Source organism: Phocaeicola coprophilus DSM 18228 = JCM 13818, from assembly GCF_000157915.1.
Taxonomy (GTDB): Bacteria; Bacteroidota; Bacteroidia; order Bacteroidales; family Bacteroidaceae; genus Phocaeicola; species Phocaeicola coprophilus.
Map to the genome: position 1 here is coordinate 366,977 of NZ_EQ973643.1, position 53,188 is coordinate 420,164.

Here is a 53,188-nt window from a genome sequence, read left to right on the forward strand (position 1 = left end):
TCCGTTACTTTGTAGGTAACGGCAGCCGCCTTTCTTATTCACTTTTTAACCTTTTATAGAATACTTTATCGGCCTGATCTTCGGAAAGGGACATGAAGCATGTTTCCGCAGGGGTTTGCGTCACCTTTGTGGTATGAAGCTTTATGTCCGTACCTGATCCGTCGGAATACCTGTCCTCTCATAAGGCTCAAAAAGACCGTATTGTTAAAAAATATACTATTCGGTTGTTAAAAATATATTTATGTTTGTTTTTCTTATAAAATTCCCCGACATTTGTTTTTACAAAAATGAAACTCCCGTTACCTACAAAGTAACGGACGCATAACATCTTCTTAAACAAATAGATAAGTAAGAATACTTCTGTTCATTTCATCAATTTTTTCATCCGAATGTTTCATAAAATAAGTCTCTGTCACCTTCACGGATGAGTGCCCCATGGCATTGCTGATCAGCTCCGGCTGGAAGTTCCGGTAATTGGCTACCGTAGCCCAGCTGTGACGGGCCGAATAGCTGCTCAGAGACGGACAGCCTGACACCATGCGTGAGAGTTTCTTCAACTGATAATTGAAACGGCGGAGAGCATTGCCATACTGACGGTAGCCTTCCTCACCTTCTGCCGTAACAAAAGGAAAGAGATAGAAGGAATTGGGATTCTTGTTTTGCAGACGGGCAATGAGTCGCTCGGCCTCGGGTTCGATGTGAACATTCATCCAGGTACCTGTCTTGCGACGGCGGTACGTCAGCTTGGATTCCTTCAGGTCGCAACGGCGCATGTAGGCGATGTCGACAAAAGGAATCCCCCGCAACATAAAAAGCAGCAGAAACAGGCAACGGGTGTAGTCCAGATCCGGCGAAGAGGATATGGGGGTCTGCAGACTGCGCAGAGTACGTTCACTCAGAGCCCGTTTCACATTGACCCGCGTGCCGGTATAGACCCCGCGGAACAGCCGCGGCTGGAAAGGAGCTTCTCCTTCATCAACGGCACGGTAATACACGGCCCGGATGACGCGCATGTAGGTGGAAATGGTATTCCAGTTCAGTCCGCGCCCCAGAAGATAGGCCTGGAAAGCCTGAAGCCACAAAGGATTGATTTCCTCAAAGGAAAGAGAACGATCACCCATGAAATCGGCTATCCGGTTCTGGGTGCTTTGGTAGACATGCAGGGTGCCCATCCGCTCCATGTTACGCAGACGGATGATCACCGAGGACATGAAAACCATGAAGTCTTTTTGTCCTGACTTGTGCATATAAAAAACATTCTTTAGGTTGATAATAAATATTTCCTTACTCACCTTCTTCCGTGTCGGTTTGGCAGAATATGGTAAGCTTATTGCGTAATCTGCAAAATCCGTACCAGACAGAAAGCGTAACTTTGCAAAGTCAAAACAAGGATAGCACCCTTTTTGTTCCGTCCGCATTCACAGACAGGCCTTTATGCAGCCTGCGGACCGGAAATTCCCGAAAGCGGGAAAACAGGTTTTCGATTCAATAGAGATTAGTATGCAGAGACAAACAGGTATGAGATTATTAGTTGTAAATTGTATTGTTCTTTTATTTTCAAATTTGCCGGCCCAGCCCCTTACGCTAAGCCTGGACGAAATGTTCCGACTGGCTGACCAACACAGCAAGAGCATTCGCCTGCATGACCTGGCGATCAGGGAGGCTGAGCAGGGAGTCAGAATCGCAAAGAATGACCGGCTTCCTTCCATCCAGGCACAGTTGGATCTGAATTACATCGGCGACGGGGTCATGACCGACCGTAACTTCTCAAACGGCATACATGCGGATATGCCGCACTTCGGAAATACATTCGTGCTGAAAGCCTCACAAGTGATTTATGCCGGAGGGGCCATCAACCGGAATATCAACCGCAGCAAACTGCAACAGAAGGAAGCGGAACTGGAGTATGTCCGGAACCGGCAGGATATCCGTTTCATGCTGACCGGATATTATCTGGATCTTTTCCAGCTGAACAACCAGAAACGGGTATATGAGAATAACATCGCACAGACTCAGCTGCTCGTCAAGGATATGCGGGCATCCTACCGTCAGGGTACAGCTCTGAAGAGTGACATTACCCGCTACGAGCTCCAGTTGCAGAGTCTGGAGCTGCAACTGACTTCTGTCAAAGACAAGATCGACGTGCTGAGTCACCGCCTGGCTACTACGATCGGACTGGAACCGGATGTAGCCATCCAGCCTGATACAACGGAGCTTTTCCGGCTGACAGTAGAGAAGCGGGATGAAGCGGAATGGATCCGGGAGATACCGCTGACGCCATCAGTCAGACTGGCCGACGTAAAGATTGAGCAGGAAAAGAACCGGATTGAACTTCTCCGTGCCGAGAAACGGCCACGCATCAGCCTGCACGCCGCCAATGATCTCAACGGACCGATCCTGATCGAAGTGCCTCCCTTGAACAACAACTTCAGCTACTGGTATGCGGGAGTTGGCATTTCCTACAATCTGGATGCGCTGTTCAAGAACGGAAAGAAACTGAAACAGGCACGGTTGTCTGCCCTGAAAATGGAAGAGGCACGCAAACTGGCCGTAGAAGAAACCGGCAACTCCATCCATGAAGCTTACGTCAATCTGAATGAAGCGTATATCCGTCTGCGCACACAGAAAAAAAGTGTACAGCTGGCTCACGAAAACTTTAACATTGTCCGGCAGCGATATGTAAACGGACTCGCACTGATTACGGATATGCTGGATGCCAGCAATACACAGCTGGACATGGAACTGCAACTGGCCAATTACCAGATCGGGATCCTGTATCAGTATTACCTGCTCAAGAAGCTGACCGGAAACCTCTGATTTTTCAAACAAGAACTAAACAAACGATAAGTCTATGATAAAAAACAAGAAAAGAGCCATCCCGAACTTTTTCATCGCACTGATTCTGGTTGGAGGAATCAGCTGGGTATGTGGAAAATTCATTCATCTGGGAAATGTGGAATACACAGACAATGCGCAAGTGAAACAACACCTGAGTCCCATCAATACCCGCGTACAGGGATTTATCAAGAAGATCTATTTCGAAGAATACCAGTCTGTCAAGAAAGGAGATACTCTGGTAGTCATTGAGAATACGGAATATCTGCTGAAAGTTGCCCAGGCAGAAGCGGACTATCAGAATGCACTGGCCGGCAAGAGTGCCATGCACACCACCATCAATACCACCCAGAACAATATCTTCGTGACGGAAGCTGCCATCGAAGAGCAGCGGATCCGTCTGGAAAATGCAGAAACCGACTACAAACGTTACGAGGGACTGATGAAAGAAGAAGCGGTGACACCCCAGCAATTCGACCGGGTGCAGACGGAATATGCAGCAGCCAAGGCCCGCTATGAACAGTTGCTCCGGCAGAAACAGTCGTCGGAACTGGTCAAACAGGAGCAGACCCAGCGTCTGGAACAGAATGAATCGGACATCAAACTGGCAGAGGCTGCACTGAATCTGGCCAAGCTGCACCTTTCATACACCGTCATTTGTGCCACAGCCGACGGAGTAACCGGCCGGAAGAACATCCACGAAGGAGAACTGGTGCAGTCGGGACAGACACTGGTCACTCTGGTAGACGGTACGGAAAAATGGGTGATTGCCAATTACAAGGAAACACAGACTACCGACATGAAACAGGGACAGCTGGTAGAAATGAAAGTGGACGCTATTCCCAATGTCGTTTATGAAGGACGGATTGTTTCCATCTCCGATGCCACAGGGTCTTTCTATTCACTGATTCCTCAGGACAATTCAGCCGGAAACTTCGTCAAGGTAGAACAGCGTATCCCTGTCCGCATCGAATTTACCGGCAACAACGAACAGAAAAATCTGAACCGTCTGCGGGCCGGTATGAATGTAGAGTGTTACGTCAAGCTATAATATATAAATAAGGTATGTCTGAACAACGTCCGAGAATTTTATATTTCAAGGAATTCATCCCGACCCCGGTCTGTATCCTCCTGTCCCTGTTCTTCGCCATGGTGTTCCAGTTCAACGGAGGAGTATTCCTGCCTACTTCCACCCAGATGTCAAGTGCTTTGGGCTGTCTGAGAGAAGACGTCATGATGGCGGGATATGCTTCATTCATCGGCATGACGGTCATCTTCCCCATCCTGTTCCGGCTCAAGTTCCGCTTCACGACACGGCGCATTTTTCTGACGGTCTGCCCGGTTCTGATTGTCTGCAACCTGATCACCATGCAGTCGCAGAACATTGCCATCCTGGTAGCCACCTGTTTTGTCTCGGGATTTTTCCGCATGTGGGGCACATTTGAATGTTTTTCAAATATCCGTCTGAGCGTAACTCCTTCGGGAAACTTCTCCGTATTCTATCCGGTGATCTACATCATCGTACTCGAAAGCATCCAGCTCTCGGGACTGGTAGCCACTCATCTGAGTGACTGGGCCAACTGGCAGTACATGCACTGGCTGGTCATCGGTCTGCTGATTGTGGTCTGGTTCTGTGTGTTCTTCCTGACACGCCCCTTCCGCGTGGCCAAGAAAATGCCCCTGTACGGAATAGACTGGACCGGTGCCCTGCTGTGGACACTCGTTCTGTTCGCCATTGTCTTTGTCTGCATTTACGGAGAATACTACGACTGGCTGGACAGCCCGCTGATCCGCGGATGTCTGGTAACTGCTGTCGTGGCCACACTGATCAACATCAACCGGATGTGTACATTGCGCCACCCGTATATTGATCCGCAGGTACTGACCTACCGTCATTTCCCGACTATCCTGTTCCTGTTTCTGATGCTGTGTCTGTTTCTCACCACCTCATCCGTCCTGCAGGAAACTTTCATGCGCTCCATTCTGAGATACGACATGCTGAATGCCGTTTCACTGAACTGGTGTGTCTTTGCAGGAATTCTGGCGGGTGCAGGCATTGTCTTCTATCGCCAGGCCGTTCTGCACAAAGGATATAAACTGCTGATCACGGTAGGATTTATTCTGATCGTGGTTTATCAGTATTACATGTATTTCCTGATTCATCCCAACCTGAACATCGAAAGTCTGTATTTCCCTAATTTTCTGAAGGGTATCGGACACGGAGTGCTGTACATTTCACTGACTATCTATATAGCCAAGACAGTTCCGTTCAAGCATTTCTTTCAGGGACTCTGCGTGTTGAGCTTCATCCGTACCAGCATTGCAACGCCGTTGGGTACTGCCATCCTGAACCGGTGGCTGAAATACATGGAACAGGAAAACATCGGTCTGTTAAGCCAGAACATGGACCAGGTGAAAGAATGGGCTCCTGATGTTTCTCTCCGGCAGCTCTACGATGCAGTAAGCCAGCAGACTTTGCTGACCAGCCTGAAAGAACTTTTCGGTGCGGTCTGTATTGTTGGAACCATCTTCCTGATCTTTCTGCTCAGCCAGAAATTCTGGCGGAAACTGCACTCACATGTCCGTCGGACTCCAAGGGCACTCAAGCGACTGAAACCTCTGCGACATGCCAAACTACGCATGTCTCACCATCGGACTTCCCTCTTCTGACAGGGAAGTTCCTGCAACTTTCTCCCCTTTATCCAGTCAATAAATCTGTTTCATGCGGAATAAACAAAAGTTCCACCAGCAGAAAACAAAAGTTTCTTCCAGTCGAAATAAAAGTTCCACCAGCACGAAACAAAAGTTTCTTCTAGTCGAAACAAAAGTTCCACCAGCATGAAACAGAAGTTTCTTCCAGTCGAAACTGTTGTTTCTTCCAGACAATACTGCAAAATTGTCCTTACACTTATTCTTCATCGAATCATTCATTGGCCAGATTCTTATCCTCACTATAAAATAACAGAGGCTGTTCCAAAACAATCTGAAACAGCCTCATCGCACAAGTTATCTTGTTGTTCTTTCTATTTCCGCTTCCGCAATTTCCACACAATAGCCAGAACCGCACCCAGAACCAGTACGGCCAGTGCTGTAAAGGCAATGGCTTCCGTCACATGCAGTGACTTCGGATCAAAGCGGAACTCAACAGTATGTTTCCCTGCCGGGACATTCATGGCACGCAGAACGTAATCAGCACGTCCGTGTGAAACTTCTTTTCCGTCCAGATAGGAACGCCAGCCCGGATAATAGATTTCAGAGAAGACAACCAGACCGCCCTGCTCTGAACTGACTTCATAGGTCAGAGCATTAGGTTCATAGGTCTTCAGAGTGATCTGTCTCAAGCTATCAGTTGCAGCAACCGGCTTCAGCACTTCAGCAAACTTCCGGTCTACCACAGCCGTATTTCGCGGATTGATACGGTGCAGTGCATCTATTTCTCCGTTGGCATTGTCCACATATTCCACTTCATCCACAAACCAGGCATTACCCAATGCGTAAGGATTGAAGACCGGAACCGTTTCTCCTCCCTGCAAAGGGAAAATGAAATAACGGGTATTCAGCATGTTCAGCACCGGAGTCAGATTGGCATCCAGCTTCGTCATGTCTGCTCCTGCTTCCGGAAACTTCTTGAACAGTGAAGTGATTTCACCCTGGATATGTTCCTCAATGATTTCCTGATAACGGCGCAACTTGGCGGCATGATATCCTCCGATGCTCTTATGCCAGTAAGCCGTATTGTTTTCATTGAAGGTATTGACTGACAGGTTCAGTACCCGATAATCCAGTGTCGTATCCTTCAAGATTTCCTTATCGGTTGCGGTCGGCTGACTGAACGGCTGCATTTCCGTTCCTTTGGCCACGAACTGTTCATCATAGAGATAGCGCTTGTTGACACTCCACATATCTGCCAGACAGAGCACTGTCAGGGCTCCCACCAGCAGACCAGCTTTCAGTTTACCGGCACAATAGGCCCACAACAATGCTACGCCAATCAGCACAATGAAGAAACTTCTCCAGGCATCGGCCGTGAAAATAGCCTGACGTACTTCCTCCAGATTGACAAGAATCGGAGCAAGCTGTTCGGCCGGAATGGCATTCTGAAGGGCACTCATCTCCATGCTGGAAACAAAGGAAGAGAAGAAGAAGCCCGGAGCCAGAGCAAACAGCAGGGAAATACCTGCGGTCAGCGCCAGACTGATGTAAAAGGCACGTGCCTGTTCACGCAACAGCTGAGGACGGTTGATAACCTCACGCAAGGCCATGACAGCCAGTAAAGGGATGGTGAATTCAGCAATTACCAGAATGGAAGAAACTGCACGGAACTTGCTGTACATCGGTACGTAATCGATAAAGAAATCGGTCAGCCCCATAAAGTTCTTTCCCCATGACAACAGAATGGAGAACACCGTACCTGCCACCAGAGCCCACTTCATAGGACCACGGACAATAAAAATTCCCAGCAGGAAAAGGAACATGACAAATGCTCCCACATATACCGGTCCGGAAGTGCCCGGCTGTTCTCCCCAGTATTGTCCCAGCTGGCCGTAGAGTCCCATATATTGAGGATCGGCCTTTTTCATTCCAGTCTCATTTTCCGAAAGAGGAACCGACGCACCTCCCTTGACATTCGGAACGAGCAATGAGAAGGTTTCACCGATGCCATAGCTCCACTGGGTGATGTAGCTGCGTTCCAGTCCGCTGTCGGTCTGGTCAGCAGAATTTTCCTTCACCAGTTCGCTTTTGCCTCGCATGGACTCCTTGCTGTATTCATAAGTATGATAAAGATTCGACAGATTGACGCACACTCCTGTCAGTCCTGCTACAATCAATACAGCCGTAGCCTTCAGGAATTGCGGTATCCGTCCTTCACGTTTCGCCTGCACTCCATATGCTATTGCCATAAACAGCATGACAAACAGGAAGTAATAGCTCATCTGCGGATGGTTGGCTACAATCTGGAAAGAAGTGAACAAAGCCGTCACGACCGCTCCGGCCAGCAGACGTCCCCGATAAACCAGCACCATACCGGCAATGGTAGGCGGGATATAAGCCAGCGCCATCAGCTTCCAGATATGACCGGCAGCAATGATGATGAAGAAATAGGATGAGAAAGCCCAGAGCACGGCACCCAGAGCGGCCATCCACACCCGGAAGTCAAATGCCCGGAGCAGAATATAAAATCCCAGCAACATGACAAATACATACCACACATAAGTAGGCAGGAACAAATGATATGCCTTGATGATACCCCCCAGCAAATCTGTTGAGTCATAACTGGGAGCAAGCTGATAGGTAGGCATACCGCCGAAAATGGAGTTCGTCCAGCGGGTACGTTCGCCCGTCCGTTCCTGATACTCCTGCATTTCGTGTCCGGCACCGATTCCCGCAACGGCATCATGCTGAGCCAGAATACGCCCTTCGGTTACAGCCGGAAAAAAGTAAGCAAACGAGATGACGGCAAACAAAAGAATTGCCACCACGTCGGGAAGTAATTTCCTGAACTGATTCATAATGAACAGATAGTTTATTAGTTAATTCATGTTTTCAGCCGACAAAGATAACACAATACTCCCTGAAAAGTCGTAAATTTGCGGAGTAAATTGATTAATAAGCATGAAAATAGGAATCATTACGGCCATGTCTTCCGAACAGAAACAACTGGCCAACCAACTCGAGAACCCGACGGAACGTAAGGAAGGTCCTTTCACCTATACGGAAGGAACCATCAAAAACAATACCATCATCCTGATGCTGTGCGGCATCGGAAAAGTGAATGCAGCAGCCGGAGCAGTGGAAATGATCCGCAACTTTGCTCCCGACTGTATCATCAGCACCGGTGTGGCTGGAGGCATTGACAGCTGCCTCAACGTGATGGATGTAGTAGTAAGCAGCCGGATCGTGTACCACGACGTATGGTGCGGCGAAGGCAATGCCTACGGACAGATCCAGGGACTTCCGCTCTACTTTACCGGCAACGAGACTCTCTACCAGTGTGCAATCAGCCTGGATACGGAAACAGCTATCCACGGAGGACTGATCTGTAGCGGTGACAAGTTCATCACTGACCGCCAGGAACTGGAAACCATCAAGGCGAATTTCCCGGAAGGACTGGCTGTTGATATGGAGTCTGCTTCCATCGCCCAGGTATGCCATCTGTACGAAGTTCCCTTCATCAGCTTCCGCATCATCAGTGATACACCGGGAGCAGAAAAGCATCTGGAACAATACAAGAACTTCTGGGGAGAAATGGCTGACCGCTCGTTCCATGTTACGGAGGCTTTCCTCAAGGCTCTGCCAAACAAACTTTAATTCAAGAACCTTCCATTTTATTTCATTCCTGACCATATGAAAAAGATACCAAGCTTTACCATTGACCATATCCACCTGCTGCGGGGCATTTACGTGTCACGCCAGGATCAGGTAGGAACAGAGACAGTCACTACATTCGATATCCGCATGAAAGAGCCCAACCGCGAACCGGCCCTGAGCCCGTCGGCCATTCATACCATGGAGCATCTGGCTGCCACTTTTCTGCGCAATCATCCCGTATGGGCCGACAAGATCATCTACTGGGGACCGATGGGATGCCTTACCGGAAATTATCTGGTGGTAAAAGGAGATCTGACTTCACGCGACATTCTGCCGCTGATGAAGGAAACTTTCAGCTTCATTGCCGGATACGAAGGCGAAGTTCCCGGAGCCACTCCACGCGACTGCGGAAATTATCTGCTGATGAATCTGCCTATGGCACGCTGGGAAGCCGCCAAATATCTGCATGAAGTTCTGGAGCAGGCCAGCGAAGAAAACCTGACCTATCCTGCTGCGGAAGCTTAAGTTCAGTCGAGGGAGTGTCATAACATTCAAATGGGAATTATGACACTCCCTCGAATCATTATGCACAAAGAAAAAAATTTTTTTGCACATTCAAAAACTATTTATACCTTTGACTAAAGATTATTTAAATCAAGTTTATAACTATTAGAAAAACATGAAAACACATCCGGGAAGCAGCTCTTACTCAGAAAAAAAGGGGGGGGGAGAAATTTTTCTTTTATTTACCCATGAGAAGAATCTTCTTTTTTATCTTCCTTAGTCTTTACACAGCAACAATCTTTGCAGAAAAATCAGACAGCATCAAAATATGGGGGCATGTATGTGATGCCTTCACCATGCATGGTCTCATAGATGGCGTCCAGGTGGAATTGCTGGACAAAGACAGTGTACTTCTGCAAAGGCAGCAATGGAGCCTGGAAGACCGCACGGAATCATCCTTCACAATGGACGCATTAAGAGGGGGGACATATATCATCCGGGTCAGTCATCCTGAGTATTCTTCACTGACTAAAAAGTTTACCATCCGCAGCAGCAAACGGGAAAAACGGTATTCCATAGGGCCTCTGAAACTACGCCGGCTTCCGATGAATTCACAAGCGCTGGACGAGGTGGTTATCAAAGCTACAAAAATCAAGTTCTTTACGCGGGGAGATACCGTTATTTATAACGCCAATGCATTCAATCTGGCAGAAGGCTCCATGCTGGATGCCATGATATCACAGCTGCCCGGAGCCAGACTGGAACGCAACGGGCAACTTTTCGTCAATGGGAAGAAGGTGGAAAGCCTGTTGCTCAACGGAAAGGATTTCTTCAAGGGAGACCATTCCGTCCTGCTGGATAATCTGCCCGCTTATACCATAGAAGACATAAAAGTGTACAACCGGCTAAGTGAACTGAGCCAGAGACTGGGACAAAAAGTGGACGACGGAGATCTGGTAATGGATATCAACCTGAAGAAACAATATCAGGTAGGATGGCTGGGTAATGTAGAAGCAGGAGGTGGAACACACGACCGCTGGCTGGGACGCGTATTTCTCACACGTTTCACCCCGCAGTCGCGCGTTTCACTTTATGCTACAGCCAACAACACCCACGAAAACCGTAAACCCGGACAGGACGGGGAATGGCTGCCCAGTGATATCGGAAACGGCACAAGCACTACCGAAAAAGGAGGAATAGACTATACAATAAGTGATAAATACGGACTTTTCGACCTGGAAGGACAACTGAACGCCCAGCATACGGACAACGACAATATAAGCAATCAGGCTACAGAGCATTTCCAGCAAGGGAAAACTACCTTCGGGAGAAACTGGAGTAAAGGGAACTCTCAGACCACAGAACTCTATACCAGACACAGAATGTATTTCAGACTGGGTCCCGAACGAAGCCGGAACAGCATAAACCTTACCGTAACCCCGGAACTGAATTTCTACCGGGCTAACGGAAACAACCGTTACCTGCAAGCTGAATTCAGGCAGGATCCGACAGTCATTGGAAGTGCCGGCTTCCTGCAGGAACAATTACAAAGTCCTGCCATCCAGCATACACTGCTTGACAGCCTGCTGATCAACCGGGTACGCTCAGAACAGCTCAGCCATGCAACTAAAATCAACGGAGGAGCCGTTGCCAACCTCAGCCTGTCCGTTCCGTTTACCGGCGGCATACTGGGAATCTCCGCCGGTTTCGATGCAGAACACCTCACGGACGAACGGCATGATCTTTACCGACTGGATTACTCTTCCAGCGAATCAGCCGCAGCAGACAACCGACGCCGTTATTTCAACTTGCCCTCGGATAAAAAACATGCAATGGCATCCATCGAATACTCCCATGGTTTCGATGAGAAATGGGAATGGATGATTATGCCACACCTGGATTATAATTTCACACAAACCGAACAGGAGAATTCACTCTACCGGCTGGATCTGCTGGAAGACATGGCATCAGCACCGTTAGGTTCGCTCCCATCCACCCGGGAAGCCCTGCTTTCCACACTGGACATCTCCAACAGCTATCTCACGGACAACCGGCTGCACGATGTTACATTGTCGCTGAGAGGGCGGTATGATCATGTGGAAGTCCGCAAGGGAAGACGGTATTCACGCCTGCGGTTTATATGGGACCCACGCATTACCATGCAGTCGGAAGAATGGATTTTTACAGGCGAGGAACAGAGTCAGAGTAGCCGGACAGTATGGTTGCCGGGAATGCGTCTGGAATTGCTCAGGAATACGCCGGGCATGAAACATCAGCTGGAACTGATTGCTGATTATAGCCAGAAAATGCCTTCCATGTTCCAGCTGATGGGTCTCCGGTTTGATTCGGATCCGTTGAACGTAGAACAGGGGAATCCGAATTTACGCCGAACCGGTATCTACACACTCCTCTTCAAGCATTCTTCACGGCCGAAAAATATCGGAATGATAAGTACCCATGTTACTGTCAATATATATCAGAATGCACTTGCCACCGGACAATTCTATAATCCGGAAAACGGAGTACGCACATACTGTCCTCAAAATGTAAACGGGAACTGGAACACCAACGGATCTGTCTGGTATGTCACTCCCCTTGGAAAGCAAAAACGTTTCAACCTGGAAATGCAGCTGGAAAATCAATATGTGCACAGCGTGGATCTCACGTCAAACAATGAAGATGCTTTGATACGCAGTTACGTAAAGACCAATTATCTCAAACTTCCGCTAAGCCTGGAGTACAGCCACGACAAATTGCGCGTGGGGGTCAAGGCATCTGCGGCATGGAACCATGCGGCCAGTGAACGGGAGGGATTCCAGAATGTAGATGCTGCAGACATCACATACGGACTGTTCGGACACTGGAATATGCCCTGGGGATTCACCCTCGCCACTGATCTGAACTATTATACCCGATACGGATATTCCAACGAACAGATGAACAGCCGGGACTGGGTATGGAATGCACAGCTTTCAAAGAGTTTCCTGAAAGGTAAGCTGATCCTGACTGCCGTAGGATTTGACCTGTTGGGGCAGCTTTCCAACATTACCTACAGCCTCAACGCTCAGGGAAGCATGGAAACATGGAAGAATGTTATTCCCCGGTACGGAATGCTCCGCATTGCATACCGGTTCAGTAAGAAACCGGAAAAGAAATAAATTATTCAGGGACATTCAGCCAATCTGTCCGTCAGATATTCACTGAATGTCCCTGTCTGATCAAATTACTTGTTGCCTTTATAAAACTTCGTCATTTCCTCAATATTCATGGCATTCTGCCTGAAGCGGGGATCTCCCTGTGCACTCTCGAGGGTATATGGCAAGGTCGTAGCTGAATCGGGCCAGGCAAAACCATACCAGCCTCGCTTGATTCCATCATCCTGATCCAGAAGTGACTTGGCATCATGGCTGGCCCATCCGGAAATACACTGAATTAACTGTGTATGTGGTCCAATGGCATCCTGTATGATTTTAAGATATTTCGCATCCGAATTTTCACTCATCAGCCAGTCTGCCTGCTTGAAGATTCTGCTGCCGGGACGAATCTGAGGATGAGTCAGATCATGGCAGGTAAGCCATACGATACAATCCGGATTCGCTCTCTTGGCCGACTGGTAAATTGTATCCCAGCATCGTTCTGTCGACCTGCGCTTATACTCCAGCACCTGTTCGTCCGTGATATGTTCCTTTCCCGGAAACGGTTCACCAAACAGTTCTTCATAGATCTGGCGCTCGCAGGGCATCCATTTCATTGCTTCAGCAGAATCCCGCGGTGCTGTGAATAAAGCATCAATCATAAAACCATCTATCCCTGTTTTGCTGACAGCTTCATAAATGACATTGCCCAAGTATGTCAGATACTCAGATGTATATACAATATGAAACATTGTCTGATTATCATAAACTTCATCAGGATGCTCCTTCATCCAACGGACATTGGTGCCCGGTGAAAAATACCCCATCACTTTCATTCCTTCACGATGTCCCATATCCACCAGATCCTTCAAGAAGTTCGACCGCAGCCCCGGAACCTTAGGGACAATGTCACTGTCATACCATGCATAGCCATTATGACTGACACAAAAACTCTGAATCGTATTCACACCATGAGCCTTGTACCATTCAAAATGTTCCTTAGGATCTGCCTGGGAATAGTCCTCAGGTAATGAAAGCCCTGCATAGCCTTTACCGCTCCAGTTAAAATCGATACAAAAAGCCTGTATCGGTTCATCGGCTGTCTTTTGAGCATTCTGATGACTACAAGCCATGAGGAAGCATGCCGCCCCAATAAATCCGAATCGTCTGATAATGTCCATATTCTTTTATTTACTGATTACCGAGAATTCACCAATATTAAACCGTTTCACATCATCTACAATCTGAATGGCCTTGAGAGTTATGAAACGGGCCTTGACGGGAGCAAAACGGACTTCCCGCAATGTAGGAGAATTCTTGATGTTTGAGAATTCACCTTCGGCTACCTTCTTTTGGGATGCCTCTGTTTCTCCCGCCCACACTTCATAACGGTGAATATATCCGGAAGTCCAACGGTTCTGTTCGGGCAGATAAGTGATTCCCGTCAGGGTGTGTTTCTCTCCCATATCAATCGTAGCAGAGCCCGTAGTAAACCAGTCTGCCGTATGAGGATCGCCATCAAAAAGATTACGGCTGTCAGTACCCAGCAGACGGAAACGACGCATAGGAAGATCAAATTTCTGAGTAGCAACCTCACTCTGTTTCTTAAAGTTCTTGTCATAGGCTATTGCCTTGATCTCACCCCGCTTGTTAAACACAAAAGGCTTCGTATATCTGTTCTTGCCCACTTGCGGAACCGAACCATTGGTAGTATAATAGATCTCACTCTCACGGTCATTGGCTGTAAGCACGATACGGTCGTCTGCATCGCGGCGGATAGCCGGTTCTACCATCAGATTGGGTGCAAGAAATGCTTCTACATTGGCAATACACAAAGGTCCCTTGGCCCGCTCAAAGTTTACACGGAGAGCACGGGTTTCGACCGTATTGAAACGAAGAATCCGCTTGTAACCGATGGTTGTTGTCTTCTCTGTAAGTGGCAGAGGAACAAATGTCCCGTCAGATGTCTGATATTCGACTTTGAAGGAAGCAACACGCTGTCCGAGTTCGATATACTCCTGCAGCAACAGACGATTCACTTTCTGAGGTGTATCAAACGTAAACGTAAGTACTCCGGCAGACACACCATCAGGCGTTGCCCAATAGGTATCGGAACGTCCGTCACTGACACGGGAAGCTTCAAACCCCTGCCCGCGCACCTGATCGGCCGTAACCTTGGCATGAACCAGTATATTGTCCTTCAATTCACGCTGAATCGTCTTCCACCATTCAATGGTCCGAACTGAATCAATCGGATGAATACGCCCGTGACGGTCAGGGCAGAAACTCAGAAGGAGATTGGCATTACGTCCCACACTCTGGTAATAGATATCCACCAGCTGGGCTACCGACTTCACCTTATTGTCTTCAGCAGCATGATAATACCATCCGGGACGAACGGATACATCAACCTCACCCGGCATCCACATTGAACCTGTTTCACAGCCTGTGGTCGGAGATACACTTGCAGCGTTCGGATCATCAAGTCCCGGCATCATAGCCCAGTTGGTCTCATCAGCCCAGCCTTCCTCATTACCGATCCAGCGGATATCACCGCATGTTCCGCCGAATATCATTGCTTTCGGAGCAATACCTTTGATGGTTCTCACGGCATTGGGATAATTGTAGTATTCTTCAAGATTGGGAATCGTCCGGTTCTCACGGGCTCCTCCATAATATCCGTCTCCTCCATTAGCACCGTCAAACCAATATTCAAACGTATCAGGATAGCGCTCCATCAGTTCACGGATCTGTTTATGAAAATATTCCACATACTCTTTCTTTCCATACTGAGCGTGATGACGGTCCCAGGGAGAAAGATAAAGTGCAAACTTCATGCCATGCTTCTGACAGGCTTTATGAATATCATCCAGCAAATCACCTTTGCCCTGGCACCACGAGGTATTTTTTACACTGTAATCTGTGTATTTAGAAGGCCACAGACAGAATCCGTCATGATGTTTGGCAACAATAAGCAATCCCTTCATTCCGGATTTTTTACATACTTCCACCCACTGCTCTGCATCAATCTCTCCTCCAATGGGAGCAAAACGCTCAAGAGGTGTATCCCCATATCCCCACTCCAGATCATTAAAAGTACTCATTCCAAAGCAGATCATGGCATATTGTTCCAGGCGCTGCCATTCCATATGTTCAGGACTGGGCAACGGATAAACCGGAGCCGGAGTTGCTACCTGGGCACCAGCACGGCCAGCCATCAGTAAAAGTGCTGCAAGAAATAATTTTCTGGTTCTCATTTTTATTATCTTTTGTTGTTTCTTATCCGACCTTCTTACGCCTGTTTCCGTATCCCAGCCTGTAAGAGTCCGGTGTATTCATTCATAGTATCTGCAAAAATAACCGCTTACAACATTTTGCCTTTGTAAAAAAATGAACTATTATTGTAAAATCTTATCCTTTATCACAAAAAAAGCATATGATATACTTAAATCAGACATACGAACTGCTCGCCGGCGGATTTCATGCCGGAAACAGATCATGGAACAAGCGGCATACAGAAATAGACAACTGTTTCAAGTTATACCAGCTCACAGAGGGAAATGTACACGTATGCAGCGATCAGGATGATTTTACACTGGAAAAAGGGAAAATGTATTTTATCAACGGAAGCAAACTGAGTAAACAGTATTGTAAAGAATCATTCTCCACTCACTGGATTCACTTTCTTCCCAAGGACCTGATGATTTATCAAGGACTGCTGAATCTGCCAGCCGTTGTAGAAATCGAGACTAACGGTATCTCATTCATCGGCCTGGAACAGCATATCGATATGCTGCTGAACAGTACCAAAATCTCATCCTGGGAATATGTTTTGTCGATCATGCATGTACAGGCTCTGATACAGACCGTGATAACAAGGCTGACGAAAGACTGCGATATCACTGCCACATCTACCAAAATCTACAGACTGGAACCGGCCATGCGCTACATGCACGCAAACTACAAAGACACCATCCATTTAAAAGAACTGGCATGCATGTGCAATGTATCCCCCAATTATTTTCATAAAATATTCAAGCAGACATTTAAAATCACCCCCACCAACTACATCATCCTGCTCAGGATGAATTCCGCACTGCAATTACTGAAAGACAACGGAGTAACCATAAAAGAGATTGCCTTTGAGCTGGGCTTTACCGACAACGCACACTTTTGCAAGACCTTCAAGAAATACTATGGCATTACTCCCGGAGAATATCAGAGAAATCAGAACAATATCTTATTATAATGATAACTGCATAAAAAATCCGGGCCGTCTCCAGTATGATGGAAACGACCCGGAATTTTGTTCGTTGCAGCAAGTAAAGAATTACTTACGCAGACCCAGTTCCTTAACGATAGAACGATATCTTTCGATATCACGTTCTTTCAGGTAGTTCAGCAACGCACGACGCTTACCTACCAGTGTAGTCAGGGCTCTTTCAGTGCTATAATCTTTTCTGTTGAGCTTCATGTGCTCAGTCAGGTGAGAAATACGGTATGAAAACAATGCAATCTGAGCTTCAGGTGAGCCAGTATCAGTGTTAGACTTTCCGTACTTTCCAAAGATTTCTTGTTTTTTAGCTGCGTCTAAATACATAATTTTGACTTTTTAAAATAGATAAATTTGATTTGCGGTTGCAAAGATAGGTATAATCTTTTAAACGACAAGCCTTTTCAGACTTTTTTTGTAAGTTTCCCGAATAAAAGATCAACGGTCAACTTCATCGGCATGTTCCACAAAAGTTGCCAGTGTAATCGGTTCAGCCTGCTCAAAGGCTGCCTTACGTGTCTTGCAGTCTTTACAGATACAGCTACGGCACTTGGACTGTTCGAAAACCGTACAGGGGTCCAGATGAATTGTCAACTGAATCCGGTCAGCATACTTCTTTTCCAGAATCTGCCGGAGATGAGCTCCTTCGTCATGTCCTTTTTCAATGGTATAAAACCAAGGAAGCGTCAGATCACAATCCATATACAGATAGTTACCATACTTGATTACCTTTGCATTATGAATATCAATCCAGTCAGGTGACCGTTTGGCATTCAGCTCAGAAGCCATGTCTTCCAACAAGGCCTCATCAGCCTTATCCAATAAATTGGCAATGGTCTTCCGCAGAATAGATACTCCCGTCACGATTATGATTCCACCGAAAAGGAAAGCAAGGACACTGTCAATCCAGGCAATTCCTGTAAAATACAGAACCAGCAAACCGGCCACCAGACCAATTGTGGAGTAAGTATCCGACTGCAGATGCTTTCCTCCTGCTATCAGTGCCATGGAATTATAACGCTTGCCGATATGTACACTGTACCATCCCATCAGATAATTGAGAAGTCCTGAAAAAGCCACAATGTAAATACCGATATCCAACTTCTGGATACCTGCCGGAAAAAACAGATGAAGTACACCTTCATAAACAATCAGAACACCGGCAAACGTAATCAAGATACCTTCCACTGAAGCCGAAATCTGCTCCATCTTTCCATGACCGAACGGATGACTTTTGTCCTTGGGCTGTGCAGACCAACGGAGACTGTACAAACTGACAGCCCCTGCAAGTACATTCACAATACTCTCCATGGCGTCGGTCAGAATGCCGACTGAATTGGTCAGCCAATAGGCAGCAAACTTACCTATCAGAATCAGGGACGAAATAAACACGATCCATCCCTGCACTTTTTGCTTGAGTTGTTCTTCGTTCATTCTTCCTTTGTTTTAAAAACGGGCAACAAATTTAATCAATTACTTCGCTGAATGTTCATCCGAAAGGAAGGATTTAAAAGGCTTCTGTGAGATTTGGAACGAATCGAAATAGTTCCTAACTTCGCAGCCGAATTTTAAACTAATACCCAACAGATACACAGAAGCATTACTATGGATCAACCAACAACAAGGAAAAACGCACGCATTGACGTAGCTGACGTATTAAGAGGACTGGCCGTAATGGGTATCATCGTCCTGCATTCCATCGAACATTTCAATTTCGGATCTTATCCGGACACCTCTGCACAAAGTGCCTGGCTGAACTTCACGGACAAAGCAATCTGGGACGGACTGTTCTTCATGTTCGGAGGAAAAGCCTATGCTGTATTCGCTCTGTTATTCGGATTCAGCTTTTTCATCCAAGACAACAATCAGCAAATGAAAGGCAAAGATTTCCGTCTACGCTTCTGCTGGCGCCTGATTCTGCTGTTCCTGTTCGGCAACCTGAATGCCTCATTCTTTACGGCAGAGGTACTGGTTCTCTATTCTTTGGTAGGCTTCATTCTGGTTCCGACCTGCCGCTTATCCGACAAGACCGTCCTGATACTGGCCTGTCTGTTGCTGATCCAGCCTCTCCCCCTATATTATACCTTACGGGCAACTTTCGATCCCACTTATACACCGCTGACGATTCCAACCCGTGAACTCTGGATGACGACCTACCAGTCACAGATGAACGGAACTTTCCTGGAAACTTTGCGTACCAACCTTTGGGAAGGACAATTAGCCAGCCTGGCATGGGCATGGGATCACGGACGCGTCTTCCAGACTGCAGCTCTCTTCCTGCTGGGTATGCTTGCCGGACGCCGCCGTCTGTTCCTCCAGGAAGCACTACCCGTATGGAATAAGATCTGTGCTGGTGCCATCATAGCCTTTTTCCCGCTTTATGGAATCAATAATCTGCTTCCTCAGTTCATTGAAAACCGCTCCATTCTGGTTCCCCTCTCACTGATCATCAGTTCACTTGCCAATTTTGCTTTCATGCTAATGCTTGTATCCGGTGTACTGTTCATGTATTACCGTACCCGTATGCAGTCTCTGCTGCGAAAAATCATTCCATACGGCAAAATGAGTCTGACCAACTACATCACCCAGAGTATCATCGGATCTTTCCTCTTTTACCACTGGGGACTGGGACTGCACAGCCATCTCACCATCACAGCCAGCTGCCTGACAGGAATCGTTCTTTTCTTCCTGCAATGGAAATGCTGTGACTGGTGGATGAAGCATCACGATCACGGTCCGCTGGAATATCTGTGGAAACGGGCTACCTGGCTCAGGTAGCCTGAAAAGGCAAAACCCCGGAACAAGCTTATAATAAATTGAAAAAACCATTTGTTCCGCATGAAAAATCAGAGGAAAAATCGTACCTTTGCGTCCAAATATATAGGTATAGTATGCAAGATATTAGAAACATTGCCATCATTGCCCACGTTGACCACGGTAAAACAACCCTCGTGGACAAGATGATGCTGGCGGGACACCTGTTCCGCAACGATCAGACCAATGGCGAATTGGTTCTGGATAACAACGATCTGGAGCGTGAAAGAGGTATAACCATTCTTTCAAAAAATGTCTCCATCAATTACAATGGTACTAAAATCAATATCATCGATACTCCGGGGCATGCTGACTTCGGTGGAGAAGTAGAGCGCGTCCTCAACATGGCTGACGGATGTATCCTGTTGGTTGATGCTTTTGAAGGTCCGATGCCACAGACCCGTTTCGTACTCCAGAAAGCACTGCAAATCGGATTGAAACCGATTGTAGTAGTCAACAAGGTTGATAAACCGAACTGCCGTCCGGAAGAAGTCTATGAAATGGTATTCGACCTGATGTTCAGCCTCAATGCGACGGAAGATCAGTTGGATTTCCCGGTACTGTATGGCTCTGCCAAGAATAACTGGATGGGTGAAGACTGGAAAACTCCGACCGGTACCATCACTCCGCTGCTGGATGCCATCGTGAAATACATCCCGGCTCCGAAGCAACTGGAAGGTACTCCGCAGATGCTGATCACCTCACTCGACTATTCATCTTATACCGGACGTATTGCCGTAGGCCGTGTACATCGCGGAACTATCAGTGAAGGCATGAACATCACTCTGGCAAAACGTGACGGAACGCTGGTTAAATCAAAGATCAAGGAAGTACATACATTTGAAGGGTTGGGACGCAAGAAAGTAGAATCGGTTTCTTCCGGTGATATCTGTGCCATTATAGGTATCGATGGTTTCGAAATCGGTGATACCATCTGCGACTTTGAAAACCCGGAACCGCTGCCACCGATTGCTATTGATGAACCGACCATGAGCATGCTGTTCACCATCAACGACTCTCCGTTCTTCGGAAAAGAAGGAAAGTATGTGACTTCACGTCACATTCACGACCGCTTGATGAAAGAGTTGGACAAGAACCTGGCTCTGCGCGTTCGCAAGACTGAAAATGAAGATGGAAAATGGATTGTTTCCGGACGTGGTGTGCTTCATTTGTCTGTATTGATTGAAACCATGCGTCGTGAAGGCTATGAACTTCAGGTAGGCCAGCCTCAGGTTATCTTTAAGGAAATTGACGGTGTCAAATGTGAACCGATCGAAGAACTGACCATCAGTGTTCCGGAAGAGTTTGCCAGCAAGATGATCGATATGGTAACCCGCCGTAAAGGTGAAATGGTATCCATGGAAACTCAGGGTGACCGTGTAAACATTGAATTCGACATGCCGTCACGCGGTATCATCGGTCTGCGTACAAATGTTCTGACTGCGTCTCAGGGAGAAGCTATCATGGCTCACCGCTTCAAGGAATATCAGCCGTATAAGGGAGAAATTCCTCGCCGTACCAACGGTTCCATGATTGCAATGGAAAGCGGAACAGCTTTTGCCTATGCCATCGACAAACTGCAGGATCGCGGTAAATTCTTTATCTATCCGCAGGACGAAGTGTATGCCGGACAGGTAGTTGGTGAGCATGTTCACGAAAATGACCTGGTGATCAACGTAACCAAATCAAAGAAACTGACCAACATGCGTGCTTCCGGTTCTGATGATAAAGCCCGCATCATCCCGCCGGTTATCTTCTCACTGGAGGAAGCTCTGGAATACATCAAGGAAGATGAATACGTAGAAGTTACTCCGAAGAGCATGCGTATGCGTAAAGTGATTCTGGATGAAACAGAACGTAAACGTGCCAACAAGAACGCATAACACACTGTATATCCTAAATAAAAAAGAAACAGCTTCACGATGTATTGTGAAGCTGTTTCTTTTTTATATTTGAGTCATATTCTCTCTTCCATATCCTTCCGAAAGAGAAATATGCTGACATCTCAGTTTTTCTCTTTCGGAAGAATAGTCTTTTCCACAAAATAACGAGGACGCCGTTTCACCTCCTTATAGATCTTACCCACATATTCGCCAATTATTCCACAGGCCAACAAAATGGCTCCGCCAATAAACCACAAGGAAACCAGCAAAGAAGTCCATCCCGGAATTGCCGTACCTTCTACAAACGAGCAGATTCCATATACAATAGCCAAAAGGGCTATCAGTATAAACACAAGGCCAAGATAAGTAATGTAACGCAACGGACGTACCGAAAAAGAAGTAATCCCATCAAGTGCAAAACTGAGCATCTTACTGAAAGGATATTTTGACTCACCCGCAAAGCGGGGACTACGGTTATAATAAACAATGGCAGAAGGATATCCCAATGAGGAAACCATTCCCCGCAAGAACAAGTTACGTTCCGGGAAAGAGACCAGTGCCTGCAACGTACGTTTGCTCATCAGCCGGAAATCAGCATGATTGTAAACGATATCTCCTCCTAAGCCACGTATCAGCCGGTAAAAGGCCTGTGCCGTATGCTTTTTGAAGAAGGTATCAGTCTTACGCTCCTTCCTGACTCCGAAAACAATATCAATACCCTTATTGAAATAATCTACCATCAAGGGAATAGCTTCAACATCATCCTGCAGATCTGCATCGATAGAAACAGCAGCATCGGCATGCACAGCAGCCCATTCCAAGCCGGCCCACAGAGCTTGCTGATGACCGACATTATGAGCTAGCTTGAGTCCGGATACACAAGCATAAGCAGTTGAGAGACTTTCTACCAGGCTCCAGGTCTTGTCCCGGCTTCCATCATCTACATACAAGATCTGCCCTTCTGTGATCCTGCCTTCCTCTACCATGCGCTGAATCACAGCAGACAAACGGGAAGTGGTTTCAGACAACACTTCTTCTTCATTATAACAAGGTACTACAATTACCAGTTTCATAGCATATCTCCTTTTTTCTTTTCCTTAAACACCCAACGTACCAGCAGGAAATTAACCGGCACCGCAATGGCAAACACAGGGAACGGAGCCCATTCTTCCCGAACCCCCAACCAGAGAAACAGATTCAGCAAAACCAGATGAAGTAAATAGTTTACTGCATGCGCTCCTCCCATTCCTGTCAGCTTTTTCCACGATGGAGCTGAATGGAAAGTGAAATAAGCTGTCAGATAGAAGTTCACCAGAAACGACAATACATATCCGATCGTATAGGCTATATTGACATTTATCACCCGCTGCAGGAAATAATAAATTCCATAATGCAGAAGTGTTGCGATTACCCCTACAAGAGCAAAACGCAACGCCTGTCCTCCCAGTTGTTTCCGTTCACTCACCATGTTTCCAGAACCGATAGAAATGAAGGATTTTATGATCATCACAGCTGCGGTGACCACTGTCAAAAATCTCTTCTACCTGATAATCGGGATAAGTCCGTTCAAAGTCTTCGATCTCTGAATTACCTACAATCAGAAATCCTTTTTCCGGCTCAAAGACATCGAATGGCATCACACGATCTCCTAAATAGAAATTAATCGTAAAAGGATGCATTCGGTTGCCTGGAGTAATATCTGTTCGATAGGAATAAATTTTTCCTTCAGGAACAATACCCGCAATACGTTCTGCCACAGGCTTATCGGACTTCACATTCAGAACAGCAGGCTGGAAAAGTCCATCAAGTCCCAGAAACACCGTAAAGATAACCCCAATAACAGAATAGGGTAAGCCAGACGCAGAAACATCTTTCTTCAACGAAGAGAAGAACCAGCCTATAGCTGCAATCATTGCCGCCAGCAATACCCAGGACACCAAACCTAGCGGCAACTCTTCCAGTGCATGCAGAAACGCTACATTCTGTGCCGCATGACGTCCTGAGAAAATGGTGTCAGGAACCCATCCCATCCGAAGTGCAAAAAAGACAAGTAATAACAAAGATGACAGCCCGGCCATTACACTTCCGAAAATCTTGACCACTTGTGTACGGTTTCGGTTCAGGTAGAGCAAATACTCTGCCAGGAAGTAAGCCAGGAAAGGATAGATCGGCAGCAGATACACACTACGTTTGCTTTTAGGGATGCAGTAGAACACAAAAATCAAAACAATACTAAGCAACGAAAATAGACGGACATCATCCATCTCACGAATGTACGTACGGAAGCGGTTCCACCATCCGGACAGCTTACCGGACACCTTATGATACTTCAGAAAGAAAAGAGACAAAAGCACCAACAAGGTATAAGGAGCATAACCGGCTACAACGGTAATCACATTATAGTAGGCAGGATTTTCATGAGAAGAATAACTCATCTTGCCAAGCAGACGAAGTACATTTTCTTCCAGCACCAGCTGCAGGAACTCTTCTCCTCCCTGCTGATAAGCTGCTACATACCATACCAAAGGCAATACGCATGACGCCAGCCCTATCCCCAGGAAAGAAAGAAAAATCCGGCCGAAATGCATACCTCTGATCCATAAGAATACAGCTGTAACAAGACAAGGTAAAACCATTCCTACCGGACCTTTGGTTAGGAAAGCTCCGCTCAGACAAAGTATTCCAAGCCAGGGAACTCCTTTCAGCCCCTTTTCTCCCCACCGGTATAACTGGTAAAGAGCCATCACCATCAAGGCTGCCAGCAACATATCTACCCGACAATTTGTTCCTGCCCGATGAACCTCAAAATTAGTCAATGTAATAAGTCCCATCAGAAAAGCAAGTTCACTACCCCGCCGACGAGCATAAAAGCCATAGCCAGCCAATACCATCAAAGCCAGTGCAACAGCTGACGGCATGCGGGAAGTATATTCCGACACTCCCCCGGCAATTGTAGAAAACAAAGCGATACACCAGTGAAACAAAGGTGGCTTATAAGCCATATCTACTCCGTTATTGACAGGTAAAACCCAATTACCATCCTGCAGCATCGACAGAGCAACTACTGCTTCCCGAGGTTCTCCCCGAGTATTAAACAAGGCTTCTCCAAGAAAAAGGAACAGGGAAGCCACACAAAGAATGGCCAACAGCCACGCGTATTTATCTTGTTTCTTCATCATAAGTATCTACAAAGATTATGGGTTACACGACAGATCCAGATACTGATCCACTCCTTTCTCTGCCCGTTGTTTCCCCGTAGCAGCCGTATTTTTCAACATCTGTTCATTCAAAGGTGCACGATCAGCATTCTTTACCGGATGATAAAGATGAACAGCCGGAGCCATCAGTTTGGCATTCTGGCGCACCAGTCCACAATTATAAAGCCGTTGAAAGAATTCCCAGTCTTCAAATCCCCAGCCAACAAAGTTTTCTTCGAATCCATTCACCCGAATATAATCATCTTTCCACACTCCCATATTACAGCTTCTGGCACGTTTTAATCCACTGTTTCCCTTAATAAAACGGTGTAAAAATGGCAGCCTTAGCATCACAAGCCGACGGCGCAGTCCTGGTGTCCAAAAAGTGATATCTGGGGAAAGTTTCTTACAGATCCGCTCTGTTCCTTTCTTCATCAGACGTGCACGACTTCCGGTCGTAAAGTATCCCCGCTTCATCAGGGTGCGATGATCCTCAATAAAATGACGCCCAAGCACCATATCACCATCAATCATAACCAGATAAATTCCCCTGGCACGAGCTGCTGCTACATTACGTGCTTTTGAGACCCGGAAACCTTCATCAGGAATCCACGAATGAATCAGCGGCACAGGAAAAACCTTCTGATAACGCTCAATCAATTCACGGGTTGGAGTCCCGGAGCCATCATCTGCGACTATAACTTCTAAAGGAAAAACCTGCTGTTTCATCACACTCTTCAATACGATCTCTAAAAAAACAGGTGTATTATAAGTTGTAATAATCAATGAGATTTCATCAGCAATCTGCTTCATAACTTATAGGATTTATAAATTTACAACTGCCCGCTGGTTTCAAAATAGCGCTGCATTACCATTAATTGAAGAAGTTCCTCACGCTTGTTATCCCTGAACTGAGATACATACTCATGCGCATGTGCTATAATCTCCTCTGCTTTCTCCGGATAAGCAATGTAATATTTAAGTTTGTCCTCAAAGTCAGAAAAATCTTCTTTCACTTCCACATAATGATAATCAGGTATTAACTGTCCTTCCATAAACCAGGTTTCACAAGTTGGCCTGGTCATGACTGCCAGAGAATTAGATGACATGACCCATTTCAGATTCGAAGCCACATCATTTCCTTCCAAAGCTATGATAAACTTGTAATCCAGATGTTCCCGAATGGTTTTCTTATCTGTCATCCACTTCTCAGGGCATCCTTCATTCCGCCCTACCACACCGCAGTCACACATCGGATGACCAAAGAAACGTTGCAGAAAGGCTGTACGAAGGCGGCTCTGACGGATCTTCCCCCGAAATATAGCACAATCTTTCTTCTCGCGGAACGGCTTCGTATCATATACATACATGAAATGGCGCAACTTATCCAGTTTTAATACCACCGAGTTCATATTATCTTCCGAAAGCAAACGGCTCTTTACAATAGTTGGTTCCTTGGGGGTAAAATAAACATCCCCCGGACAGAAATTCCAACGCAACCGAGGAGGAAACCAACGGGTTACATCATGCTGATCAAAATAATAAGCAGTATGAAACATCTTACGGCGGTAATCTCCAAGAGCTCCCGTATAATGAATCCAACTCCGGTCACGAGTCAGCTTATCTTCCATCGAAATAGTCCACGGGGAAGTGATCCGCATATAATAATCCACCCGCTGCTTGAGATACTCATAATCCGGTCGTTTCCGTGCAGCTTCCAGCATGCTTTTACGACGGGAACGATAATACGCATCCGGTATGGCCAGACCAATAAACTTCTGCAAGAAGTTGAGAAACTTCACCGGTTTCCCACTCCGTAATTTATAGAATAGATGATCAGACATATAATAAACGGTAATCTATTAATGAAATGTTTCCAGACAAAGATAGCGCTTTTATATGAATATCTTATATCTTTGCAAAAATGAATGCAAAAACACCTTTTCAAACACAAACGAATTCTACTGCCTAAACAAAGAAACTTAACAAAAACAGAAAGATGAAATACTCCGTAAAAATTATCATACCGTTCTATAAAGAAACACTGAAGGACTGGGAGAAAGCTGCCCTGGCCAATAACATGGAAAAGCTATCAAACTATCCTGTAGTTTTTCTCAAACCTGAAGGACTGAACATTTCCTCATATGAACAAGCTTACCCACAAGCTGAAACAATCAGTGTTTCTACCGACTGGCTAGGCACAAAAAGAGGTATTGCCGGATATAATGAGATGATGATGTCGGAAGCTTTCTATCAGCTGTTTTCGGATTGTGAATATATTCTGATTTGCCATACAGATGCCTGGATCTTCCGTGACGACCTGTCAGCCTGGTGCCAAAAAGGTTACGATCTGATTGCTGCCCCCTGGCCTACACGTCCCAGATACAGACATTTCCCGATGAAACAGTTTATTCAGCTAAAGAAATGGTTGTTTTCTTCTCCTGAAAAGATTTCCCGCATGCAGATGTATGACAAAATCGGGAACGGCGGATTGTGCCTTCGAAAGGTAGATTCCTTTATTCAGGCATGCCGAAAATATGCCCAGGAAATCGCGGACTTCAACGCCCGGACAGACTCCATGCATAACGAAGATATCTTCTGGGCACTGATTCCGAAGGAGTTTCATTATCCCGATGTTCAAACTGCCATTCAATTTGCATTCGACCTGAAACCGCGAGTATGCTATACTCTCAATCATAAGGAATTACCCATGGGATGCCATGGATTTATGCACAAAAGCCGCATGAATTTCTGGAAGCCTTTTACTCCCTGCATCCCCTGACCGGACAAACCGGCAGCAGCCGGCAAAAATTCAGAGTCAGCCTAAGCGTTGCTTTGCTTCCATTCCAGCCACTGTTCTTTGGTACGCTTCCAACGCTTATGCGTCCAAAGCCAGTAGGCAGGCCGACGACGGATGCTTTCTTCGAGCAGACGGGCATACCAGTCGGTCAGATCATAATCAGCATATTCTTTCGGATGAAGAGTCATCAAGCGGAAAGTAGCCCGATAATATCCGCGTTTCACACGCTCTACATCCACGTAATAAAGAGCAGCGTCCACCTGTTTGGCAATCCGTTCTGCCCCGATAAAAAAAGAAGTCTCATGATTCAGGAAATGCGTCCAGTGATTCATGTTTTCCAATTTAGGCAACTGGTCAGCAATAAATCCGATCATAACTTTCTTTTCCTGTTTCCGCAGGGTCAGAATCCGGCGAAGGGTATCCTTCATCAGAATGGACTCTCCGCCAAATTGTCCACGCAACCGCAAGAAGAGTTCATCAAATGCCTTATTATAAATACGATGGTAAATCTGTCCTCCGTGCATATCCGGTATCCAGCTGCTTAATGAAGCTATATATTCCCAATTACAGTAATGTCCCAAATAAAGAAAACAGAACTTCTTGTCTTCCCGTTCCAGATCAGCACGCACCTCATCAAGATTCGTAAATTCCATACGCCGCTTCATCTCTTCCCGTGAAATGGAAAACATCTTAATTACTTCCATCACATAATCACAGAAGAAATGATAGAACTGCCGTTCGACAGCCAGTCTTTCCCGAACTGTCTTTCCCGGGAAGCATTCTGCCAGCTGTTTTTCCACAACCTTCCGACGATATTTCACAACATAGAACAAAGGGAAAAACAGAATATCAGACAATAAATACAAAAGCCTCAGCGGAAGCAGAGACAACAAATATAAAAAAGCGAATAGTATGCGGTATAAAATATTCATTCGGTCTATCGGATTATAACAAAGGACAAAACTACAAAAAATATGACATCCTGCCACGAGCCCGCCGTAATTTTTACAGACTGAATAGCGGAGCTAAGGTATTTTACACTATCTTTGCAGCATACAAGTAGTTACATTCCTTGATTATGAAAGAATTCTTCCAACTCATGCGGCGATTTGTTTCGCCCTACAAGAAATACGTCTGCTGGGCTGTCGTGCTGAACATCCTTTCAGCTGTCTTTAATGTATTTTCCTTTTCTCTGCTGATTCCAATCCTGAATATTCTGTTTAAAACCAACGCACAGGAAAAAATCTATCAGTATATGGACTGGGAATGGTCTGTTGACTCCCTGAAAGAAACAGCTATCAATAATTTCTATTATTACGTTAACCAGCTGATCGATGCATTCGGGCCCTCTACAACATTATTGTTCCTCGGGCTATTCCTGGCTGGGATGACCTTCCTGAAAACAGCGTGCTATTTCGGTTCCACTGCTGTCATGGTTCCTCTGCGTACCGGTATCGTACGTGATATCCGTACTATGGTTTATTCCAAGGTGAGCTATCTGCCCTTAGGATTCTTTTCGGAAGAACGAAAAGGAGACATCATTGCACGTATGAGCGGTGACGTAGCAGAAATTGAAAACTCCATTACCAGTTCATTGGATATGTTGCTCAAAAACCCTATTCTGATCATATCCTACTTTGCCACACTGATGATCATCAGCTGGCAGCTTACGGTATTTACCATTCTGGTTCTGCCAACTATGGGCTGGCTTATGGGAAAGATCGGCCGCAAACTGAAAAGACAGTCACTCGAAGCTCAGGAAAAATGGGGAGAAACCATGTCTCAGCTGGAAGAGACACTGGGAGGACTGCGTGTCATCAAGGCATTTACGGCTGAAGAAAAAATGATCAGCCGATTCAATAAATGCAGCAATGAATATCGTGATGCAACAAGCCGTGTCTCCATCCGTCAGGCTCTTGCTCATCCCATGAGTGAGTTTCTGGGCACCGTACTGATTGTATTCGTCCTCTGGTTCGGAGGCTCTCTGATTCTTGGAAACAATTCTTCCATTGATGCTTCCACTTTTATCTACTACATGGTAATCCTGTACAGCATCATCAACCCGCTGAAAGATTTCTCAAAAGCAAGCTACATGATCCCGCGTGGTCTGGCCTCCATGGAACGTGTAGATAAAATCCTGAAAGCGCCCAATCCGATTGTGGAAAAAGCAAACCCTACACATCTTTCAGCACTCAACGAAGAAATCCGGTTCAACCATATTTCTTTCAGCTACAACGGACAAACACAGGTCCTCAATGATATCAACCTTCGCATCCAGAAAGGAGAAACCATTGCTCTGGTCGGCCAAAGCGGTTCGGGTAAATCTACCCTGGTTGATCTATTGCCGAGATTCCATGATGTACAAGAAGGAGAGATTCTGATTGATGGAATCAACATCAAGGATGTTTCCATCAGCGACCTGCGTTCACTGATCGGCTATGTCAATCAGGAAGCAATTCTGTTCAATGACAGTTTCTACAACAACATCACATTCGGCGTAGAAAACGCGACGAAAGAACAAGTGATTGAAGCTGCAAAAATTGCCAATGCCCATGAATTCATCATGGAGTCGGAACAAGGATACGATACCAACATCGGAGACCGCGGCTGCCGCTTATCCGGAGGACAACGCCAGCGTATCTCCATCGCACGGGCCATTCTGAAGAACCCGGCAATCCTGATTCTTGATGAAGCTACTTCTGCTCTTGACACAGAAAGCGAACGTCTGGTACAGGAAGCACTGGAACGTCTCATGAAGACACGTACCACCATTGCCATCGCCCACCGGTTATCTACCATCAAGAATGCAGACCAGATTTACGTACTTTATGAGGGAAGAATCGTGGAAAGCGGCAAACACGAGGAACTTTTAGCCAAAAATGGCTATTATAAACGGCTGAATGACATGCAGGCTTTATAATTTCCCCAGCTTTTCCAGGATACCATCCCGATAAGCCTTCCAGAATTTGGCCACATCATCCAGGGTATATACATCCTTAAAGGGTATTGTGGCCAGCGCTATGACTATATAGCCCAGTACGGCATGGAAGCTGCGCAGGTAGCGTACAGCCCAGTTCTTTCCATACCGGTGATTCAGATAGGCAGCATTCCGTACCTGATAGAAGCGTTTCCATTTTTTCTTACGGCTCCGGGTCTCCCAGTCATCATCCGAAAAGAACTTTTCCTTATCCATTAAAGCTGAGGGAATATATAAGATCCGGAAACCGGCCAGGACTGCACGCAGGCAGTAGTCTGTATCATCACAAAAGATAAACAGCTCTTTATTGGGTAGCCCGATCCGTTCCACTGCCTCCCGACTGATGCAGAGTCCTTCAAAAGCTGTTCCACAGATATCCACAGGTGAATCAATCACCCTGCCTTTCAGCTTCTGCTGATACATGGAAGCAAAAGGATTGGTCAGGTTGACTTTCTGGAAATCATTAGTAAAGATCTGTCCCTCCATCAAACGTCTGGGCGCAAGAATACCTACGCCGGATTCATGGGTGTAAGGCAGAAGATGCTCCATACAGTCCGCACGGGGAAATACGTCATCATCCATACACCAGATCCAGTCAGCACCAGCCTGATATGCATACTGAATGCCCCGGTAAAAGCCACCGGAACCTCCTACATTCTCCTGATGAATGACAGTCAGATCTTTCTGGTCATCCAACCATTCACCTGTTCCATCTGTACTACCATTATTTACGACCACGATGGAAGAAACGGGAGTATTCGCACGCAGACACGTGATGTTTCGCTTCAGCAATTCTTTCCGGTTGTAGGTCACAACCACAGCTTTTATATTCATGGCTATTTATCAGTAAAGTCCGTCGATTTTTCCAGGTTGTGTACTCCGGTAAGCTACCATCAGACGATAACATGCTTCCGGATCAAGCCCGCGTTCTTTCGCATACGCCTCGGCCAGTACCCGATGCATGTGAGGAGTAGCAGGCAATCGTTCCAGGTTTTTACAGCCCGCTTTCATATCCAGCGGACCGACAGCCAGGCGATTCAGATCAACCACTTCCAGATACACCCCCTGTTCCGTATGCAGAAACAGAATATTACCGCGGCCATAGTCCTTATGTGCATAGCCGTGGTTATGGAGTATTCCGGTAATCCGTCCCACTTCGCTCAATACTTCGTCTTCATACGAAAATTTCTGTTTGAACAAAGCCTCGTATGTATAAGGACAGGGAGAAACATAGGTCACATAGTAACTTCTGTCAAACAGTCCTCCGCGACGTACATTGATATAACCCACCGGACGGGGAGTACCAACACCTATTTCGAGAAACATACCGGCATGGATATAGGATCGTTTGGCCTTGGAAGGACGGAATATTCCATAGACAAACCGGTTGATCAGATTAGGGCGATGAAATGATTTCACCACAAACTCCTGCTCTCCGTACTTCATTTTCCGAAGTTCATTACGTCCTTTATGAATAACAGTTCCCTCTCCCCTGTCGAAACGTTCCGGCACGGAAAGCATGAAATCCCTCAGTGATTCACAGTCAGGATGAAGAACCAGTGTACGATGATTCAGCCAACTCATATCTGTCAGATTTTATCCAGGCCTTTGGTAAACTTCAGCCAATAATATTTCAAGGGATTCTTATATTTCAGCTGTTTCCAGGGACGACTGCCGTGAGGACGGTGCCATACAGGCAAAGTCGTAAACAAATAGTTGCGGAATCCAAGTTTCAAAGCCTCATGAGAAATCGTTACATCAAACCAATTCTTTGAGGCATCCAGATTGTGAAAATCGAAAGCCCGCAAAAACTCCGGAGTCAGCAACGAACAGCAGAAACTGCAGTGTTTCTTCTCGGCATACACCTGTCCCTCCTTGCCCAAAGCATGCAGGTAAGGATAATTAATGACTCCCTGCTCATCGGTTGTCACCGCTGCAGCAATCGCACACTTTTCATAAGAGGAAGCTCCGTCATACAACGCCTGAAGAGTATCTTTTTTCACTACTACATCCGATTCTACGATCAGCAGTCCGGCATCAGCAGCAATCGCTTCTTCCTGGGTTTTCTGGAGTACCAGCAGATAGTTAGGCGAAGGATGATCAGTCAGATCCGAAAGATTGACCAACCGGAACCCCATCTCACGGGAAGCTTTTTCCAACCGGCGGGTATTCTCTTCCGTACTGAAATCATTATAGACTGTATAGGTGAAAGGCACCTTTAATTCAGAGTTGACAATTGCCTGAACAGTTTCAAGCGTAAAGTCGATCGAGTCTTTGACAGGAGTGATGATATGCAGGCACTTCATGACTTTTCCAGATTATATTTTTAGCAAAGGTAAAGGAAATCTCCTGTCTCTCCAATTATTTTCAATAAAAGTATGTACCTTCGCGGTCACTATCCCAAAAAGAGGAAAGAATAAAGATGAAAGTAATTGTAGACAACAAAATCCCTTACATACGCGAAGCTCTTTCGCGCCTGGCAGACGAAGTGATCTATTTGCCGGGACATGACTTTACTCCCGACATTGTAAAAGATGCAGATGCACTGATCATCCGTACAAGAACCCACTGCAACCGGCAGCTGCTGGAAGGCAGCCAGGTACGGTTCATCGGTACGGCAACCATCGGTTTCGACCATATTGATACGGAGTATTGCCGGGAAGCCGGTATTGCCTGGAGTAACTGCCCCGGATGCAATGCCGGAGCCGTAGAACAATATCTCCATTCTGTTCTGCTCCTGCTCCAACAGGAAAAAGGAATCCGTCTGGACCAGGCTTGCCTGGGCATTGTAGGAGTAGGCCATGTAGGAAGCCGTATCCAGCATCTGGGTGAACGGCTGGGTATGCGGATTTTGCTCAATGATCCTCCCCGTGCTGACCGCGGAGAAAAAGGTTTTGCGGATCTGCACACCCTGGCACAGGAATGTGATATTCTGACATTCCACACTCCTTTAATTCGGGAGGGAAGTTATGCCACCTATCATCTGGCTGATGAATCATTTTTCAAAAGCCTGACACGCCGTCCTTTCATTATCAATACCTCACGGGGAGAAGTTATCGATACCGGTGCCATTCTGCACGCACTGGACAGCAAACAGATAGCCGGAGCAGTCCTTGACGTATGGGAACACGAGCCCAACATCAATCTGGAACTGCTGGACAAAGTATTTATCGGTACTCCTCATATAGCCGGATATTCTGCTGACGGAAAGGCCAACGCTACACGCATGGTACTGGAAGCCTTCTGCCGTTTCTTCCAACTGCCTGCCGACTTTCAGATTACCTTACCCGTACCTGACCAGTCTCTGTTTGATGCAGACGAAGATATCCGGACCCTGCAACAGTACAATCCTCATCGGGACTGCGACAGTCTGCGTGCCCAACCTGCACTTTTTGAGCATCTAAGAGGTGATTATCCTTTACGGAGAGAATAAAATCTCCAAATTTCTTTTTAACTTTGTTTGCGCAAATCTAATCAAACATCTTCATGAAAAATATTAAAACATTTTTGACAGCCAGCATTGTCGGAGCTGCTGTCTCTTTGAACACATATGCACAACAGGTACAGGGGTTTGTACACCAGCAGTCGGAAGCATCCGGCTATGTCTGGCCAACCGACGAACAAGTTCTTGACAAACTGGACAAATGGCAGGATCAGAAATTCGGCGTATTGTTCCACTGGGGATTGTATTCCGTCCCGGGTATTGTAGAATCATGGTCTATCTGCTCTGAAGATGAAGAGTGGATTCCCCGTGATACCACAATGACTTATGATGCTTACAAGCAATGGTACTGGGGGCTGAAAGATAAGTTCAATCCCGTCAACTTCAATCCTGCGCAATGGGCTGAAGTCATGAAAGATGCAGGTATGAAGTATATGATCTTCACCTCCAAGCATCACGACGGATTCTGTATGTTTGACTCCCGCTACACAGACTTTTCTATTGCTCACGGAGCCTTCAAGGACAACCCGAAAAAAGATGTGGCACGCTATGTATTCGATGCTTTCCGTCAGGAAGGTTTCATGACGGGATGCTATTTCTCCAAACCCGACTGGCATTGTTCCTGGTACTGGAATCCCTACTTCGCTACCCCGAACCGCAACCAGAACTATAAAAAGGAGCGCCACCCGGAATGGTGGAAAAAATATCAGGAGTTCACTGAAAACCAGTTGAACGAACTGATGGAAAACTATGGCAGCTTTGACATTCTGTGGCTGGACGGCGGATGGGTAACCGGCGATGACATCAATCTGGACCGCATTCTTGAGAAAGCACGCCAGAAACATCCGGGACTGATCTCAGTAGACCGCAGCATCCGGGGCAAGAATGAAAACTACCAGACTCCGGAAAGAGGTATTCCAGAAAAGCAGCTCAACTATCCGTGGGAAAGTTGTATCACGCTGAGCAACGACTGGGGATGGACTCCCAATGCTCCCTATAAATCTCCGGAGAAAGTTATTGCCATGCTGACAGAGATCACGGCCAAAGGAGGATGTCTCCTGCTGGGAGTAGGCCCGACCCCTGATGGAATCATTGAACAGCCTGTAACGGAACGGCTTCACAAAGTGGGTGAATGGCTGCGCCGCAATGGGGAAGCTATCTACAACACCCGGACAACTCCGGTCTATCACGACGGAAAGACCTGGTTCACGGCCAACAAGGATGGAAAAACCCTGTATGCCATCTATACCATAGAAGACAATGAAACACTCCCCAACGAGATTTCATGGACCGGCAACCTTCCGAAAGGCAAAATGACCTTACTCCAGACCGGTAAAAAAGTGAGCTATACCTGCCGCGACAACCGCGTAACAGTTCAGTTGCCCAAAGGCCTGAAATGCGAATCGCTGGCATTCCGTTTTCAGATTAATACCAACCAACGATGAGAAAAACATTATTGCTTATAGCAGCCTGTTGCCTGCAGGGAATGACCATAGCACAGGAACCAGTCTACCGACAGGCATCCGCTCCCATTGAAGAACGTGTCAGTGACCTGCTGGGACGCATGACACTTGAAGAAAAAATCGGACAGATCTGCTGTCCTCTGGGATGGGAAATGTACACCAAAGTCAGTCCGGACAGTGTAACCATCTCGGACAAATACAGACAACAGATGGACGAAGCTCCCATCGGTTCCTACTGGGCTGTTCTCCGTGCCGATCCGTGGACTCAGAAAACTCTGGAAACCGGACTGAATCCCCGGCTGGCAGCCAAGGCTCTGAATGCCTTACAGAAGTATGCGGTAGAGCATACCCGCCTGGGAATTCCTGTCCTTTTTGCCGAAGAATGTCCGCATGGCCACATGGCTATCGGAGCAACAGTATTCCCTACTTCCATGGGACAGGCCTCAACCTGGAATGAATCTCTGATCCGGCAGATGGGAGAAGTCATCGGACTGGAAGCACGTCTTCAGGGTGCCAATATAGGATATGGTCCGGTTCTTGACATTGCACGGGAACCACGCTGGTCGCGTGTGGAAGAGACTTTCGGAGAAGATCCTTACCTGACAGGTATCCTGGGTACTGCCTTTGTACAGGGTATGCAAGGCAAAGACTTCAAGGACGGACGTCACGTCTACTCTACCCTGAAACACCTGGCTGCCTATGGAGTTCCCCGTGGAGGACACAACGGCGGACCGGCAGACATGGGACTGCGGGCCTTGCTGGATGAATACCTTCCTGGATTCCAGCGGGCCGTAGAAGTAGGAAAAGCCGCTACGGTCATGACTTCCTACAACAGCATCGACGGAGTTCCCTGCACCTCCAATAAATTCCTGATCGACTCCCTGTTGCGCAAACGCTGGGGATTCGACGGATTTGTTTATTCCGACCTGGCCAGCATTGACGGCATTGCCGGTGCTCATGTAGCTGCCAACCTGGAAGATGCGGCTATCCAGGCTGTAGAAGCCGGAACCGACATGGACCTGGGTGCCAATGCTTATCGCCGGCTGGTAAAAGCCGTACAGACAGGAAAGGTCAAAGAATCCGCTATCAACCGTGCTGTGAGCAATGTGCTGCGTCTCAAATTCCGGATGGGGCTTTTCGAACAACCTTATGTATCTCCCGAAGAGGCTGCACGCCTGGTTAACTGCGAAGATCACCGGATGCTGGCACGTAAAATAGCCCGCGAAGGAACCGTGCTGCTGAAGAACAACGGCATCCTGCCACTTGGAAAAGTGAAACGCATTGCCGTCATCGGTCCGAATGCTGATGTCATGTACAACTATCTGGGTGACTATACAGCTCCTCAGGAACGCAGCAAAGTGGTTACCCTGCTGGACGCCTTGCGTAACCGGATGCCGGATGTCCGTATAGACTATGTGAAAGGATGTGCCATAAGAGACACCACCCAGAGCAATATCAAAGAAGCAGTAGAAGCCGCTCGGAAAGCCGATCTGGTAATTCTGGCTGTAGGAGGTTCCAGTGCCCGCGACTTCAAGACAAAGTATATCAATACAGGAGCTGCTACCGTAGACTCGGAAAATAGCGGAATCCTTTCGGATATGGAATGTGGAGAAGGCTTCGACCGGGCCACTCTCGACCTGCTGGGTGATCAGGAAAAACTGATCCGTGCCATCGCCGCAACAGAGAAACCGCTGGTGACAGTCTATATTGCCGGCCGTCCTCTCAACATGAATCTGGCCTCAGAAGTATCTGACGCACTGCTCACTGCCTGGTATCCCGGAGAACAGGGAGGTAACGGTATCGTAGATGTACTGACTGGTGAATATAACCCCAGCGGCCGTCTGCCGATGTCAGTTCCCCGGCATGTAGGACAGATCCCCGTACACTACTCGCAAGGTACTCTCCGGGATTACATGGACTGTCCGGGAAAACCGCTGTACACCTTCGGATATGGCCTCAGCTACACCACCTTTGCCTACAGTAATCTGAAACTTTCTGCAACAGCAAAGGCAGCTTCGCAACCGGCCGGTGACAATGAAGTCATGCAGACTATTACCTGTACCGTTACCAATACGGGCGACCGGGACGGTGATGAAGTCGTACAGCTGTACCTGAATGATGAGGTCAGCTCGGTAGCAGTTCCGCCGATCCGTCTGAAAGGATTCCAGAAGATTTTCCTGAAGAAAGGCGAAAGTCGTGAAGTGACTTTCCAGTTGACACGACAGGATCTGTCCATATATGACCGTAACATGAACTTCACGGCTGAACCGGGACGGTTCAATGTCATGATCGGAGGATCTTCAGATAACCTGCCCCTGAAAGGAAGCTTTGAAATTCAGTAACTTTATTTTCCGGCCAGAGTCTGCGGACTTTGACCGGGAAACTATAAAAGGATGAAAATACCCACCATATAAAACGGCGCCGCAACGACCGCACACTTCGGTCCAATCGACTGCACGATGAGACCGCAACGACCGCACGATTCAGCCCGAACGAAGGCACGATGTAACTTGCTTATTTAGAAGAAGATACAGAAGCTTCTGAAAAATGCAGCTGATAACCGACTTCACGGATGGACTTCACTTCAACATCCAACTCTTTCAGAGAAACCTTCAACTGCTTAATGATCTGATAAGCCCGGGTCTTGACTACACTGTTCTCCACTTTGCCAGCCTGATGAATTTCCGCAATCTGCCCGTAAGACAGACTGAAATCAGAGTTCCGGATAAAAGCCCTGAAATAGAGAAGACTCATTCCCTTCAATTCAATGGCAAGACCTTCGTGGAAAAGTTTACGCTGCCTGTCATTCCAATAATATCCCGGTACGATTTCTTCTCCCGATATCTCCTCCGTCAAATCCTGATGAACCGGAAGGTCCGCTGTTTTCCGACGGACAAGATACAGCCATCCGATAGCTCCCAAAAGCAACAGAAGATAAGTATACCAGCGATGTAACAACAAGACAACAGGAATATGTACTGATGCTTTCAAGGTAAGATCCGGCTTCCCCTTAAGGCTGGTTCTCCAGGTCTTTTCAGTGATCGCCAGATAATCCGGATGCGCCAGAAGCGAAGAACCCTGTATATACTGCTCACCCATCCTGCAACCGACAGCTGTCAGAACCGGTATGTCTTTCTGATGAAGTTTTTCCTGAAAGATACTGTCCAGCCGGAACCGGGTGGAATCCTCCAGAGTCAGATAATACTGATTTCCCCACTCCATGCATTCCGTCACAGGTACAGGATCTTCTGTATTCCGGGAATCATACTGAAAAACAATCAATGTGATGAACTTATCTTTCTCTTCCGTCATGGCCTCCCCAAAAGCAGTCTTGCAATCCTGAATGATCAGATAGCGCTGGCCAAGCATGAAGCAAACTTCAAGCGCGGCCACCATACCTGCAAGAATGAGGCAGGCCCAACGGGAATTGACAAGTTTTTTATGATTGCTTTCCATTCTGTTTTCTACATTTCTCTTGTTACAAGCCACCCGGGTGTTAACAGATCCGGCAAATGGCAGGCACAAAAATAGAAAAAATATATGAACCCTTAAAAGCAAAAAAAATAAATATAAAAAGATGGACAGGAGACATCAGTCTGAATGTCTCTCTATCCATCCCAGAAAAAAAATCTACATTGAAAAACGTTATTCAATCCCTAAATATGGAATATCCATCAGACAATCCATATGCTCATTTCTTCTCCAGATAAATCAGCCAGCCCTTTCTAGGCTCTATACGGATCTGTTCATCTGCTTCCCATTCACAGGACGGCTGAAAATCCGGAATTGCAGGTGCAACGATCCGTACAGATTTGGGAGATAATCCCAGCTTCTTCCAGTCTATATCCAGATGAACAGACTGAGAGTCATCTGAATAATTGCCCAGTGACAGCAAAACCTTATCAGCCTTCTGATAAACGGTTACTTTTACCTCATCCCTGTCTGCTTTAACAGGAACTTCCGGCTCCCAAAAGCCGGTCATCCGGGCATCGGCTATTCCAAATTCATCCCAAAGTTTCCACACCGGACGCGGATCGCACACCACTCCTTCTGTCATCCAGGGATGGCGCACCGTCATACCATACTGCATACCCAGCCATTTGTTTCCACCCCGGTAAAGCATATCCCCCATCAGTCCAAAAGGAATACCGGAAGATTCTATCAGCCAGTTGGCCGGTGTCATCTGATCATACAGGAAGCTCTCGCCAAACCAGACCTTATTGATATATGGAAAGAACTCAGCATACTGGTTGGCCGGTCCCCGGGAAAAGCCTGTATTCGAATGCAGATCTATAATACATCCCGGTTTGACACTGTCCATGGCACGCCGCATCCGCTTTAAGATATCCCGTCCGAAAGAAACATCGTCCAGATACAGACCGTCAATGTCCAGATTCTTCACCATCCAGCGCAATCCTTCAATATAATAATTATACCATCGGGAATCCGTTTCCGAGGTCAGCAAAGCCGCATCTGCCCCCGTGTTCACCTCACCGTTGTCAAAATGATGGTACCATTGCGGAGTATAATCCGTTACCAGATGTTCCCTGCACCATGGATAACCTCCTCCATCTCCACCACGCAGAATTTCATGACCTAAACTGCGGATAGCCCACAATTCGGTCACCATATTGGTCAGCTCACGCAAAGTATAATACAACTTCACCTTACACCCTTTTCCATGCCATTCCTTCACCATGGCCTTCAACTTTTCATTCGTCAGGAACGGATAATTGATATAAGGATTAAATTCATTGGCATGATGTACATTAATGATCTTTACTCCAGCCTGTACGTCTTCCTCCGCAGGAATCGGATATTGTCCATTGTGATAATAGCGGTCTGTAAACTGACTTCTGATATCCAATTCTTTCACCGGTGTAACAAGCAAGGCAAAATCAAAGTCCAGTGCCTCTCCTGCCTGCAGTTTCCGTTCTCCGCTATATACCGTCACCAATGTTTCCTTTTTCGATTTCCGGATTCGGAATCCCCCTTTTCCATCATTGCTCCAGCTTTGAGGATAAGCCGGATGATAAGCATTCAACAGGGGACCAGAGTAAGACGATCCTCGCAACTCACAATGTATACCGGCCTTAGCCGAACCTATCCAGAAGCTGTCGAAAGGCCATAACCAGTCCGTTTTCTCGCTGACCGGAATCGATACACCTGAATGATTGATGGCCTTTACAGGTGTATCCCATTTCCCATCATACCATTCCGGAGTTTCCTGACCGGGAAGACCGGCTCCCAGAAATCCTGTTCCGACACTGCTGTTCACCGGTATCTCAAGCCGTACATCTTTTATGTGTAAATTGCGCTTGGGTGTCAGTGTATACACATAATTCATCCACCCATCAAACTCCATCCGTCCCTTGAAAGAAACACACAACTCAGCATCTTCTGCTTTCCAATATCCTTTTACCTGAGCCGGAGTCTGTTCCTCCAGCTGCGGAAGTGCCTGATATACCTTGCTTCCTTCTTCCGTTTCTACGACAAAACGTATCGGCTTTTCCAGAATATCGGTTCCCCAGGAAGTAATCTGCCGGGGAAGTCCGCTCTTCTTGTCCAGCACAACCTGCCGGCCCAGACAAGACAGGCGAAAACCATCTACCTGCATCTCCGTATATGGTTTCACCGGCACATCTTCTTCGCCTAAAGTTGAATTCAGCCATCTCAAACGACTATGTCTCCAGGGCTCCCCATCCCCCCGGTCAGTCAGAATCTGTCCTTCTACCTGCAGGGAAACAGGAATTTTCTTTTCTCCGTGAAGACTGTCTGTCAAGGTTATGAATCCTGAATAGACTCCCTCTGCCAGCGATGCATCCACGTCAACCCCAAACCATAAAGGCTGTACCATTCCTTTCTTGATTCCCAGATCTCTCGTAAACGACTCTCCCTTCGGATCAACCCCTTCCAGATTAAAGCAGGTTATCGCAGAAGCAGGAATGCGTTGCTTTCCGCATGTCAGATCAGTGGCCTGATAATCCACGATATTCAACGGCATCTCCGGACTCCATACTCCAATCTGAAACGCATAATACTCATTGGGAGCAGCTTTTCCTCTGAAACTCATTCCCTGACGGACATCCATCCATTTGGCCGGCAGATATTCCCGCATACGGATGGGATTCTCTCTATCCTCCGGGAAGACATACCAGTCTGAGGAATTTTGTTTTCTATAATCTGCGATCTCCTGCCTGGTTGCAATCACCTCCATCGGATAAAAGCTGTCAAACCGGGTTCTCGACTCCAGACGTTCCACTTCTGCTTCCACGCAGTTCTTTTCCTGACAAGCCTGTTCTTTCCAGAACTTATCCAGGGTCACCGTATCAGGCAAATACCCTTTCCAATAAGCACCGCTGCCAGTCTGCACCTGATAAGGCAAATAATAAAAATAGTAAGTCCCCGGTTGACTCACCGGTCCAAACTGAATCTGACAAGACTCATTGTCAACCTTTATCTTCCTGACATTAGAGACTGTATCTCCCGTAACAGAATTAACAATCAGAAAACGTTTGTCTCCCGGATTCCGGTCCGGACGCCTCCATTCCATCTTCAAGGTTACAACTTCTGCTGCCTGATTGATCTTCAGTACAGCCCGGTGATTTCCCAGACCTTCCTCCCAGACATTCGGGGCTACAGCATAAGAATGATTCAAGCGGTTATGAGCAGTAATATTTACTGCCCATAAGCAACTGACGATGCCTAACAAAAAAACGTATTTTTTCATGGTTCAATAAAAAAACAAATATTTCCAATATCAGCCATCACATAGGAAAACGATACTCCTGACGGATTTCAACACCCGTCAAAGACGGATTGACGCAATCAGCCGGATGAATATCTTTTTCAAAGTAAATCGGTTCATCGGCAGATTTCAATCCCTGAATGCGTACTATCAACGGATTGACTGCAGCAGATTCCTTCCAGCGGCTCGGACTAAGAATCCAGTCTGTTCCATCATAATAAGAATCACCTATCAACGCACCGTTCAGATAAGCATTAGCCACATCTCCTTTATAGGAAAGATAAGCCCGGGTTTCTTCGTCTCCCTGAAGCGCATCCGGAACATTGACTGCATAAAGAGCCAGATGCTCCTGTTCTGCAAATATAGAAGGTTTATCCAAATTACAGTCCGTAACAACCGACTGTTTATCAGAAGAAGTCCAGGTCGCATCTGTATTCCAAACCACCCGCTGGCCGTTAGACAGCAGAATTTCCAGTTCAGCCATCACTCCATCCGGAGCAGAGAAAGCCCATTCGTTTCCACCGGCCTTCACTAAATCTGTCACATCAGCACGCCAATATCCACCCATCTCTTCAGCCTGCACCTTCTGATTATTCAGCATCGAATAAGACTGCTTATCCGCTACATACCGAAGCCAGGCCTTTTCCACTTCTGCTATCGTATTCAGATAAAATCCCCGGCAAACAAGATCACCTGCCACCGGACGAATAGTCTTGGCACCATCCATTGGCGCAAGCTGGCGGAAAGTTGCTTTCAAGCTTCTGGGCTCTCCCTGAAAAGTCCGTTTCTTAAACTGCCCTTTTCCGTATATCCACGCCTCAGCAGAAGACTGTTCGTCAATCAAAGTAATCTTTTCACCGTCAGATATCAAAGAAGAAGTTGTCAGTATCACATAGTCTTCTCCGTTGTTCGTTCCTTTCCAGAGCTGATCGGATTCTTCTTCCGTAAGTGTCACCAGACGAACAATACTTCCATCCGTGCAATTCAATGTTACCACACAATCCTTTCCTGGCCGGAGAGCATTGATAAACCATCCGTTCTTTTCTTTCTTGCAGGCTGCATGCACTGTCTCCACCTTATCTATACCTTCGGCTGACAAGAAATATTCACCGGCTATGCCATCATCCTCAAAAAAGAAATAAGTGGTTTCATTTCCTTCTTTCATCGAACATACAGGCTGAACGGTTGCATATTTCAACAATGTCTTTCCTAAAGACTGATTGAACGGCCAAAGGAAATAAGCCTTGTCTGAAACTGTTATCCGTTGCCGTGGAATGCGCAGTGTCTCATCCTTCAGTTTCACCGTGAAACGTACATTCTTGAAATCCTGACGATGGCGGCGATACAAAATATTTGAACAGAACAGATATCCACTCTTTCCATCCGTGCGTACCGCCCACTGCAGATTTTCTCTCTTCTGATTGCTTGTCGGCAAATAAGCAACAGCCGGAGCCAGTGAAGGTCCAAAATCATTCATAAAATAATTATACTTCTTGGTCTCCTGCATAACTGTTCCCAATGTTCCGAATTCCCGAACAGGAGCCTGATAATCGTAACTGATACGAGGGCCGGAAGACTGATATGTACGTTTCTGTCCGACAGGGTTCGATCCTCCGACATACATATAGTATCCCATCAGATTGGCACCACACCCCAGGCGAAGGTTAATGTTCTCACCGGCCAATTCTTCGGGAACAACTGCCCGACGCGGATAGAAAGTAGTACTTCCTACACCGACCTCACAAGTAAAGAAAGGAGATTCGTTGTTTTCCCCACTCAACGATTCCACATCGCCCTCAATTTTAATAATATCTGTCCCGATATTGTCCGACAAGCGATTGTATGTGAAAAATTCAAAGTTAGAAACAGGGACCTCATTTTTCCCGGAAGTTGTCCAGGGAGCTTCTATATAGAAACCAGCATAAGGGATAATTTCTCCTTTAGGATATTCACTATCCAGCCAATGAGTCATTGTATACATAGGAACATCATATCCTATCTCAACCGCCATCCTCTTTAATGCAGTCAGATGAGGAATAATCTGTCCGGGAACAACATATTCATTCTCCAGCTGTACAGCTATAACCGGTCCTCCGTCCTTATACATCATGCCTTTTACCTGACTGTAAACAGCTTCATACCAGCGACGCACATATTCCAGATACAGAGGATCATTGGAACGTGCCCGGAAATTATGATTTCCGACAATCCAGTCGGGCAATCCTCCATTCCGGATTTCGGCATTACAATAGGGCCCGATGCGAAGGTGTACTTTTAATCCCACTTCTTTACACAGTTCTACAAAACGATGCAGGTTCAGATGATCTTTCCAGGATAATTCCCCTTCAAACTCTTCATGAAGTGACCACAAACAATAAGTTGCAACAATATTCACTCCTGACGATTTCATCTTCAGCAGGGCATCACGCCAATAACGAGGATCCATCCGGCTATAATGAAACTCTCCCATTACCGGCACCTGTGGAACTCCTCCTTCTGTCAAATAAAGATTATTCACCTTTATCTCCTGACCGGCCGGTCCCGGATTCCCCATTTTTATATATTCCACCTTCGGATAACTGATATTCTTCAAGTCTATCTGATATTGGGCAGACAGAGTTCCTGCTGCGAACAGACATGCAGATAATATAATTTGCTTTTTCATACTCATTCTTTATGCCTAATATGTTTAATCTAAAAGTCTTATTGCTTTCGTCTATGAATCAGCAATAATTCATACAATCATCAATACTTCAAATTACATAAACTATAATCCCCTGCTTATCAATATTGAATAGATAAGAACCTACAAATATAGCGAAAAAATCAAAGTCAGTCTTTTTTACGAATAAAATGAGAGAATAACTTAAATATTGATGAGACTCTTTTATTTTTATAAAAAATTCACTTCTTTTGTAAGTCTATTAGCCTATGGAAAAAACAGAGACACATATTCTAACAGAAATAGCAGCAGGCAATAAACTGGCTTTCGAACAGTTATTCTTTCAATATCAGCCTCAACTGGTTGCCTTCCTGACCGGACTGACACATGACCCGGAGCTCAGCAGGGACATGGCTCAAGAAATATTTTTATCCATTTGGAATGAACGCAAAAAACTGGAACAGATAAAGTCAATTTCTGCTTATCTCTATCAAATGGCCCGTTATAAAGTATATGATTATTTTGATCATCTAAGCGTAACAGAACAATATACCCAAGAATACCTAAAAAATGGCTCAGGAGCAGAATCCATGGAAGAATGGCTATTCACTCGTGAGCTACAGGCTTTAATTCAGGAAACAGTGAACAGAATGTCTCCCCAACGTCAATTAGTATACCGGATGAGTCGGGAAAAAGGGCTCTCCAATGAAGAAATAGCACTACGTTTAAATATCAGTAAACGAACCGTAGAAAACCATCTGACAGCAGCCTTAGGTATTTTACGTAAGGTTATCTATGTATGGATACTTCTCACCATATCCTGACTTATCTCCCCACTCTTTAATTCTAAATATACTGTTTTAACCGATATGTATTCTTGAACGATCTACTTATAGAAATACTAACACATTAATAAATCCATTCATGAAAACACTTATTTATACCCTCATTGCAATTTATCTGGTATTGCCCCGGGAATTTATTCAGGCACAAATAATTGACCAGATTCCATTTGAATTAGCCTCCGACAACAGAGTCTATCTCAAATGCAAAGTCAATAACAATGATACATTAAGATTCCTGTTTGATACTGGAGCAACCGATATGATTATGAATCCGAATTCTCCACGATCAACCTATTCCATTCAATTTGACTCACAAGTGACAAACAATGGTGCAACAGGAACAAACTTAATTCAGGTAAGTTCAGACAATGAACTTCAATTAGGGAATATGCAGATCAAAGGACTGCGCTTCCTTTCTATTCCCTATCCTCCCAACTTCTGGGATGGAGTAATCGGCCTTAGTTTCATCAGTCAATATCCTCTAAAACTGGATTATGATACAAAAACCTTATATGTTTATGAAAGATCTTCCTTCATACCTCCGAAAAATGCCATAGCCCTAAAAATTAAGTATGCTCTCGGCGTACCACTGGTTCCTATACAAGTCAAAGTAAACAACAGAATATTCAATATGAAAGTAGAAATCGATACTGGATCAGACCGGGTATTGGATATGAATACACCATTTGTACGTCAGAATGATCTACTCGGCACTCAAAGCCCTTTTGCCATTTCCCGCATAACCAGTTCCGATTCCAATGCCGGAGAGCTTCAAAACGTTTTCTTCGATGAAGTCCGGTTAGGTAACATGAATTTCTATAAAATACCGGGAGCTTTCTCAACAGTAACGGAAGGAGTACAAGCCAGTCAGGAAATGGAAGGAGTACTGGGAAATAATTTTCTTCAGAGATTTAACATCACTCTGGACTTGCAGAACGGATATATCTATTTAGAGCCTAACAATCTAATATACAAACCTTTTTATCATTTTCTCATTGAATGAAGAATCACGTTAAAACAATATTTTTCCGATTTTATAAAAAAATTGATGATTTCGTTGTGTGTAAACACGATTTAAACCTACCTATATATAAAAGCTCAAAACAATGAAAGAACACGAATCCATCAAAAAACTATTCCAACTATATATTAGTGGAAAACATTTCTCTCAAACAGGACGAGCACTGTTTGGGAAATGGCTACGTGCTCCACAAGATCAAGAAACAAAAGAAGATCAATTACATCAGTATTGGGAAACGGTAGAAAATAAAATATCCGATAACACATGGCATGACTGGAACCGCTTACAAGCCCAATTAACTACACCAACTCTCCAGAAGAAAACCTTCCATATCCAATGGATGAGGTATGCGGCAGCAATAGCCCTGTTGATCATTTCAATAAGCGGAACCTACTGGGCAACAACCCGGCATATTTTACAGCAACCTGTTGAAATGGTTGAATTATTCGTTCAACATGGAGATACCCGTGAAATACTGTTGCCAGACAGTTCACGTATCTGGGTTAATGCAGGCTCTACAGTTCTTTATCCTGCCAATTTTGAGAAAATGGATTCCCGCACAGTCTATTTGACAGGAGAAGCTTCTTTCAATGTACACAAAGATCCGGAAAAACCTTTTATCGTAAAAACATCAGCTCTCAATGTACAAGCCTTAGGTACAGTCTTTACTGTCAAATCGTATACCAGTGAAAATTACACCACTGCAACATTGGAACAAGGAAGCATTCAAGTCAGTCTAAAAGAAAAGCCTGACGAAACATATATTTTAAAGCCAAGTGAGCAACTGATTTATTCACACATAAACCATACTGTTCAACAAAATAAGGTCGACTTATCGCTTTACAAACTAATGCGCAAAGGATATCTGATCTTTGAGAATGTTCCCTTTAAACAATTAGCAAAAGAATTAGAAAAGAAATATGGAGTGACATTCTTATACAATTCAACCCGCTATGAAAATGATTTATATTGCATTAAATTTGCCCCGGATGAAACCATTGAAGATGTTATGGAGATCTTACATCAATTAATGAATATACAATATACCATTAAAGGAAATCATATTATTGTCAAATAATTAAACAAGGAGGATATTATGAAAAAAAGAAAACCGGAAAGGACAGCGGCCAACTACTCTTTCCGGTATTTGAAACCCAGCTATTTTTAATTCATTCAAGATTCAGAAACCTATTAAATTTCTAATGCTAAAATTTCAAACATACAAATTTATGAATTTATCAAATCTAATGCTAAGAGATAGTAGAAAAAAATTATCTCGGCTGCTGTGTATTACAGCATTATCCGCATGTAGTGTATTTGCATATGCTCAGCAACAACCGGTTCACCTCACAGGAAATAACCTTCCATTAAAGAGTGTATTCAAACAGCTTGAAAAACAAACAGAGCTTTCCATCGATTATAAATCGCAAGACATTGATGATTCCCGGATCATCAAACAAATGCCGAAAGCTTCAACAATACAACAAGCAATGGAACAGTTGCTTAACGGCACTGATTGCATTGCAATCTTCAGTAACGGGCACATCATTATCAAGAAGAAAGACACACAAGAAAAGAATAAGCCTACCAAGAAGGTAAAAGGAACCATTCTGGATGCTGCCGGCATACCGGTAATCGGAGCCAATATTATGGTCAAAGGAACAGCTCAAGGAACAATAACGGATCTAAACGGTCAGTTCTCATTGGATGTTCCCGCAGGTACTACATTACAGATCTCTTACATCGGTATGGCCAATCAGGAAGTCAAAGTTGGTAATCAAACTAATCTTTCTATCACTATGAAAGAAGATTCCGAAATGCTTGATGAGCTGGTTGTAGTAGGATTCGGAACGCAGAAAAAAGTAAACTTGACGGGAGCTGTAACAGCTGTAGCTGGAGACGATTTAACGAAACGTCCTGTCCTCAATGCCGAAAATATGCTACAAGGTCAAGTCCCCGGGTTAAGCGTCATTCAGAAATCAGGTCAGCCAGGGAGTGACAATACTTCATTTAGAATTCGTGGTCAAGGAACATATTCTGATGCTGGCTCTGATCCGTTAGTCTTAGTCAATGGTGTACCAGGTTCACTATCATCATTGGATCCATCTATCATTGAAAGTGTATCCGTTCTAAAAGATGCCTCTTCTGCTTCCATTTATGGATCACGTGCTGCTAATGGGGTTATTTTAGTAACGACCAAAAAAGGAGCAGACGGCAAAAAGTTTTCAGCAACCTATTCCGGTAATTTTTCAGTCTACAGTCCAACTAAAATGTTGGATATGGTAACAAATTCAGCAGAATACATGGAACTATACAATATTGCTAAAACAAATTCCCAGCTAGGAGGCTTATATGATGAAACAGAAATAGGGAAATACAGAAACAGCAATGGTTCTCTTGAGTTTCCTAGTTTTGACTGGGTGGATTATATGTTCAATCCGGCCTTTGTTCAAAACCATAACTTGTCTTTATGTGGAAGTTCTGAAAAAACAGATTATAATATAACCTTAAATTTAGCAGATCAGCCAGGTACCATGCGTGGCTTTAATTATAATAAATATAATTTCTCATTAAATCTGAATTCCCAATTAACAAAATGGTTACAAGTCGGAACATATATAAGCGCAAATTATAGCGAAAGGGAAGAACCTAGAAATGGCATAGTTGATGCTTTTTTATGTACTTTAGCTCAAGCCCCAACCGCAATGCCTTGGCTACCAGATGATGGGTCGGGTATTAAAAAATACACATTGGCAGCTTATCCAGAAATTGAATCTGGAAATAAAAATATGCTGGCTATGATTGATTATGATATTATGGCCCGCCATAAAACATATGATATGAATGGACAGATATTTTTTAATTTAACACCATTCAAGGGCTTTACCTGGCATACAAAAATGGCAGGAAGGCTATCTGATGATAAGTTGCACGATTGGTCTGGTGAAAAAGTTCCTCTTTACAATTATCACTCCAAAGAATTTTCACGTAATATGGATTTAGGAGGAGGCTTTATTCCGGGGCTACAAGTAGAAGATGACCAGAATCTCTATCTGAATTTCTACACATATATGGAATATGTTTTTCAACTGAAAGAAGATCATAATTTCAAACTAATGCTTGGATATAATCAAGAGAAGAATGAGCGGAATGTAATTTGGGCAAAACGTAGAGACTATCAGTTTGTTTTGCCTGAATTGGATGCTGGGTCTAATGAAAATATGGAGAACTCAGGATATAAAGAAGAATGGGCTATTCGTTCTGGATTTTTCCGCTTAAACTACGACTATAAAGGCAAATATATGGTAGAGGTAAATACTCGTTTAGATGGGACTTCCCGTATTGCCAGTGAAAGTCGTTGGGGATGGTTCCCTTCATTTTCTCTAGGTTATAGACTTACTGAAGAAGATTTTATTAAAAATCTGAATTGGAACTGGTTGTCAAATCTAAAGATAAGAGGATCTTGGGGACAATTAGGAAATCAGAATATTGGTTTATATCCTTATCAAGCAATTGTTGATTTAACAGATAGTTATCCATTTGATAATGCAACTTTGACACAAGGAGTTGCTCAGAAAAAATACATTAATAGAGATCTGAAATGGGAGACTACTACAATAACAGATGTAGGACTTGAAATATCTTTGTTTAACAGATTAAACTTGACAGTTGATTGGTATAAGAAACAAACTACTGACATTTTAAGAACAGCTCAATTATCTAATTTTGTCGGTCTGGAAGCTCCATATGTCAATGATGGAGAAATGCAAAATACAGGTATAGAAATAGCTGTGAACTGGAATGACTATGTTAAGAGTGGCGCAATGGAAGGATTACAATATAATTTAGGCTTTTATATTGATCGATATCGGAATGAATTAACTCATTTTGGTGCAGATGAAATAAAAAGTTTTTCTATTTTACGAGAAGGTATACCATATAATTCATACTATATGCTTGAAGCTATAGGTATATTTGCTGATCAAGCAGAGATTGACGCTGCCCCCAAACAATTTAGTGACAATACCCGTCCTGGAGATATTCGTTATCGAGATGTAGATAATAATGGAATTATCGACTATAATGACCGAGTGGTCATGGGAGGAAGATTTCCTAAATTTGAGTATTCATTCAATGCAGGATTAAGCTGGAAAGGATTTGACCTGTCTCTTATGTTCCAAGGTGTAGAAGGCAAATACACATATGTAGGAGCTAGTGCTGGAGTTGTTCCTTTCGCTTCATATTGTGGAATACCCAAAGATTATTTGGATGGAATGTGGACTGAAGACAATCCGGAGAATGCAATAAATCCTCGTTTATATTATGATATGGGTGGAACCCGAAATACAAGAGCTAGTTCATATTATTTGAGAAATGCATCATATCTGAGATTGAAAAACCTGATGTTAGGTTATACATTCCCGTCAGAATGGACAAAAAAATTTGCTGTCAATAGATTAAAGGTATTCTTTAGCGGAGACAATTTACTAACTTTTACTCCATATAAAGGTTTAGATCCGGAAAATGACAGAGATGGTTCTTTTTTAGCTTATCCTCAAAACCGAATATTATCATTAGGTGTGAATGTTGAATTTTAATATAAAAGAACAATGAAGAAAATAAAATTATATACAATAGCGGCTATAGCATCGCTCCTTCCACTTTTTTCATGTGAAGATTTTTTAGATTTAAATCCGACTACGCAACCTTCAGAAACTACTTTCTGGAAAACAGAAAATGATTTTAATATGGCTTTAGCCGGAATTTACGGTCAGATGCGTAGTAACATCTATTTTAACGAGCAGTTTGGACTATTTGATGCCCTTTCTGACAACATGTATGCAGGTCATAATGAAGGAAGTTCAGGTGATATATGCCGTGGAAATATAGATTCTAATATGGGAGGCTATATTTCTGATATTTTTAAGAACGCTTATTCTGCAGTTGCCAGAGTTAATATGTTCTTACAAGAAGTAGAAAAAAATACAACATTACCAGTAGAGGTAAAAAATAGATTGATGGGAGAAGGTCTTTTCTTTAGAGCTTATCATCATTCTTGGGTTTATTTACTGTATGGAGATGTTCCGGTAGTTAATAAAGTATTGACCATGGAAGAACAATACATACTGAAAGAATCAGCAGAAACAGTTTATGAGTTAATTATGCAAGATTATGATAAAGCAATAGAAAATTTGCCTGATATTACATATTCTGAGAGCGCAGGACATATAACAAGAGGAACTGCAAAAGCTTTTAAAGCAAAGTTAATGTTGCAGCATGCTTATAAACAGGGGGTTCCAGACATACAAGAAATGACTGAGATCATATCTATTTTAGAATCTATTGAAGGATACTCATTACAACCAGAATATTCTGATTTATTTGAGGACAGCAAACAAGAAGATAGCCCGGAAATTATGTTTTCCGTCAAAAACTTAGCCCCTAATGCTGCTTCCGGTTATGATATGTATATGACAAACTGGCTCATGTATTGTCCTTTAAGAAACTTGATTGATGAATTTGAGCTGGAAGGAGAAGGAGAATGGAAAGGTTCAGCTGCAGCCCTGTCTATAAATGAAGAAGTTCTAAATGGCACAGATGATGAAGCTGCAGCATTAGAGCGTGCCAAATTATTTGAAGGCAGAGATAAAAGATTAAAGGCTACTATATTTCATTCAATGAGACCATTCCCTGAAATTAGAGCCATTGTAGGAGAAACTGATTTTACAGGTTTTGGCTGCTATAAATATTTACAACGAAATCTTACCTTACAAAAAGGAGATTTACTAGATGGCTCTGTCAGCCCACAAGATATGATTCATATGCGATACGGATATGTATTATTGATGATAGCAGAAGCTGAAAATGAAGTTAACGGTCCTACCCAAAAAGTTTATGATGCTATCAATTCCATCAGACGTCGTGCAGGACAAAATGAATTAAAAGCAGGGTTAACGCAAGACGAAATGCGCCATAAAATCAGACATGAATGGCGGGTTGAAACAGCTTTAGAGGGATTGCGTTATTTCGAAATGAAAAGATGGCACATTTTGGATGAAATAGAAAATATAAAAGATCCTAAGTTTGTTGATTATCAACCTAAATTTGAAGAAAAATTTTATTATTGGCCTTTACCACAAAGCGAAATAGATAAAGCTGGAGGTATATTAATTCAAAACCCCAATTATTGATTATCGGCAAACAGTATCAGAGGTATGCCCAATAAATATTTTATTTGACATACCTCTTTCAATCATAAAAATCACTACTGTCCCGTAAAA

At 45.0% G+C, this 53,188-nt stretch carries 38 protein-coding genes; 20 read left to right on the forward strand and 18 right to left on the reverse strand.

The annotated features are described in order from the left end of the window. Nucleotides 1-332: 332 nt before the first annotated feature. The gene (locus tag BACCOPRO_RS09655; protein WP_040311406.1) at nucleotides 333-1,247 is read right to left on the reverse strand and encodes a tyrosine-type recombinase/integrase; all 915 of its coding nucleotides are present in this window, start codon (nucleotides 1,245-1,247) and stop codon (nucleotides 333-335) included. A 271-nt stretch (nucleotides 1,248-1,518) separates the two neighbouring features. On the opposite strand from BACCOPRO_RS09655, the gene BACCOPRO_RS09660 reads away from it, so the two are divergent. From BACCOPRO_RS09660 to BACCOPRO_RS09670, 3 genes are read left to right on the forward strand one after another with little or no spacing between them, the layout of a single operon-like run. Beyond that, on the forward strand, nucleotides 1,519-2,817 hold the full coding sequence (locus BACCOPRO_RS09660) for a TolC family protein (RefSeq protein ID WP_118400320.1): 1,299 nt from the start codon (nucleotides 1,519-1,521) through the stop codon (nucleotides 2,815-2,817). Nucleotides 2,818-2,851: 34 nt separating this feature from the next. Then, a complete protein-coding gene (locus BACCOPRO_RS09665) occupies nucleotides 2,852-3,886 on the forward strand; it encodes an HlyD family secretion protein (RefSeq protein ID WP_008143141.1) in 1,035 nt (344 codons plus the stop codon). Between the two features lie 14 nt (nucleotides 3,887-3,900). Continuing rightward, nucleotides 3,901-5,505: an efflux MFS transporter permease gene (locus tag BACCOPRO_RS09670; RefSeq protein WP_050765334.1), complete on the forward strand. Its 1,605-nt coding sequence runs from the start codon at nucleotides 3,901-3,903 to the stop codon at nucleotides 5,503-5,505. 353 nt (nucleotides 5,506-5,858) lie between these two features. Here BACCOPRO_RS09670 and BACCOPRO_RS09680 read toward each other — a convergent pair whose 3' ends face one another. After that, a complete protein-coding gene (locus BACCOPRO_RS09680) occupies nucleotides 5,859-8,345 on the reverse strand; it encodes a YfhO family protein (protein ID WP_008143149.1) in 2,487 nt (828 codons plus the stop codon). A 103-nt stretch (nucleotides 8,346-8,448) separates the two neighbouring features. Between BACCOPRO_RS09680 and BACCOPRO_RS09685 the strand changes: the two genes are divergently transcribed. From BACCOPRO_RS09685 to BACCOPRO_RS09695, 3 genes are all read left to right on the forward strand, one after another. Next, a complete protein-coding gene (locus BACCOPRO_RS09685; protein ID WP_008143151.1) occupies nucleotides 8,449-9,144 on the forward strand; it encodes a 5'-methylthioadenosine/adenosylhomocysteine nucleosidase in 696 nt (231 codons plus the stop codon). A gap of 36 nt (nucleotides 9,145-9,180) precedes the next feature. Beyond that, nucleotides 9,181-9,669, forward strand: a complete 489-nt coding sequence (locus BACCOPRO_RS09690; RefSeq protein ID WP_008143152.1) for an S-ribosylhomocysteine lyase — start codon at nucleotides 9,181-9,183, stop codon at nucleotides 9,667-9,669. Between the two features lie 227 nt (nucleotides 9,670-9,896). Then, nucleotides 9,897-12,806 (forward strand): outer membrane beta-barrel protein, encoded by a 2,910-nt coding sequence (locus tag BACCOPRO_RS09695; protein WP_008143153.1) that lies wholly within the window; start codon nucleotides 9,897-9,899, stop codon nucleotides 12,804-12,806. Between the two features lie 65 nt (nucleotides 12,807-12,871). On the opposite strand, the gene BACCOPRO_RS09700 is transcribed toward BACCOPRO_RS09695, so the two are convergent. Further along, nucleotides 12,872-13,963: an alpha-amylase family protein gene (locus tag BACCOPRO_RS09700; RefSeq protein ID WP_008143156.1), complete on the reverse strand. Its 1,092-nt coding sequence runs from the start codon at nucleotides 13,961-13,963 to the stop codon at nucleotides 12,872-12,874. Nucleotides 13,964-13,969: 6 nt separating this feature from the next. After that, entirely contained in the window at nucleotides 13,970-16,039 is a 2,070-nt protein-coding gene (locus tag BACCOPRO_RS09705) for an alpha-L-fucosidase (RefSeq protein ID WP_008143158.1), read from the reverse strand. Between the two features lie 179 nt (nucleotides 16,040-16,218). Between BACCOPRO_RS09705 and BACCOPRO_RS17235 the strand changes: the two genes are divergently transcribed. Next, nucleotides 16,219-17,031: a helix-turn-helix domain-containing protein gene (locus BACCOPRO_RS17235; RefSeq protein WP_008143159.1), complete on the forward strand. Its 813-nt coding sequence runs from the start codon at nucleotides 16,219-16,221 to the stop codon at nucleotides 17,029-17,031. A gap of 81 nt (nucleotides 17,032-17,112) precedes the next feature. Here BACCOPRO_RS17235 and rpsO read toward each other — a convergent pair whose 3' ends face one another. Next, complete coding sequence (gene rpsO / locus BACCOPRO_RS09715; RefSeq protein WP_008143160.1) at nucleotides 17,113-17,382, reverse strand: 30S ribosomal protein S15; 270 nt, start codon at nucleotides 17,380-17,382, stop codon at nucleotides 17,113-17,115. A 111-nt stretch (nucleotides 17,383-17,493) separates the two neighbouring features. Further along, nucleotides 17,494-18,489, reverse strand: coding sequence for a cation diffusion facilitator family transporter (locus BACCOPRO_RS09720; protein WP_008143162.1), 996 nt, complete (start codon nucleotides 18,487-18,489; stop codon nucleotides 17,494-17,496). Nucleotides 18,490-18,660: 171 nt separating this feature from the next. Here BACCOPRO_RS09720 and BACCOPRO_RS09725 point away from each other — a divergent pair, with 171 nt between their 5' ends. Together BACCOPRO_RS09725 and typA are read left to right on the forward strand one after the other, a co-directional pair. Continuing rightward, nucleotides 18,661-19,833, forward strand: a complete 1,173-nt coding sequence (locus BACCOPRO_RS09725; RefSeq protein WP_008143164.1) for a DUF418 domain-containing protein — start codon at nucleotides 18,661-18,663, stop codon at nucleotides 19,831-19,833. A gap of 113 nt (nucleotides 19,834-19,946) precedes the next feature. After that, the gene (gene typA / locus BACCOPRO_RS09730) at nucleotides 19,947-21,752 is read left to right on the forward strand and encodes a translational GTPase TypA (protein ID WP_008143168.1); all 1,806 of its coding nucleotides are present in this window, start codon (nucleotides 19,947-19,949) and stop codon (nucleotides 21,750-21,752) included. Between the two features lie 122 nt (nucleotides 21,753-21,874). Here typA and BACCOPRO_RS09735 read toward each other — a convergent pair whose 3' ends face one another. The 5 genes from BACCOPRO_RS09735 to BACCOPRO_RS09755 are packed head-to-tail and all read right to left on the reverse strand — an operon-like array spanning nucleotide 21,875 to nucleotide 26,793. Beyond that, nucleotides 21,875-22,825 (reverse strand): glycosyltransferase family 2 protein, encoded by a 951-nt coding sequence (locus BACCOPRO_RS09735; protein WP_008143169.1) that lies wholly within the window; start codon nucleotides 22,823-22,825, stop codon nucleotides 21,875-21,877. Beyond that, nucleotides 22,822-23,220, reverse strand: a complete 399-nt coding sequence (locus BACCOPRO_RS09740; protein ID WP_008143170.1) for a GtrA family protein — start codon at nucleotides 23,218-23,220, stop codon at nucleotides 22,822-22,824. Before BACCOPRO_RS09740 ends, BACCOPRO_RS09735 begins: the two co-directional genes overlap by 4 nt. Continuing rightward, a complete protein-coding gene (locus BACCOPRO_RS09745; RefSeq protein ID WP_008143172.1) occupies nucleotides 23,210-24,931 on the reverse strand; it encodes an ArnT family glycosyltransferase in 1,722 nt (573 codons plus the stop codon). Before BACCOPRO_RS09745 ends, BACCOPRO_RS09740 begins: the two co-directional genes overlap by 11 nt. A 15-nt stretch (nucleotides 24,932-24,946) precedes the next feature. Then, on the reverse strand, nucleotides 24,947-25,762 hold the full coding sequence (locus BACCOPRO_RS09750) for a glycosyltransferase (RefSeq protein ID WP_008143174.1): 816 nt from the start codon (nucleotides 25,760-25,762) through the stop codon (nucleotides 24,947-24,949). 20 nt (nucleotides 25,763-25,782) lie between these two features. Beyond that, the gene (locus BACCOPRO_RS09755) at nucleotides 25,783-26,793 is read right to left on the reverse strand and encodes a glycosyl transferase family 90 (protein ID WP_008143175.1); all 1,011 of its coding nucleotides are present in this window, start codon (nucleotides 26,791-26,793) and stop codon (nucleotides 25,783-25,785) included. A 155-nt stretch (nucleotides 26,794-26,948) separates the two neighbouring features. Here BACCOPRO_RS09755 and BACCOPRO_RS09760 point away from each other — a divergent pair, with 155 nt between their 5' ends. Beyond that, nucleotides 26,949-27,731 (forward strand): DUF5672 family protein, encoded by a 783-nt coding sequence (locus tag BACCOPRO_RS09760; protein ID WP_008143177.1) that lies wholly within the window; start codon nucleotides 26,949-26,951, stop codon nucleotides 27,729-27,731. Between the two features lie 41 nt (nucleotides 27,732-27,772). On the opposite strand, the gene BACCOPRO_RS09765 is transcribed toward BACCOPRO_RS09760, so the two are convergent. Continuing rightward, nucleotides 27,773-28,681 carry a lysophospholipid acyltransferase family protein gene (locus tag BACCOPRO_RS09765; protein ID WP_008143179.1) on the reverse strand — a complete coding sequence of 303 codons (909 nt, stop codon included), beginning with the start codon at nucleotides 28,679-28,681 and terminating at the stop codon, nucleotides 27,773-27,775. 146 nt (nucleotides 28,682-28,827) lie between these two features. Here BACCOPRO_RS09765 and BACCOPRO_RS09770 point away from each other — a divergent pair, with 146 nt between their 5' ends. Beyond that, the gene (locus BACCOPRO_RS09770; RefSeq protein WP_008143181.1) at nucleotides 28,828-30,669 is read left to right on the forward strand and encodes an ABC transporter ATP-binding protein; all 1,842 of its coding nucleotides are present in this window, start codon (nucleotides 28,828-28,830) and stop codon (nucleotides 30,667-30,669) included. On the opposite strand, the gene BACCOPRO_RS09775 is transcribed toward BACCOPRO_RS09770, so the two are convergent. The 3 genes from BACCOPRO_RS09775 to BACCOPRO_RS09785 are packed head-to-tail and all read right to left on the reverse strand — an operon-like array spanning nucleotide 30,664 to nucleotide 33,032. Continuing rightward, entirely contained in the window at nucleotides 30,664-31,560 is an 897-nt protein-coding gene (locus BACCOPRO_RS09775) for a glycosyltransferase family 2 protein (protein WP_008143183.1), read from the reverse strand. The genes BACCOPRO_RS09770 and BACCOPRO_RS09775 overlap by 6 nt on opposite strands. A 9-nt stretch (nucleotides 31,561-31,569) precedes the next feature. Beyond that, nucleotides 31,570-32,310 carry a hypothetical protein gene (locus BACCOPRO_RS09780; protein ID WP_040311353.1) on the reverse strand — a complete coding sequence of 247 codons (741 nt, stop codon included), beginning with the start codon at nucleotides 32,308-32,310 and terminating at the stop codon, nucleotides 31,570-31,572. Nucleotides 32,311-32,315: 5 nt separating this feature from the next. After that, nucleotides 32,316-33,032, reverse strand: a complete 717-nt coding sequence (locus BACCOPRO_RS09785; protein WP_008143186.1) for a hypothetical protein — start codon at nucleotides 33,030-33,032, stop codon at nucleotides 32,316-32,318. 116 nt (nucleotides 33,033-33,148) lie between these two features. On the opposite strand from BACCOPRO_RS09785, the gene pdxB reads away from it, so the two are divergent. Genes pdxB through BACCOPRO_RS09800 form a run of 3 tightly spaced genes read left to right on the forward strand, consistent with a single transcriptional unit; the run spans nucleotide 33,149 to nucleotide 37,973 of the window. Further along, nucleotides 33,149-34,159, forward strand: coding sequence for a 4-phosphoerythronate dehydrogenase PdxB (gene pdxB / locus BACCOPRO_RS09790; protein WP_008143188.1), 1,011 nt, complete (start codon nucleotides 33,149-33,151; stop codon nucleotides 34,157-34,159). 53 nt (nucleotides 34,160-34,212) lie between these two features. Continuing rightward, nucleotides 34,213-35,613, forward strand: coding sequence for an alpha-L-fucosidase (locus BACCOPRO_RS09795; RefSeq protein WP_008143190.1), 1,401 nt, complete (start codon nucleotides 34,213-34,215; stop codon nucleotides 35,611-35,613). Continuing rightward, a complete protein-coding gene (locus BACCOPRO_RS09800) occupies nucleotides 35,610-37,973 on the forward strand; it encodes a glycoside hydrolase family 3 N-terminal domain-containing protein (protein ID WP_008143191.1) in 2,364 nt (787 codons plus the stop codon). Before BACCOPRO_RS09795 ends, BACCOPRO_RS09800 begins: the two co-directional genes overlap by 4 nt. Before the next feature lie 172 nt (nucleotides 37,974-38,145). Here the strand turns inward: BACCOPRO_RS09800 and BACCOPRO_RS09805 are convergent, their stop codons facing one another. Further along, on the reverse strand, nucleotides 38,146-39,087 hold the full coding sequence (locus BACCOPRO_RS09805; protein WP_008143193.1) for a hypothetical protein: 942 nt from the start codon (nucleotides 39,085-39,087) through the stop codon (nucleotides 38,146-38,148). Between the two features lie 56 nt (nucleotides 39,088-39,143). On the opposite strand from BACCOPRO_RS09805, the gene BACCOPRO_RS17825 reads away from it, so the two are divergent. Continuing rightward, on the forward strand, nucleotides 39,144-39,341 hold the full coding sequence (locus BACCOPRO_RS17825; RefSeq protein ID WP_008143196.1) for a hypothetical protein: 198 nt from the start codon (nucleotides 39,144-39,146) through the stop codon (nucleotides 39,339-39,341). Here BACCOPRO_RS17825 and BACCOPRO_RS09810 read toward each other — a convergent pair. Together BACCOPRO_RS09810 and BACCOPRO_RS09815 are read right to left on the reverse strand one after the other, a co-directional pair. Continuing rightward, nucleotides 39,323-42,361 carry a glycoside hydrolase domain-containing protein gene (locus tag BACCOPRO_RS09810; protein ID WP_008143198.1) on the reverse strand — a complete coding sequence of 1,013 codons (3,039 nt, stop codon included), beginning with the start codon at nucleotides 42,359-42,361 and terminating at the stop codon, nucleotides 39,323-39,325. The two genes, BACCOPRO_RS17825 and BACCOPRO_RS09810, sit on opposite strands and share 19 nt — an antisense overlap. 37 nt (nucleotides 42,362-42,398) lie before the next feature. Then, nucleotides 42,399-45,044 (reverse strand): beta-galactosidase, encoded by a 2,646-nt coding sequence (locus BACCOPRO_RS09815; protein ID WP_040311410.1) that lies wholly within the window; start codon nucleotides 45,042-45,044, stop codon nucleotides 42,399-42,401. 266 nt (nucleotides 45,045-45,310) lie between these two features. On the opposite strand from BACCOPRO_RS09815, the gene BACCOPRO_RS09820 reads away from it, so the two are divergent. The 5 genes from BACCOPRO_RS09820 (at nucleotide 45,311) to BACCOPRO_RS09840 (ending at nucleotide 53,098) form a co-directional block, all read left to right on the forward strand. Beyond that, nucleotides 45,311-45,865: an RNA polymerase sigma-70 factor gene (locus BACCOPRO_RS09820; RefSeq protein WP_008143201.1), complete on the forward strand. Its 555-nt coding sequence runs from the start codon at nucleotides 45,311-45,313 to the stop codon at nucleotides 45,863-45,865. 100 nt (nucleotides 45,866-45,965) lie between these two features. Next, entirely contained in the window at nucleotides 45,966-46,889 is a 924-nt protein-coding gene (locus tag BACCOPRO_RS09825) for a retroviral-like aspartic protease family protein (protein WP_008143204.1), read from the forward strand. A 103-nt stretch (nucleotides 46,890-46,992) separates the two neighbouring features. Beyond that, nucleotides 46,993-47,985 (forward strand): FecR family protein, encoded by a 993-nt coding sequence (locus BACCOPRO_RS09830; protein WP_008143205.1) that lies wholly within the window; start codon nucleotides 46,993-46,995, stop codon nucleotides 47,983-47,985. A gap of 151 nt (nucleotides 47,986-48,136) precedes the next feature. Continuing rightward, nucleotides 48,137-51,505: a TonB-dependent receptor gene (locus tag BACCOPRO_RS09835; protein WP_040311411.1), complete on the forward strand. Its 3,369-nt coding sequence runs from the start codon at nucleotides 48,137-48,139 to the stop codon at nucleotides 51,503-51,505. A 12-nt stretch (nucleotides 51,506-51,517) separates the two neighbouring features. Beyond that, on the forward strand, nucleotides 51,518-53,098 hold the full coding sequence (locus tag BACCOPRO_RS09840; protein ID WP_008143209.1) for a RagB/SusD family nutrient uptake outer membrane protein: 1,581 nt from the start codon (nucleotides 51,518-51,520) through the stop codon (nucleotides 53,096-53,098). The last annotated feature ends 90 nt before the right edge of the window (nucleotides 53,099-53,188 follow it).

Bases quoted from the DNA above. Each gene is read 5' to 3' on its own strand.
- BACCOPRO_RS09685 (WP_008143151.1), top strand. From the start codon at position 8,449: ATGAAAATAGGAATCATTACGGCCATGTCTTCCGAACAGAAACAACTG.
- BACCOPRO_RS09665 (WP_008143141.1), top strand. From the start codon at position 2,852: ATGATAAAAAACAAGAAAAGAGCCATCCCGAACTTTTTCATCGCACTG.
- BACCOPRO_RS09735 (WP_008143169.1), bottom strand. From the start codon at position 22,825: ATGAAACTGGTAATTGTAGTACCTTGTTATAATGAAGAAGAAGTGTTG.
- BACCOPRO_RS09765 (WP_008143179.1), bottom strand. From the start codon at position 28,681: ATGAATATTTTATACCGCATACTATTCGCTTTTTTATATTTGTTGTCT.
- BACCOPRO_RS09795 (WP_008143190.1), top strand. From the start codon at position 34,213: ATGAAAAATATTAAAACATTTTTGACAGCCAGCATTGTCGGAGCTGCT.
- BACCOPRO_RS09695 (WP_008143153.1), top strand. From the start codon at position 9,897: ATGAGAAGAATCTTCTTTTTTATCTTCCTTAGTCTTTACACAGCAACA.
- typA (WP_008143168.1), top strand. From the start codon at position 19,947: ATGCAAGATATTAGAAACATTGCCATCATTGCCCACGTTGACCACGGT.
- BACCOPRO_RS09815 (WP_040311410.1), bottom strand. From the start codon at position 45,044: ATGAAAAAGCAAATTATATTATCTGCATGTCTGTTCGCAGCAGGAACT.
- BACCOPRO_RS09825 (WP_008143204.1), top strand. From the start codon at position 45,966: ATGAAAACACTTATTTATACCCTCATTGCAATTTATCTGGTATTGCCC.
- BACCOPRO_RS09800 (WP_008143191.1), top strand. From the start codon at position 35,610: ATGAGAAAAACATTATTGCTTATAGCAGCCTGTTGCCTGCAGGGAATG.
- BACCOPRO_RS09775 (WP_008143183.1), bottom strand. From the start codon at position 31,560: ATGAATATAAAAGCTGTGGTTGTGACCTACAACCGGAAAGAATTGCTG.
- BACCOPRO_RS09690 (WP_008143152.1), top strand. From the start codon at position 9,181: ATGAAAAAGATACCAAGCTTTACCATTGACCATATCCACCTGCTGCGG.
- BACCOPRO_RS09670 (WP_050765334.1), top strand. From the start codon at position 3,901: ATGTCTGAACAACGTCCGAGAATTTTATATTTCAAGGAATTCATCCCG.
- BACCOPRO_RS09740 (WP_008143170.1), bottom strand. From the start codon at position 23,220: ATGGTGAGTGAACGGAAACAACTGGGAGGACAGGCGTTGCGTTTTGCT.
- BACCOPRO_RS09745 (WP_008143172.1), bottom strand. From the start codon at position 24,931: ATGATGAAGAAACAAGATAAATACGCGTGGCTGTTGGCCATTCTTTGT.
- BACCOPRO_RS09820 (WP_008143201.1), top strand. From the start codon at position 45,311: ATGGAAAAAACAGAGACACATATTCTAACAGAAATAGCAGCAGGCAAT.
- BACCOPRO_RS09785 (WP_008143186.1), bottom strand. From the start codon at position 33,032: ATGAAGTGCCTGCATATCATCACTCCTGTCAAAGACTCGATCGACTTT.
- BACCOPRO_RS09705 (WP_008143158.1), bottom strand. From the start codon at position 16,039: ATGAGAACCAGAAAATTATTTCTTGCAGCACTTTTACTGATGGCTGGC.
- BACCOPRO_RS09720 (WP_008143162.1), bottom strand. From the start codon at position 18,489: ATGAACGAAGAACAACTCAAGCAAAAAGTGCAGGGATGGATCGTGTTT.
- rpsO (WP_008143160.1), bottom strand. From the start codon at position 17,382: ATGTATTTAGACGCAGCTAAAAAACAAGAAATCTTTGGAAAGTACGGA.
- BACCOPRO_RS09830 (WP_008143205.1), top strand. From the start codon at position 46,993: ATGAAAGAACACGAATCCATCAAAAAACTATTCCAACTATATATTAGT.
- BACCOPRO_RS09700 (WP_008143156.1), bottom strand. From the start codon at position 13,963: ATGGACATTATCAGACGATTCGGATTTATTGGGGCGGCATGCTTCCTC.
- BACCOPRO_RS09780 (WP_040311353.1), bottom strand. From the start codon at position 32,310: ATGAGTTGGCTGAATCATCGTACACTGGTTCTTCATCCTGACTGTGAA.
- BACCOPRO_RS09760 (WP_008143177.1), top strand. From the start codon at position 26,949: ATGAAATACTCCGTAAAAATTATCATACCGTTCTATAAAGAAACACTG.
- BACCOPRO_RS09840 (WP_008143209.1), top strand. From the start codon at position 51,518: ATGAAGAAAATAAAATTATATACAATAGCGGCTATAGCATCGCTCCTT.
- BACCOPRO_RS09725 (WP_008143164.1), top strand. From the start codon at position 18,661: ATGGATCAACCAACAACAAGGAAAAACGCACGCATTGACGTAGCTGAC.
- BACCOPRO_RS17235 (WP_008143159.1), top strand. From the start codon at position 16,219: ATGATATACTTAAATCAGACATACGAACTGCTCGCCGGCGGATTTCAT.
- BACCOPRO_RS09750 (WP_008143174.1), bottom strand. From the start codon at position 25,762: ATGAAGCAGATTGCTGATGAAATCTCATTGATTATTACAACTTATAAT.
- pdxB (WP_008143188.1), top strand. From the start codon at position 33,149: ATGAAAGTAATTGTAGACAACAAAATCCCTTACATACGCGAAGCTCTT.
- BACCOPRO_RS09680 (WP_008143149.1), bottom strand. From the start codon at position 8,345: ATGAATCAGTTCAGGAAATTACTTCCCGACGTGGTGGCAATTCTTTTG.
- BACCOPRO_RS17825 (WP_008143196.1), top strand. From the start codon at position 39,144: ATGGCAGGCACAAAAATAGAAAAAATATATGAACCCTTAAAAGCAAAA.
- BACCOPRO_RS09655 (WP_040311406.1), bottom strand. From the start codon at position 1,247: ATGCACAAGTCAGGACAAAAAGACTTCATGGTTTTCATGTCCTCGGTG.
- BACCOPRO_RS09755 (WP_008143175.1), bottom strand. From the start codon at position 26,793: ATGTCTGATCATCTATTCTATAAATTACGGAGTGGGAAACCGGTGAAG.
- BACCOPRO_RS09805 (WP_008143193.1), bottom strand. From the start codon at position 39,087: ATGGAAAGCAATCATAAAAAACTTGTCAATTCCCGTTGGGCCTGCCTC.
- BACCOPRO_RS09810 (WP_008143198.1), bottom strand. From the start codon at position 42,361: ATGAAAAAATACGTTTTTTTGTTAGGCATCGTCAGTTGCTTATGGGCA.
- BACCOPRO_RS09835 (WP_040311411.1), top strand. From the start codon at position 48,137: ATGAATTTATCAAATCTAATGCTAAGAGATAGTAGAAAAAAATTATCT.
- BACCOPRO_RS09660 (WP_118400320.1), top strand. From the start codon at position 1,519: ATGAGATTATTAGTTGTAAATTGTATTGTTCTTTTATTTTCAAATTTG.
- BACCOPRO_RS09770 (WP_008143181.1), top strand. From the start codon at position 28,828: ATGAAAGAATTCTTCCAACTCATGCGGCGATTTGTTTCGCCCTACAAG.